The sequence below is a fragment of the Pseudoxanthomonas sp. CF125 genome, from assembly GCF_900104085.1.
In the GTDB taxonomy this organism is placed as follows: Bacteria; Pseudomonadota; Gammaproteobacteria; order Xanthomonadales; family Xanthomonadaceae; genus Pseudoxanthomonas_A.
This window is the reverse complement of record NZ_FNLD01000001.1, coordinates 166,377-224,047: the sequence shown is the minus strand read 5'-3', so window position 1 is coordinate 224,047 and position 57,671 is coordinate 166,377. Positions and strand designations below refer to the sequence as shown.

Here is a 57,671-nt window from a genome sequence, read left to right as displayed (position 1 = left end):
TCGCGACCACTGTCGGCCAATCTCACCACGATCGGAACTTGACGCTCGCTAAGATTGAGCTTCGACAATGCTTGGCTGTAATCGCCAGAGGTAGCGACGCGAAGGGTTTCGGCAATGGCGGCGGAGGTTACGCCCAGATCCGCAGCACGTGCGAAATCTGGGCGGATGACCAACTCCGGCCGCACCAGGCTTGCCGAGGAAGTAACCGCGCCAATGCCTGGAATCGTCCTGAGCTCTTGCTCAACCAACGCTGCTTGTTGAGCAAGAAGCTCACCGTCTTCTGACGATAAAGCAAGCGAATAGCCCTCGCCCACCCCCCCCATGCCAACGCTCACGCGCGCCCCGGGCACGACAGACAAGGCATTGCGGAGCTGGCCCTCAAGGCCTTGGCGATCCAGCCCTCCACGTTCACTTCGAGGCGCGAGGTTCATCGTCAGCACGGCAGTCCCAACGCCTCCGCTCGATCCTGCGGACTCTTCGTCATCTTCAGGTCCTGATGCTCTTGAGCTCCCACCAATGGCGGTGTAAACCGATACCACGTGCGGGTTCTTCGCTACAACAACGCGCGCAATTTCGGCCAGAGCGCGTGTTTGGGCGATGGTGCTGCCTGGTGGCAGCGACAACGTCGCCTGCGTCTGATCGCCGTCGTCAGCAGGTATGAACTCTTCTGGCAGCGTCGAGGCAAGGGCAACGCCGCCCAAGATCAGGACGATAGCGGCCGCTACCGTCGCACGGCGGTGATTTAAACACCACCGCACAGTACGGATGTAGGTTTCGACCCACCGCGGCGGCCGGGGCGTCTTTTCAGGTGCCTTCAACATGTAGGCGGCCATCGTAGGGGTGAGCATTCGCGCGACCACCAAAGAGAAGAACACCGCAACGGCTGCAGTCCAGCCAAATTGAACAAAGTATTTCCCTACAATCCCACCCATTAAGGAAGTTGGCAGAAACACTGCAATTAGCGTGAACGTTGTGGCAATCACCGCCAGTCCGATCTCGCTGGCAGCATCGATCGAGGCCTGCATGGGCGATTTACCCATCAGTAAGTGCCGTTCTATATTCTCAATTTCCACAATCGCATCGTCCACCAGCACACCGATGACCAAAGATAAGGAAAGAAGTGAGACCGTGTTGAGCGTGAATCCCATCAAGTACATTGCGGCAAATGCAGGAATTGCCGAAAGCGGCAATGCCACCGCCGCAATAAAAGTAGCCCGCCAGTCGCGCAGGAAGAAGAACACCACAATGACAGCCAGCACTGCGCCTTCCAGCAACAGCGTCATCGAACCGTGGTAATTATCCACAATGGGATCAATCGAATTGACCGCTTCGACGAATACTATCTCCGGGTGCGCGGCTTTCAATTCTTCTACCGCCGCCTGCGCCGCTTCGGCCACTTCGATCTCGCCTGCCCCTTTGGCCCGTATAACTTCGAAACCCACCGCCGGCTTGCCGTTGAACAGCGCCATCGATCTAGGCTCTGCGATGGTGTCCGACACCGTGGCTACCTGATCCAATCGTATCCGGCGCCCATCGCCCAACGATATGTCCAGGCCCGCGATTTCTTGCGCTGTAGCGAGCGTGGCGATCGTACGCACCGACTTCTCGCCTCCACCGGCTTCTACCCGACCGCCTGAAGCCTCTTGCTGCAGCTCGGCGAGCTGGCGGGAGATATCTGCTGCGCTCGCATTCAAAGCAAGCAGTTGGTCTGGTTCCAAGGAGACGCGCACTTCCCGATCAACGCCGCCCACGCGCGACACCGCGCCGACCCCTGCTATAGCCAGCAGACGCTTACGCACTTCATTGTCAATAAACCAAGACAGTGCTTCGGCATCCAGACGCGTGGAAGTGAGTGTGTAAGTCATAACAGGCGAGCCAGCCAGCGTGCTTCTGCTGATCACCGGGTCTCGGAGATCGGCAGGCAACTCGGACCGGGTGCCCGCTACCGCGTCTCGCACATCGTCCATCGCCTCTTGCACTGGCTTATCAAGCAGGAACTCGGCCGTGATCGTCGCCGTCCCGTCCGTCAGGGTGCTACTGATGTGTCGGATTTCGGGAATATTGGCCACGGCATCTTCGATCTTGCGTGCCACATCGCTCTCTAGCTGAGGCGGCGAGGCCCCGGGCAACTCAGCCGTAACGGTGATGATTGGAAAATCGATGTCCGGAAAGTTCTGCACCTTCATCGCCAAGAAGCCGCCAATCCCTGCTACGGTCAACAGGATGAAAAGCAGGGTGACTGCGACTGGGTTATGGATTGACCAGGTGGATACGTTGAGGTTCATGGCGTGCCCGCCGTCTGCGTCAAAGCCTGGGCGGGGGCTCGCACTACCTTGACCGTATCCCCTTCGCTGAGGAAGCTCAGCCCTGAGGCGACGATGGGCTCGGAAGTTGTTAGTCCATCGGTGATTTCCACTTGATCACCTACGCGCCTGCCGACCAAGACCTTGGTCATTAGGATTTTGGACGCCGGATCCAGGCGCATGACAAAGCTAAACCCATCGCGTAGCAGCACCGCTTGCTGCGGCACCGTCAATGCCTGCCCTTGTCCCACCTCAATAAAGCCTCTAGCGAATGCGCCAGCACGGACCGGACTATTTGCTGGCAAATCCACATAGACCAACCCGTTGTGAGTCTGGGTGTCTATGGAAGGCGCCACCATTCTTAGGCGACCTTGGATAGGTGTTTGGCCATGAACACTGATCTGCGCAAGTTGCCCTGGCGCAAGCAAGGTCATGTCCGCCATCGCCACGGTGCCTCGCCATTCCAGGCGGCCATCCTGAATCAGGCGAAATAGCTCCTGCCCGCCGGGCATTACGGCGCCCACGGTGGCGGTGCGCGCGGTGATGATCCCATCACTCGGCGCCAGCACGCGGGTCTGTGCAAGCCGAAGGCGATTCCGCTGTTTGACCGCTTTGGCCGCCTCCAGCCTGGCCAAGGCCGTCCGAGCCGCCACCACATACTGGTTAACCTGCTGGGCGGACATGGCGCCAGAGGCGTCCAGGCCCTTAGCCCGCTCAGCATTGGCTTGGGCCTCGGCGAGTTGCGCCTCGGCCTGCGCTACAGCAGCCTGCGCCTCGGCTAGCTCGGCCGCGACCATTTCCGGCTTGAAAACAGCCAATACTTGCCCGCGGCGAACCCGGTCGCCCACATTGACCTTAACCTCAATAAGCTGCAAACCCTCTGCTTCGGTGCCGACGCTCGCCTCTTGCCAAGGGGCGATGTGGCCGCTTACCGCAATTCGTTGAGGCAGTACAGAGAGTTGCGCTCGCGTCATGGCCACGGTCAGCACGGGCGTTGCGGCTACCGTTTTGGGGGCGACGTCGCTGCTGAGCGAGAAATACAGCGCTGTCAGTATTCCAACAACGATGATCGCCGCCCCAGTTAGCGCGGTCTTGCTTTTCTTTCTATCCACTAAGAGTCCTTATCAAGGGCATCACGCACGACTTGTGACCGTGGCGAATCCGGGTCTTCGCCGATGATTGGCCTTGAATGTCGTGGAAATGTCGCGCCGCTGTGATCAGCGGGACCCGGACTGGAACAACCGGAATGCGGGGTGTTTTGCTAAACGCGTGCGCAACAAGAGCAGCCCAGGCCGTCTGCACCGGGCGCATCTCTATAACGATCCGATAACCAAGAGCCGACTTAACTACGACATCGAGCCCCTAGCTTGCTCGGCACGCCTCAATCGTGTCGAACCATGCTGCGCTCATCCGCCACTCGCATAACAGCCCCGCACGGTCCCTCGGTCTTTGGCGCTGCACGCAGAGCCGAGCCCAGGCCGGCCACCTCTCTTTCTCATGCGGTGCGATCGTCCTATCTCGCCGTACTGACCTTCAAACGACCAGTGGTGAGTAGCGAGCTCATGATACTCATGAGCAGCATCGCTTTCTCTGTTCTCTTCAACAAATCATTCTGGTCAAGCGCTGTGCCAAGCCCTTGGGTGCAATGGAAGCTCTCACTCTCGCTCTTTTTGATCCTCACGGCGCTGCACTGCCTTCTTCTTGGGATCATCGTGAATCGTTGGATCGTAAAACCAGTGTTGACCGTTTTGCTGATCGCCACCGCACTGGCTGCTCATTTCATGAGCGCCTATGGCATCTACCTAGACGCAGACATGCTGCGCAATGTGCTGAATACCGATACCAAAGAATCGGAGGAGCTTATGACGATAAGCCTGCTCGTTCCCGTCGCACTGGCGTTATTTCCAGTAGCGCTGCTTTGGTGGACGCAGATCAAGAGGAGAAGTATCGCCCGAGCGAGCTTGGTTCGCTTAGCCTTTCTGGCAACGTCTGTGCTCGTAATACTAGTTGGTGTATCCCTCTCCTCACGCGATGTAAGCTCGCTGCTGCGTAACCAGCGCGAGATCCGCTACCTCGTTACGCCGGCGAACTACCTCGTTGCTTTGTCAAAGGTGTTACTGGCTGCACCACCCGGCAAGAAAGCATCGCCCCTACCTATTGGAGAGGATGCAGTGCAAAAGCCGTCGTCTGCCGCCAGGAAGCCGCGGCTGGTAGTGTTGGTGGTGGGTGAGACGGTTCGCGCGAAAAACTGGGAGCTCAACGGCTACGCAAGGCAGACGACACCCAGGCTATCTACGATCCCTGGTTTAGTTAATTTTAGCAACTCTGTCGCCTGTGGAAGCAGTACCGAAGTTTCACTCCCTTGCATGTTTTCTCCATACGGACGATCGAACTACGATCAAAAAAGGATTCGCAGTCACCAATCATTGCTTCATGTGCTCAATCGCGGTGGAGTTCAAACCCTATGGATCGACAATCAATCGGGGTGCAAGGGAGTATGTGCCGGTCTCCCATACCTGCACGTCGGCGATGATCAAGATACCGTGCTTTGCAATGGCACTCGCTGCCACGACGAAATTCTTGTCAAGGCCCTGGCATCGCACATCATTCCGGCCAGGGGAGATCGACTGGTCGTATTGCATCAACTAGGGAATCACGGACCCAACTACTTCGAAAGGTATCCCGATCGCTTCAAGCGATTCATGCCTCCATGCGAAAGTCCTGATCTAGGTAAGTGCACCGTTGGCAGTATCGTCAACGCTTACGACAATGCAGCTCTCTACACGGACCATATTCTGGCTGAAACAATCTCTCTGCTTGAGGGGCAGTCCCACTACGACGCGGCGATGATCTATGTTTCCGACCACGGCGAATCTCTAGGTGAGAACGGATTGTTCCTGCACGGAATTCCCTATGCCATAGCTCCTGACGAGCAACTTGAAGTGCCAATGGTGATTTGGCTATCGGCTGCGTTTTCAATAACCGCAGACATTGATATGGATTGCCTTAAAAGTGTTGCCAACAAACCCGTAAGCCATGACAACCTGTTCTCGTCCATCCTAGGTCTGCTCGACGTAGAGACTACGCTTTATATCCCCAACCTGGACGTATTCTACTCCTGCCGAACTCGTCGGGATTAGTCCTCACCGGCAATAGGTAGAAGAGGTCAAATCGTTCAAACGATATGCTCTCAGAGCCTCCCAGACAATCTGCGCGATCAGGCACACATTCCTCCGTCGTACGATTCTGAGACGAGGACTCCGGCCAAGTCCTGAAGCATTGCCTCGAGTGCTGCGCCGGTTCTGTCTGTGCCGATCAGGTTCCTTTGATTGCCCACCACCGCACATTCGCCTCCTGATCCGCATCTTCGAACTCAACCGCCTGCGCAAGTAAAGGCGCATGATCGGCCTTGCCGCGCGCTGTTCCATGCCGAACCGCGGCTTCGGGTCTTATTCGATGATCGGCCTTGGATGTCGTGGAAATGTCGCGTCTTGCCGGGCCCGGCTCGCCCTCAAGCGTGTAGTGGCTGAACCGATCCTCAGAAGTTCGTGCTTTAGCGCCGACCAGGCCACCCCCGGTAACTGGCGTAGTAAAACTACGGCGGACTTAGAAATGGGCATGAGGTCAAAGGTATTTACGTGGCTTGAGGGCTATTGAGAGCCCCGGGAAGGACTGGCGCAGCCCCACCCGACACGGATAGACTATGCAGGTACCTGGGGCGGTAGCTCAGCTGGGAGAGCGCCACGTTCGCATCGTGGAGGTCAGGGGTTCGATCCCCCTCCGCTCCACCAGGACAACAAAAAAGGGCTGCGGTTTTCCGCAGCCCTTTTTCTTTTGCAGTCGGTTCGCGATCAGAACTTGTAGGTCAGGCCCAGCAGGAAGCTCCGGCCCCATTCGACGTATTCCAGGGGACGGTCTTTGCTGCCGGCGTAAGTCCGGTAGGCCTCGTTGGTCAGGTTGCTGGCCTGCAGCAGCAGGGACAACCCGCTGAAGGCGCTTTCGTCGCTGAAGGTGTAGCTGACCTGCGCATCGGTGATGTTTTCACCAACGACATAGCGCAAGGTGCGGTTGCCGTTGAAGTTGCCGATCTCGCCGATGAAGTCCGAACGACGGCGCTGGTTGACGCGCGCTTCGAACCCGTTCTTCTCGAAGTACACGGTCAGATTGTAGATGCGCTTGGACAGGCCCGGCAGGTCGATGTCGCCGCTGCCCACGCTGGAGGCGCTTTCCGGGTCGCGGATCTTGATGTTGCTGTCGTTGAAGGTGGCGCTGGCGACCACACCGAAACCGCTCAAGGTCTCGCTGAACATATCGAACGGCAAGGAACCGGTGAGTTCCAGACCCTGCAGCGTGCCGCCTTCGCCATTTACCGGTCTGGAGTAGCTGCCGATCGGATTGACGCCTACGCCCGGGAAGTTCGGATGCTGAGGGATGTCGGATGTGTACTGGGACAAATCGTAGAACGGATCGGTTTGGGTGTAGATGTACGACTGCAGATCCTTGTAGAAGTAGGCAGCCGCGACATAAGCCCTGGTGCCGAAGTACTTCTCGTAGGAAATATCGAATGCGTAGGCACGCCACGGATCGAGCATGGGGTTGCCGCCGCTGGCGAAGCTGTCGCGCAAGTTGGTGCCAGTGTCCGGGTTCGGGCCATCCGAAGCGGTCACTTCGAGCGAGGCACGCAACTGATCCACGCGCGGACGCGCCACCTGCTTGGCAAGGGCTACGCGCAAGGTCTGATCGTTGGCGAAACCGAAAACCAGGTTCATGCTCGGCAGCACGTCGGTAATGGTCTTGCCCTGATGGATGGGCTGCGGATCGCTGCCGCCGGAGAGCCGAATTGCATCCGAGGATTGATCGACTCGCTGGACTTGCACGCCGGCATTACCGCGCACACTGACGTCGCCCCACTCGGTGTCGATATTGCCCCGTATATAGGCGGTGGTGGTTTTCTCGTTCACGTCCCAGGCCTTGGCGACCAGATAGGGGAACGCCGTGGCGCTGGGTTCAAAGGTCATGTAGCGAGCAACCGCGCCTGGAACGCTCCAGGCCGGGATATAGCCAATGCCGGCGAAGCCGAGGTCGACCGGATCATATTGCAAGTCCGACTCGATGGCCGTTATACCCTGGGCGCCAAGGTTGATGTTGCCCTCGGGCTGGCGCTTGTTCTTCTCGCGCTCGGCGTAATTCAAGCCGAAATCGATGTCCGAAAAGAACTTGGTCCAGGCCGGTGCCGGCAGCGAAACAGCCAGCTTGGCGGTTTTCAGTTCATCGACCACCTTCGGCACCTTGCCGTAACCCGAACCATAGATCGTGCCGGTCAGGAACAGCGAATCCGGATTCGAGTAGTCGCGGCCCGGATTGATCTGCGAGAAACCATTGTTCCTGATCTGCAATTGCAACGTGTCCAGTTGCGGCGCCGGCAGCATCTGGGTGTTGTTCTCCAGGTTGAGTTCGTCGCGCTTGGCGCGCGACCAGCCGATGTCGGCGACGATACGCGCCTGACCGACGGTGAAGTCGTTGTTCCAGCCGAAAGCGTTGATCTCGTCTTCGCGACGGTTGTACATGCCGCGCACCAGCGGGTACACGTTGCCCATCGTACCGCCGGTAAAAGTGTTGTTGCCGTTGATGGCCGGATTGGTGACGTTCAACCGACCGAAGCCGCCGTTGTAGTCGCCGATATGCACTTCGAACTGGTTGGCGGTATCCACCTGCTCGGCCGAGGAATGGAACATGTCCAGCGTGCTGGTCCAGGCATTGGAGGGACGGTACTGCAGCGTGGCCATCAGGCCGGTGCGGGTCTGGTTGCCGGTGCGGCGCAGCGCCTTGATGCCGTCGGAATAGAAGGTTCCTGCGGGCACGCCTGGACGCCAGTTGTCGCCGATGGCCTGCCAAGGTTCGTACAGACCGACCTGGTTTTCCTGGATAGGCGTGTCGGAATAGGAGAAACCCAGCGCAATGCCGAAGGTGTTGTCGGCGAACTGGTCGATGTAGCTGAGGTTGTAGCGGGAGCCGGTGGCATCCTGGTTCGCCGCCGAACCCAGCGAGTTGCGTTGGCCGCGAATGCCGACGATGGCCGCCGAGCCGTCGTAGCTCAGAGGACGCACCGTTTGCATGTCGATGGTGCCCGACAGACCCTGGCCGATCAGGCCGGCGTCAGGAGTCTTGTACACGGTCACGCCGCTGACCAGTTCCGATGGGTACTGGTCGAATTCCACGCTGCGGTTGTCGCCGGTGCTGACCATCTCGCGACCGTTGAGCGTGGTGGTGGAGAAGTCTGGCGACAAGCCGCGCACGCTGATCACCTGCGCGCGGCCGGCGACGCGTTGCGCGGCCAGGCCAGGCAGGCGACCGATCGATTCGGCGATGCTGACATCCGGCAGCTTGCCGATGTCTTCGGCCGTGATCGCCTCGACGATGGAAGTGGAGTCGCGCTTGACCGAGATAGCGCCCTCGATGCCGGCGCGGATGCCCGTCACCGTGACCCGGTCCAGCTCCGTCGCTTCGGTGCTGGCCGGTTGCGGAGTTTGTTCCGCGGTCTCTTCAGTCGATTGTGCATAAGCACTCGTGGCGCTCAGTGTCATCGCGGACACCAAGGACACGCTCAGCAGATTGCGCTTGAGCTTCACCATCTCCCCTCCACTCCCATGGTTGGTTTTCTAGTTTTGAAAGGCCGGCGACCCGCCATTTCGGCGCTCGCTGAAACCAGTCCGTCCGGATACGCAGACCGCCTCCGATACGTGCGGCAATGGTAGTCGTGGCGCTCCCCGCACAACTTATGTTGCATACGTATTCATGGCATCCGGCGATGTTCCGCCGCTACTTCCGTCATCGAAGCGTTGCTTCAGGAAACCGGTTTCAATGGGTTCTGACGCAACCATTGGTGGATTGCGCTGCAATGCAACATCGCTGCTGCCACCAATATTTCGATAAGCGGAACAGGATCAGCAAGTCAGCGCGTATCGACAGGGTCGACGTCGTATGTCTGATGTCCAAGATCGGAAACAGCGGCAAGATGCGCGCCAGGACGACTGGTTGTACGGCCGCTTCATGGCCGCTCGAGGATCAACCAACTTCGGCGTAGAACAAGCCGCGCGCGGGCAAGTGGACATGTCCCGCCTCAACACCGCCCTGCAACAATCCGTGACCATCGAGGGCCCGCAACTGCAAGCCGGGGGGAACCGGCCATTGCACCGGTACGGCGGAAAGATTGAAGACCGCCAGCACACGCTGGTCCTCGAAACGGCGGACGAATGCCAGCACAGGCTCGGAGGTATCGAAGAAATCCACGTCGCCCCACTGCAACGCCGGCACAGTCTTGCGCCAGCGCAGGAACGCACGCGTGGCATTGAGCGTGGATTCCGGGTCGCGTTCCTGCACCTCCACGGCCAAGGCGCGATGCGTGTCGGCGACCGGCAGCCACGGTTGCCCGGAGGTGAAACCGGCATGCGTGCCGCCAGTCCACGGCATCGGCGTGCGGCATCCGTCGCGGCCCTTGAAGTTCGGCCAGAACGTCTTGCCGTACGGGTCCTGCAACGCTTCGTAGGGCACATCCGCCTCGCCCAGGCCCAACTCTTCGCCCTGGTACAGGCATACCGATCCGCGCAGCGAGCACACCAGCGCCACCAGTTGCTTGGCCAACGCATCGGTCGCGCCGGCACCGCCCCAACGGGTGAGCGCACGCTGCACGTCATGGTTGGAAATGGCCCAGCACGGCCAGCCGTCGGCCATCTTCGCTTCCAGGTCCTCGGCGGTGGCGCGTATGTGGGCGGCGGTGAAATCGTCGGTCAGCAGTTCGAAGCTGTAGCCCATGTGCAGGCGCTTTTCGTTGACGTATTCGCCCATGGTGGCCAGCGAGTCCTCGGACGATATTTCGCCCAGGCTGGTCGCTTGCGGGTAACGGTCCAGCAAAGCGCGCAGCTTCTCCAGGAACACCAGGTTCTCGGGCTGCGTATTGTTGTAGTAGTGGTATTGGAAGGCGTACGGATTGTCGGGGCTGAAACCGCGGCCTACGCGCTTCTCCACCGGTTTGGGCGGGTTGTCGCGCAATTGCCGGTCGTGGAAACAGAAGTTGATCGCATCCAGCCGCAGGCCGTCCACGCCCTTCTTCAACCAGAACTCCACGTTGTCCAGCGTGGCCTGTTGCACCGCCGGGTTGTGGAAATTGAGATCGGGCTGCGAGGAGAGGAAGTTGTGCAGGTAATACTGACCGCGCCGCGGCTCCCAGCGCCAGGCCACGCCGCCGAACAGCGACATCCAGTTGTTGGGAGGACTGCCGTCGGGCTTGGCGTCGGCCCACACGTACCAGTCGGCCTTGGGGTTGTCGCGGCTCTCGCGGCTTTCCTTGAACCACTCGTGTTCGACCGAACAGTGGCTCAGCACCTGGTCGATCATCACTTTGATGCCCAGCCCGTGCGCCTTGGCCAGCAGACGGTCGAAATCGCCCAGGTTTCCGAACAGCGGATCCACATCGCGGTAGTCGGCGATGTCGTAGCCGAAGTCGGCCATCGGCGACTTGAAGAACGGCGAGATCCAGATGGCATCCACGCCCAGACTGGCGATGTAGTCCAGCTTGTCCACGATGCCCGGCAGGTCGCCCACGCCATTGCCGTCGCTATCCATGAAGCTGCGCGGGTAGATCTGGTAGATCACCGCACCGCGCCACCAACAATCGTTCGCCATCCTTATCCCCAACATTGGAATTGCGATCCTGCCTTGTCCGCACAACGGACGCCACTATTCCATGCCGCGCACCCGCAGGCATTGGCCTTATCGGCATGCCCGCCATGAATACGTATGCAGACAAGCGCGCCCACAAGAGGCGATGGCTCGCGGCTCTACAGCGGAAAATCGCACTGAAATCCAACGGCGCAGGGAAAATACAGAGCTTTTCATTCGATGGCGCAGGATCAGTGGCGTTGCGCAGGCCACAGTGCTAAAGCCTTCGAATGTTTGCAGTGCAGCATGGTTTCCGGCCGCGTTGCCTGCAACATGTCCAAGGTCGAGGCGCGATGCCATGGGGAAACCGCAGCATGAATAGATCGGGCACGAACAGCAAACCGCAGCTTTCGTTCTGGCAGATATGGAACATGTGCTTCGGTTTCTTCGGCATCCAGTTCGCCTTCGCGTTGCAGAACGGCAGCATGAGCCGCATCTTCCAGACCTTGGGCGCGAAGATGGACGACCTGGCCATCCTGTGGATCGCCGCGCCCATGACCGGCCTGCTGGTGCAGCCGATCATCGGCTACTACTCCGACCGCACCTGGACCCGGCTGGGCCGCCGCCGCCCGTACTTCCTGGTCGGCGCCATCCTCGCCACGCTTGCCTTGTTCGTGATGCCGAACTCGTCGGTGCTGTGGTTCGCCGCGATCATGCTGTGGCTGCTGGATGCATCGATCAATATCTCGATGGAACCCTTCCGCGCCTTCGTCGGCGACCAGCTGCCGCCCGAGCAACGCACCCGCGGTTACGCGATGCAGAGCTTCTTCATCGGTGCCGGCGCGGTCGTGGCCTACCTGCTGCCGGAGACACTCGCCCAACTGGGCGTCGCCAACACCGCGGCGGCGGGCGAGATCCCGCCCAGCGTGCGCCTGTCGTTCTACATCGGCGGCGCCGTGCTGATCTGCGCCATGGGCTGGACCATCTTCCGCACCCGCGAATACCCGCCCGAGCAGCTGCAAAGCTTCGACGACGCAGAACCCGAGGCCATCGACGCTCCCGCACCGGTGTCCAACACACGATTGGCGGCGGAAGTGGCGTTGTTCACCGTTCCTGCAGCGATCCTGGCCTTCTGCATCCGCCACTACGCATTGGACAAGTCGCTCTATCTGCTGGCGGCCGGACTGGTGGTTTACGCGCTGTTGCTGCTGGTCACTGCCGGTGGAAAGCGCGGAGGCGGCCTGGGCGAAATCATCCACGATGTGCGCAACATGCCGACCACCATGCAGAGACTGGCGGTAGTGCAATTCTTCTCGTGGTTCGCCTTGTTCGCGATGTGGATATACACCACTCCCGCGGTGACTTCCCTGCACTTCCACAGTTCGGACACCACCTCCGCCGCCTACAACGACGGTGCGGACTGGGTGGGCGTGCTATTCGCCGCCTATAGCGGATTCTCGGCGATAGCGGCCTTCGGCCTGGCGCCCCTGTCGCGCCGCATAGGTTTGCGCGCCACCCATCTGGTCTGCCTGATGATCGGAGGCCTGTCGTTCATCGCTTTCAACTTCATCCGCAATCCGGATTGGCTGTTGCTTCCCATGGCCGGCATCGGCATCGCCTGGGCCGCGATCCTGGCGATCCCCTATTCGCTGCTCAGCGGCGCGGTGCCGGCGAAGAAGATGGGCGTGTACATGGGCATCTTCAACTTCTTCATCGTCATACCCCAACTGGTCGCCGCCAGCCTGCTGGGTTTCCTGCTGAAGACCTTCTTCGATAACCAGGCGATCAATGCGCTGATGATTGGCGGCATCAGCCTGATCGTGGCAGGACTATGCGTGCTGATGGTGCGCAAGGAGACCGTCGCATGAACTCCCCTCGCATGAGCCGGCCCCGCATGAAGACGCTCGTCCTTGCGGTCCTGTGCGCAGGATCGACGGTCGCAACCTGCGCGCTGGCTGCCGACGCCGAAGAGTTCTACGGCACCACCGAACCCTTCGCCAGCGAATCCATCTACTTCGTCCTGACCGACCGCTTCGTCAACGGCGACCCATCGAACGATCACCGCGACCAGGGCGGCAAGCACCGCACCTTCGACGTGCCCACCCCTGGCGCGCCGCCGGGCGAAACCGACAACATCGGCTACCTGGGCGGCGACTTCAAAGGCATCGTGGACAACGCGGGGTACATCCGCGACATGGGCTTCACCTCGGTATGGGTGACGCCCATCGTCGACAACCCCGACGAAGCCTTCACCGGCGGCGACGCGGCCAAGTGGGGCGGCATGTTCACCGACCGCGGCAAGACCGGTTTCCACGGCTATTGGGGAATCAATTTCTACAAACTCGACGAGCATCTGCCCAGCGAAGGCCTGGATTTCGCCGGCTTCACCAAGGCGATGAAGCAACAGAAGCTGGACGTGGTACTGGACATCGTCGGCAACCACGGTTCGCCTGCCTACAGCATGCCGAAGATGCAGCCGCAGTACGGCAAGGTCTACGACCGCGACGGCAAACTGGTCGCCGATCACCAGAACCTGGCTCCGGACAAGCTGGACCGGGCGCACAAGCCTATGCATGCCTTCTACAACACCAGCGGCGGCCTGGCCCAATTGTCCGATTTCAATCAGGACAATCCGGCCGTACTGGAATACCTGGTGGGCGCCTACGAGCAGTGGATCGACCAGGGCGCGGCGGCGTTCCGGGTGGACACCATCGCCTGGATGCCGCACTCGTTCTGGAAGAAATTCGCCGACCGCATCCGCGCCAAGCGGCCGGGCTTTTTCATGTTCGGCGAAGCCTTCAACTACGACGCCGCGACCATCGCCGGACACACGCTGGACCGCAACGGGCACTACAGCGTGCTGGATTTCCCGATGCGCGGAAAGATGGCGGCGACCTTCGAGAAGAAGGGCACGGACTTCGCCGAGCTGGCCACCGCGCTCTATCTGGAAGACGGCCCTTACGCCAACCCCTACGACCTGGTGACCTTCTACGACAACCACGACATGGCGCGCATGAACGCCAGCGACGAAGGCTTCATCGACGCCAACAACTGGCTGTTCACCGCACGTGGCATCCCGGCGGTCTACTACGGTTCGGAAATCGGCTTCATGCGCGGCCGCGCCGAGCACATGGGCAACCGCAACTACTACGGGCAGGAGCGTGTGGATGCGGCGGGCAAGAGCCCTATCCATCCCGCACTCAAGCGCATCGCCAATCTGCGCCGTGAGTCGCCTGCGCTGCAGCGGGGGTTGCAATTCAACCTGCGCATGAAAGGCGACGAAGCCGTTTTCTACCGCGTATACCAGCATGAAGGCATGGCCCAGACCGCGCTGGTGCTTCTGAACAAGGGCGATGCGGCCAGCACGCTTGCGGTAAGCGACTACCTGCAATCGGGCGCATGGCGCGATGCGTTCACCGGCAAGCGGATCAACATAGGCAAGCAGCTGCGCCTTGAAGTACCGGCGCATGGCGTGCGCGTGCTGTTCTTCGACCGGCCGCTGACGCGCAAGGACTTGCGCGCGCGCCTGGCCGATTCGATGGCCCACAAAGAGCGATAGCCATGCTCTTGTAGGAGCGACGTGAGTCGCGAAGCTCGTAAACTCTCACGGCTTCGCGACTCACGTCGCTCCTACACCAGCGCCAACCTACGCCGCCGACCACACGCTGTTGGGTTCGCCCAGACGAGCGCGCTGCGAGGTGGCGCGCGCCAACGCGGCAAAGCCGAACGCCAAAGCCAGCGCCCCTGCGTCGATGGAAAACAAACCCCACTGCCCTGCCGTCGCGCTGCGCCAGAGCCACCAGCCCGTGGCCAGGCCATGGGCCATGGGCACCATCAGCGTTAGCAGAGATGCCAGCCACAACAATTCCTGTGCGCCGCGCACCGGTGGCCGCAACGCCGCCCACAGCGCGCACAGCCCCCAGCCGACGAAGCACACCCAGCCTATACCGGCAGCGACGTCCAAGCTGCGCCGTTGCGCCAGCCATTCCAGCCCTTGCGCGGCGACGAAGGCCGCCGAGACCGCCACGCACAAGCCGATGCAGACACCGATCGTGGCCCGGGCCATATTGACCTGTGCGCGGCCTTGTTGCGCCTGCCGACGCTTGCGCCGCGATTCCACCCAAAGCAGGTTGCCGGAATAGAACAGGAAAGCGCCACCGAGACCCATCAGGAAGTACAACGCCTTCACCCACCCATTGCCGTACTCGCCGAAATGCAGCGCGTAGGCCGAGGCCAGGGTGGCATGGTTGGCGTCGCGTGTGCCGGGCAGCTGCGTGGCCAGCAGAGCTCCGGTATTGGCGTCCAGCGCCACTGCACCCAGCGGACCGAGCGCCCCCGGCGATTCGCCGGTCACTTCCACTACCGCATTGCGGTCGCCCGCATTGGTCAGCTTCAAATACGCCGGTTCGAATGCGCGCTGTCCTTGCGCCAATGCGATCTCCACCGAACGCGCATGCCACATGGTCAACTTGCCGGTCGGCTCGGGCGCATTGGCGGCGGACAGAACCGGCGCGGTATCCATGGCTGCGGGCACGGCGGCGGTCAAACCGCCGCGATAGATCAGCGGGTCAAGCGCGATCATGGCGACGAAGGCTAGGCACAGCAGCGCGCCGGTGACTGCGAACATCAAATGCATGGGCAGGCTGAGCACGCCGATCACGTTATGCGCGTCCTGCCAGAACCGCTTAAGGTTGCGGCCTGGCCGCAGCGCGAACAGATCCTGGACCAGCCTGGGCAGATGGATCACCAGTCCGGAAAGCAGAGCGACCCCGTAGAGCAGGCTGACGATGCCCATCAGATAGGTGCCGGCAACCGGAATGCCCAGCGAGTAATGCAGCGCGTTGACCAGCTCGGACAACGCGGCTTGCGGTGGTTTTTCCGAACCCTGCAGGTCGTCCAGGGTGGCGAATAGCCAGATGCCCTTCGCGTCCTGCCAGTAGATCACCGAATGCGGCGACTCTTTGCCCGGAAACAGCATACCCACATGCTTGCGCGCTTCCGGATGCCGCTGCAGGGTTGCATCCAGCAGGCGTTGCGCATCGTCCAGCGTCTGTTGCGGACGGTCGGCCGCGTGCGGCGATTGCCAGACTTGCAGCTCATGGTGGAACACGGTGATGGCGCCGGCATAGAACGCCACGAACAGCGCGAAGCCCGCCACCAGCCCCACCCAGGTGTGCAACGTGGTGAAAGTACGCAGCGTGGCCGACTTGATCTTCATGCGCGCCTGCTCAGCCGATCCATTGCAAGGACTGCATCGACCATAGCGCGCCGGTCGCCACCACCGCCAAAGCGCTGAGCCAGATCCACGCGCGGACTCCGGTGGAAAAGAACAAGCTCGCGCCCATCACGATCATCCAGATAGGAAAGAACGCGATCATTCCGGGCACCAGCGTCGCCTGCCAGGGGCCTGGCAACGACCAGCTCACCAGCCCGAGCAGCGCTGCGGACAGGAAAAATCCGGGGACCACGCCGGCCAACGCGCGGGACCACATCATTCCTCGCCCCTCGACGACGATGCGCCGGCACTGGTCAACGCCGCAAGGTACGGCAGCGCCATCATCGCCAGCATCCAGGTTCCCAGCATCGCGCACAGCCCGGCGCCTCCGCCCAGCGTCAGCACCCATAGCCACAGGGAAAGGCCGGCAAGCGCCAGCCCCACCCAGCCACCGGTGCCGCGCCAGCCTTGCAGTGCCGGCCAGCGGCAGTGCGGCGATCCCGCATACAGCGCCAACGCCGAAGCCAGCGAGGCGGCGAACGCGGCAACGGCGAACATGGTCTCCATCGGCCCTGCCGCTTAGCCGCCGCTTACCACTGGTAGCGCGCGGTCGCGGTTACGTTGCGTGCGTAACCGTAGTAGCACCAGTAGATGGCGTTGCATGCGCTGATGTATTCCTTGTCGGTCACGTTCTGCGCGTTCAACTGCAGGCGCCAGTTGCCGAAGTCGTAATGCACCGCTACGTCGAACACGGTGTAGGAAGGAGTCTTCCAAAGATTCGGCGCATCGCCGTAATGATCACCGGTGTAGCGCACACCCGCGCCGAAGCCCAGGCCGGCCAGCGCGCCTTCGGTAATGGTGTAGTCGCCGCCCGCCGAAGCCGCATGCTTGGGCTGCAGCGCGATTTCCTTGCCGAGGGTTTCGGCAACCGTGGTCTTGGTCACTTCCGAGTCGATGTAGGCATAGGCCCCATACAGGCTCAGACCGCGGCCGACATTCCAGCGCGCTTCGAGTTCGGCGCCACGCACCCTGGTTTCGCCTTGCTGGATCTGGAACAGAGTGTGGTCGGGGTCGACCGTCAGCGTGTTTTCCTGCGTGATCTCGTACAAGGCCAGCGTCGCCAGCAGATTGCTGCCGCTTGGCTGGTACTTCAGGCCCACTTCGACCTGCTCGCCCGAAGTGGGCACGAAGGCGCTGCCCCCGCGATCCTCATGCTCCCTGCCGATGGTGGCCTGGAACGACTGCGACCAGCCCACGTACGGCGCCAGTCCGTTGTCGAATACGTAATTCACGCCCACGCGGGCGGAGAACTTGTCGTCGCTCTGGTGCGATCCGTTGGTATCGGTACCCACCCAATCCTGACGGCCGCCCAGGGTGAACACCCAACGATCGACCTTGATCTGATCCTGCACGTACAGTCCCAGCTGCGACTGCGTCTGCCGCGTGCTTGCCGTGGTCGCCGGATCGAAATCGGGCGCCAGATCCGGCATCGAGCCGTACACGGGGTTGAATACGTCCAGCGAAGTAGCGTTGAACACGAAATTGGAATCGTAGCTGTAGCGCGAACGGCGGTAATCCAGCCCGGCCAATAAGGTGTGCTGGACGCGGTCGCCGAAATGCCACTGGAGGTTGTTGTCCACGCCCAGGGTCTTCTCGTCTTCGCGGGTCGACCACAGATAGCGGAACAGGTTGCGCTGGTCGGCAAGCAAACCGAACGCACCCACCGCCACGCTGGGGTCCACTTCAGCGGTGCCGTAGCGCAGGCTCTGCTGGAACACGGTGCCGCCACCGAAATCGTGTTCGAATTCATAACCCAGAGACTTCATGGTCTTCACGTAGTCGTTGGCGTTGGGTTCGCCGGTGAAGCGGTGGGTGGGGATCTTGCCGTTCGGGTTCGGCAACAAGGTGCCCTCGGCCGGCAGGAAACCGGCGCCGGATTTGGTGTCGGCCTTCTGGTAGCGCGCAAGTACGGTGAAGGTATTGGCGTCGTCCGGCTTCCAGGTCAGCGCCGGGGCCAGGAAATAGCGGTCATCATGGATGTAATCCACCGACGTATCGCCATTGCGCGCCAAGCCGGTCAGGCGATAAAGCAAAGTCCCGCTGTCGTTCAACTTGCCGCCGAAATCGAAGGCCAATTGGCGCATATCTTCGCTGCCGACTTGCAGCTCGACTTCGCGCAGGGTGTCTTCGGTCGGGCGCTTGCTGACGTAGTTGACCAGTCCGCCCGGCGGCATCGCGCCGTAATTGACCGAAGCCGGACCCTTCAGCACTTCGACGCGCTCCATGCCATAGGGCTCGATGCGGGTGATGCCGGTGCCGGAACCTTCCGGCAATGCCAGGCCATCCAGGTAGCGAGCGGGCGTGAAGCCGCGGACCAGCAACCAGTCGCTGCGGCTGTCGGTACCGTAGCCGCCGCCCTGGGCGCCGGCGGTATACCAGACCGCTTCCTCTACGCCGTGGATACCGCGGTCGCGCATCTGCCGATCGGTGATTACCGAAATGGATTGCGGTATTTCGGTGATCGGGGTGTCGGTCTTGGTCGCCGTGCCGCTGTCCTTGGCGATGGGCGCGGTGACTTGCACGGTTTCCAGTTCGGTCGGCGCCGGCTGCGACTCTTGCGCAACCGCGATGCCCGGCAGTATCGACAACGCCAGTGCGGCGCGGATGGCCAATGAAAGGCTGCAACGGCTGGAAGCGATGGAGCTTCGCGATAGGGTTCGCGTGCCGGAGATGCGCATGGACATGGGACATCGGCCTTGTGGGAATGAGGTGAAAAGGCGCTTTTTCGCTCGGCGAAGAGCACCAATTCAAATAAGAATCATTCCCAATTGTAAACCCTATGCCGCAGTGCGGCAACGCTGCTTCAGATGGCGCCCGAAGAATGCCTCAAGGCCAAAGTCACCGGAATGGTCCGGCTTTCCGCCGGCTCGTTGTTGACCAGGGCCAGCAAGGTCTCCACCAATATCGTGCCGGCCAGCTTGGTGTCCTGCTGCACGGTGGACAGGCTGGGATTGACGAATCCGGCCATCGGAATATCGTCGAAACCCGCCACCGCCACATCCTCAGGCACGCGCATGCCACGTTCGTGGAGTGCCTTCATCGCGCCGATGGCAATCAGGTCGCTGGCGGCGAAGATCGCGTCGAAAGGCGTTCCCTTTTCGAACAATTGGCGGGCGGCCTCATAACCGGACTGCTCGGTGGTGATCGCGTCGAACTGCAAACCGGCCTGCACTTTCTGTCCGCTGGTCAGCAGCGCATGCGCGTAACCGCGGTAGCGCTCGAAGAACTCGGGGTAGTGGTTGGAAGCATGGCCCAGGAAAGCGATGTCGCGCCGGCCCTGGCGCAGCAGATGCTGGGTGATGTCGTGCCCGCCCTGGAAATTGTCGCAGCCGATCGAAATACCCGGCTGCCCCGGCAGCACCGCGCCCCAGCGGACGAAATGCGTGCCCTGCTCCACCAGGCGCTCCAGCCGCGACTGCGATTCCAGATAATCGCCGTAACCCAGCAGGATCAGGCCGTCGGCCTTGTTGCTGTCTTCGTAATCGGCCTGCCAATCGGTCGACAACTGCTGGAAGGAGATGAGCAGGTCGTAGCCACGCAGGGCGCAAGCGCGGGTGATGGAACCCAGCATGGACAGGAAGAACGGGTTGATCTGCGAATCGTCGGGAGTGGGGTCCTCGAAGAACAACAACGCAATGGTTCCCGAATGCTGGGTGCGCAGGTTGGACGCGTTCTTGTCGACCTTGTAGTTGAGCTGCTCGGCGATGGCCTGGATGCGCTTGCGCGTTTCCTCGTTGACCATGGGGCTGCCGCGCAGGGCGCGCGACACCGTTGGCTGGGAAACCCCCGCCAGGTGCGCGATATCGAGCGAAGTAGCCTTGCCTTTGATGTTCATGGCGACATGTTGGCAGAAATGCCGGACCCAGGCATGGCGCGCCGCACACCGGGCGGGAAGCCCGGGGCAAGGCTATTGTCCGAGAATCCGTGTCCGGAAAATTTCATAATCCGCTGGAATCGGGTCGGCATGGGCCGGACGCGCCAGCAAGTCCGCCAGCGCCGGCGGCACTTCAAGCGACCGGCCGATCAACGGCTCCACCACGCTTTCGAATTTGGCCGGGTGCGCGGTCGCCGCCACCATCCAATCGCCGGCCGCGCCTTGCGAGCGCATATCTTCAAGCACCTGCACGGCGGTGGCCGTATGTGGGCAGAAGACCTCCCCATGCTTCGCATAGCGGTTCTGGATGGTATTGCGGATCCGGTAGTCGTTGACGCTTTCGGCGGTGAAGTCCGCGCGCAGTGCGGCATCGTCTCCGCGGTACAGCCAGCGCAGGCGTTCGAAGTTGCTCGGCGCACCCACATCCATCGCGTTGGCCAGGGTGGCGACGCTGGCCGCAGGCGCGTATTCGGCGCCGGAGAAGAACTTGGGCAACACCTCGTTGGCGTTGGTCGCCAGCACGATGCGGCCCAACGGTACGCCCAGTTTGCGCGCGATGATCGCGGCCATGGCGTTGCCCAGGTTTCCGGTGGGAATGACCGCATTGAGCGTTTCGCCGGTAGCGCGCTTGTGGCCGAGCGCGGCATGCGCGTAGTAGCTCATTTGCGGCAGCAGCCGACCCAGGCTGATGCTGTTGGCCGAACTCATGGGCGCTTGCGCCTGCAGGTCGCCATCGTTCAATGCGCGCTTGACCAGCGCCTGGCAATCATCGAACGAACCGGCTACGCGCAATGCGGCGATGTTGTCGCCGAAGCAGCCCAGCTGGTGCGCCTGGCGCGGCGACACGCGGCCATCGGGATACAGCACGATCACGCGCAATCCGGGCTGCTTGTGGAAAGCGGCGGCGACCGCCGCACCGGTATCGCCGGACGTAGCGACCAGGATGGTGAGCGGACGGTCTTCGCGCTTGCGCAGGCGGGTCAGACAAGCGGCCAGGAAGCGTGCGCCGAAGTCCTTGAAGGCCGCGGTGGGGCCATGGAACAACTCGAGCACGTGGTCGTCGGTGGTCGCCAGCGGCAACAGGGGCGCGGGGAAGTCGAAGGCTTCGCGGCAGATCGCCGGCAGCTCGGCGGACAGCGCGTCGCCTTCGAAGAACGGTGCGATGAGCTGGGTGGCGGTATCGGCCAGGTCGGCGCCGACTTCCAGCGGGCGCATGGGCGGTAGGGTTTCCGGGACGTAGAGACCGCCGTCGGGGGCAAGGCCGGCGGCGATGGCCTGGCTGAGGCCTACTGCGGGGGAATTGCTGCGTGTGGATATGAAATTCATTGCGAACCAGGATGCGTGAATGCCGACAAGAAAGAAGTCGTCATTCCAGCGAACGCTGGAATCCATTTTGATTTTTCTGTGAGGGCCGGAAGAGCCAGATCAAAATGGATCCCAGCGTTCGCTGGGATGACCTCGGAATTTTCGTTTACTCGACTGCGTTCAACACCTTCGCCGCCGGACTGTTGATCGGAGACACCCAAGCCTGGCTGTCGAAACCGGCCGCCATGAAAGCCGTCCGGATCGCCGGTACTGCGGCCTCGGCCTGCGCACGCGTCCCAAACCAGCCAAACACGCTGGGCCCGGCGCCGGAAATGCTCGCACCCATCGCGCCCGCTTCCAGCGCGGCCCGCTTGGCCGCATCGAAACCGACGATCAACGGCGCACGCCTCGGTTCCACCAGCACGTCCTGCAGGCCGGCGCGCACCAGTCCGTCATCGCCCGCGTAACAACCCGCAAGCACCAGCGCGAGATTGGCCGACTGCGATACGAATTCGCCGAGCGCATAACCGCCTTTCAACGCCTCGCGCGCACGGCGCGTTTCCAGAATCGCGTCCGGATGCACCAGCACGCTGTGCCAGGCGCCGGGCACCGGAATCTTCACCAGCCGATCGGCGGTGGACAGCACCAGGCCGCCCAGCAGCATCGGCCCCAGGTTGTCGCCATGGCGTCCGCCGCTGGCCACCGCTTCGCCGGTCAATGCGAACGGATACAGCGCCTCCCGAGACAAAGGCGCATCCAGGAGTTCATTGGCCGCCACCAGCGCGGCCACGCAGGAAGCCGCAGAGCCTCCCATTCCCGAACCCAGCGGGATGCCCTTGTCTATCTCGATTTCGAAACCGAACGGCAACCCCAACGCCTCCCGCAATGCGATCAGCGACGCGCCGGCGGTATTGCCGGCCGCATCCAGCGGCAGATCCACCGTCGCTCCGCGGATCGCGGCGATGCGTACGTCGGGCGAGTCGATGCGACGCACCGTGACCGTGTCGCCCGGTCCTTCTATCACATGGCCAAGAATGTCGAAGCCGACTCCGACGTTGCCCACCGAGGCGGGAGAAAATGCAGTTGCCGCTTGCTTCACAGCTTGGCCCCCTGCCCCGCCGCCACGCGCAACACATCGGCGAATACGCCCGCGGCGGTGACTTCCGGCCCCGCGCCGGGTCCCTGCACGATCAATGGGTTGTCGCAATAGCGGCGTGTGGTGAACTGCACGATGTTGTCGGTCAGGCGCAGATTGGCGAAAGCATGCTCCTTCGGCAGCGCTACCAGACCCACCGTGGCCTTGCCTTCCGCATCCAGCTTGGCGACGTAACGCAGCACCTGGCCCGCCGCCTTGGCGGTTGCCAGCTTGTCGGCGAACAGCGCATCCACTTCGCCCAGGCGCGACATGAAGTCCTCGACGCTGGCTTCACGCAACGCTGCCGGCACCAGGCTTTCGACAACGACATCGTCCAGAGTCATGGAACGTCCCGCCTCGCGCGCCAGGATCACCAGCTTGCGGGCGACGTCGGTGCCGGAAAGATCGTCGCGGGGATCCGGCTCGGTGTAACCCAGGCCGCGCGCTTCGCTCACCAGCTGCGAGAACGGCACGCTGCCGTCGAACTTGTTGAACAGCCAGGCCAGCGTGCCGGAGAAGATGCCTTCCACCGACAGCACCGCATCGCCGGTATCGATCAGATCGCGCAAGGTGGAAATCACCGGCAAACCCGCGCCCACCGTCGCTTCGTAGCGGAAACGCGCGCCGCTGGCCGCCGCTGCTTCGCGGATCGCGTCGTAGCGCAGGCTCGGGCCCGCACCGGCCTGTTTGTTGGGGGTGACCACATGGATGCCCGCCGCAAGCCAGTCGGCGTAACGGTCGGCCACCAGCGGGCTGGCGCTGCAATCGACGATCACCAGATGCGGCAAGTGCGAACCGACCAGGTGCGCGGTGAAGCGATCAAGATCCAGCGCTTCACTGTCAGCGCCGAAACTCGTGCGCCAGTCGCCGCCGATGCCGCGCCCGTCCAGCAGCATCTTGGTGCTGGAGGCGATCGCCCGCAGCCGCAGATCCAGGTTGGCCTTGCCCAGCAGTTGCGGCTGCGCGGCGCGCAGTTGATCCAGCAGCGCGGCACCGACCTTGCCCGGCCCGATCACGCCGACCGCGAATGTCTGCGGCGACAGCCAGAAGCCGGCATGCGCCGCGCGCAAGGCCTTGGTGGCGTCGGCGCTGTCGATGGCGACCGAGATGTTGCGTTCCGAAGAGCCCTGCGCGATGGCCAGGATGTTGACCCGCGCCCGGCCCAGCGACTCGAACAGGCGCGCCGCCACGCCCGGCTGCCCGGCCATGCCGTCGCCGACCGCCGCCAGCACGCTGACGCCTTCGGTCAGCTGCACGCGCTGGATCTGGCCGATGTTGAGTTCATGGGCGAACGCATTGAGCAACGCGGCCTGCGCCCGCAGCGACTCGGCGCTGCGCACCACGCAGCAGATGGAGTGTTCGGAAGAACCTTGCGAGATCATCACCACCGACACACGCGCATCGCGCAGCGCCGCGAACACGCGCTCGGCCGTGCCGGGCACACCGATCAGGCCGGTGCCTTCCAGATTCAGTACCGCCAGGTCCGGGCTGAGGGTCAGGCCTTTCACCGGACCGGTGACATCGCGCTCGGCGGTGATGCGGGTGCCGGGATGCTCGGGATGGAAGGTGTTGCGGATGATGATGGGCAGGCCGCGCTCTATGGCCGGCGACATGGTCTGCGGGTGCACGACCTTGGCGCCGAAATAAGCCAGTTCGCAGGCCTCGTCGTAGCTCAGCGCGCTCAACTGCACCGCTTCGGGCACCACCCGCGGATCGGCGGACAGCACGCCGTCCACATCGGTCCAGATGTGCAGTTCGGCGGCGTTGAACAGCGCTGCGAAGATGGCGCCGCTGTAGTCGCTGCCGTTGCGGCCCAGAGTGGTGACGCGGTTGTCGCGGTCGCGCGCGATGAAGCCGGTGACCACCACGCGGCGCTGCGGGTTCTTCGCGCGCCAGTCGGCCAAACGCTGCCCGCTGGTGTCCCAGTCCACTTCCACGCCCAGGTCGCTGCGGTCCACCACCAGTACTTCGCGCGCATCCAGCACGGCGCAGTCCTCGCCCTTGGATTTCAGGTAGTCGCCGAGCAGGCGGGCCGAACAGATTTCGCCCAGCCCCTGCACGCGGTCCAGCACTTCGCGCGGCAATTCGCCGATGACCGACAGTGCGGCCAGGATTTCGGCCAGCTTGTCGAAGCGTTCGTCCAACCACTCCAGGGTCGGGCCGGAATCTTCGCCCAGCAGCGCCACTACTGCTCCGCGATGGCGGGCGCGCAATTCGTGCCAGGGGTCGCGCCAGTCGCTGCGGCTGCGCGCGGCCAGTTCGCACAACTCGATCAGCGCGTCGGTCACGCCTTTCATCGCCGACACCACGGTGATCTGCTCGCGCTCTTCGCGCGCCAGCAGCAGGACAGCGACATGGCGGAAGCGCTCGGCGTCGGCGACCGATGTGCCGCCGAATTTGTGCACGATGGTGCGGTTGGAAGAACTCTCTGGCTGTGGCTGTGCTGCGGACGACATAAAGCGACGAACCTCTGGGTGAGGTCCCCGCGCGGCTCAGGTTCCGGGTTCCCCCGCATCCTGATCCGGGTGCGGGGACGTGGTTTGCGAGACTACGCGAACACGATCCACCGCACCCCGCTAATCGCGGTAGTGGCGGTAGTAATAATGCTGCGACCAAAGCCAGCCACGCCCTGTCCGTGCAGCAGCGCGGAGGCCGGCATCGGGTGGGCGTTTGCGTGGGTGGCGACGGGAAGCATGGCCCTAGGGGACAGGATGACCCGGGGGGCTGTCAAGTGTTGCAGTGCGACAAGCTGCATTTGCAGCCGAAAGTTGCACTTGCAACCGAAAAGTATGGTGACCCCGGCGCGATTCGAACGCACGACCTGTCCCTTAGGAGGGGACCGCTCTATCCAGCTGAGCTACGGGGCCTTGGGCGAAATTGTAACGGCTGCCGATGCGCCGTTGGCGAGCCGCCTCACATTAGCCGGCTTCGGCGTCTCAGCATGGGCTGTTGCTGCGCTGCCGTGCTAACTTCCCTTGGCCGGTCAGCTGCTTCAGCGCGCCGGCATCGGGGGCGGCTTCATCGGGGGAAATCGGGAAAACCAAGCGGCGCGAGGCGCTGCCGGCTCCCGTCGCGGCGGCGTTGCGCGGAACCCTTCAGCTTCAGGAGTCGTGTTGCATGTGTCCCAGTAAGGTCGCCGATGGTGGCGAAAGAGGTTGGATCGTTCCCATCGGCGGCGCCGAGAACAAGGAAGACAACCCCCGTATCCTCAAACGATTCCTCGATCTCTGCGGCGGTCGCGATGCCGAGATAGTGGTGATTCCCACCGCCAGCCAGCTGGCCGACACCGGCACCCGTTACGAAGGCATTTTCGGCGACCTGGGCGCCAGCCGGGTCGACGTGCTGGATTTCGACACCCGCCGCGATTGCCATGAACAAAATCGGCTGGACCGCATCGAAGGCGCCAGCGGCATCTTCTTCACCGGTGGCAACCAGTTGCGCCTGTCCACCATTCTGGGCGGCACCCCGGCGGCCAAACTGATCCGCGAACGCAACGCCGCCGGCATCACCGTCGGCGGTACCAGCGCCGGCGCCAGCATCCTCAGCGAGCACATGATCGGCTTCGGCAAGGAGGGCGCTTCGCCCCAGGCCGACAGCGTGCGCCTTGCGCCAGGATTGGGCCTGACCAACCGTTTCATCATCGACCAGCATTTCCGCCAGCGCGACCGCCTGGGCCGCCTGGTCGCGGCGCTGGCCTACAACCCGTTCGCCATCGGCATCGGCCTGGACGAGGACACCGCCGCCTTCATCGGCCCGGACAACACCCTGGAAGTCGAAGGCAGCGGCGCGGTCACCGTGGTCGACGCCGACGGGCTCACCTTCTCTTCGATGGCCCAGGTCAGCGAGAACAAACCGGTGTGCCTGCTCGGACTGACCGTGCATATCCTGGTCGCAGGCGCTACCTTCAACCTGCACACCCGCAAAGCTTCGGCCGGTTCGCTGGCCCAGCCGAAATCCTGATGTTCCGAACTCCGTGATTCAAAACCCGGCGATGATTTAAAACTCCGCGATACAAAACCCTACGATCCAGAGGTAAGGCATGCGCATCCTCGAACGCTCCGTCTACGTCGGTCCCTCGCAATACGCCCATTTCCCGGTCATCCGCCTGGAGCTGGACCTGCAGGCGCTGGAGGCTTGGCCCACCGGCAAACTCGGTGCCGCGTTCGTTGACGGGCTGATCGCCGCGCTGCCCGGTTTGGCCGAACACGGCTGTTCCTACCGCGAACCCGGCGGCTTCATCCGCCGCATGCGCGAAGGCGAAGGCACCTGGCTGGGCCACGTGCTGGAGCACGTGGCGATCGAACTGCAGAACGTGGCCGGCGAAAACGTCACCTTCGGCAAGACCCGCAGCGTCGGCGACGACCGTCCCGGTGTTTACACCGTGATCTACGAATACGCGCAGAAAGAGGAAGGCATCGCCGCCGGCGAACTGGCGCTGAAGCTGCTGTCCTCGCTGCTGCCCGCCGAGTTGAGGCCCAAGGACAGCGTGCCCGGGGATTGGGACTGGGATACCGCCCGCGACGATTTCATCCGCTACGCGCAACGCCGTGCGCTGGGCCCTTCCACCGCTTCGCTGGTGCGCGCGGCCGAAGAGCGCGGCATCCCCTGGTTGCGCCTGAACCAGCAATCGCTGATCCAGTTCGGCCACGGCAAATACCAGCAGCGCATCCAGGCCACCGTCACCGGCAAGACCCCGCACATCTCGGTGGAACTGGCCAGCGACAAGGAGGAAACCAACAAGATCCTCGGCTCGCTGGGCCTGCCGGTGCCGCGCCAGGAACTGGTCAACGACGCCAGCGGCGCGCTGCGCGCGGCACGCAAGTTGGGCGGGACCGTGGTCACCAAGCCCTACAACGGCAACCACGGCCGCGGCATCACCATCAATATTTCCGGCGAGGACGAAATCCGCGAAGGCTTCGCCGCCGCGCGCGAGCACTCGCGTTCGGTCATCGTGGAAACCTACATCGGCGGCGACGACCACCGCCTGCTGGTGGTCAACGGGGAACTGATCGCCGCGACCAAGCGCACCCCAGGCCATGTGATCGGCGACGGCAAGAGCGACATCGCCGAGCTGGTAGACCAAGTGAATTCCGATCCGCGCCGCGGCGTCGGCCATGAAAAAGTACTGACCCGCCTGGAACTGGACGCGCAAGCCGACCTGATGCTGGAACGCGTGGGCTACAACCACTTCTCCGTACCCAAGGAAGGAGAAGTCGTTTACCTGCGTTCCACTGCCAACCTCTCTACCGGCGGCACCGCCACCGACGTCACCGACATCATCCACCCCGACAACCGCGACATGGCGGTGCGCGCGGTGCGCGCCATCGGCTTGGACGTGGGCGGCGTGGATTTCATTTCCCCCAACATCGCCGAGAGCTACAAATCCATCGGCGGCGGCATTTGCGAAATCAACGCCGCGCCCGGTTTCCGCATGCACGTGGCGCCCAGCGAAGGCACTCCGCGCGATGCGGCCGGCCCGGTGATCGACATGCTGTTTCCACCCGGTACGCCGACCCGCGTGCCGATCGCCGCCATCACCGGCACCAACGGCAAGACCACCACTGCGCGCATGCTGGCCCACATCACCAAGATGGCCGGCTATACGCCGGGCCTGACTACCACCGACGGCGTCTATATCGACGGCCAGCGCACGGTGGAAGGCGACATGACCGGGCCGGTATCGGCGCGCATGGTGCTGTCGGACCCGCAGATCGACATGGCGATACTGGAAACCGCGCGCGGCGGGCTGCTGCGCAGCGGCATGGGCGTGCCGGAGGTGGACGTGGGCGCGGTGTTGAACGTGGCTTCCGATCATCTGGGATTGAAGGGCATCGACACGCTGGAGCAGCTGGCCGAGATCAAGCGCATCGTGGTCGAAGTGGCCAGGGATTGCGCAGTACTCAACGCCGACGATCCCAACGTGTTGAAGATGTCGGCCTACACCGACGCCAAGGTGATCTGCTACGTCACCCTGAACCCTTCGCACACGCTGGTGCGCGAACACATCCGTGCCGGTGGCCGCGCCTGCGCGCTGGAGGCCGGCGTCAACGGCCACATGATCACGCTGTACGACAAGGGCAGCCACATTCCTCTGATGTGGACGCATCTGATTCCCGCTACGCTGGAAGGCCGCGCCCTGCACAACGTGCAGAACGCGATGGTGGCCGCAGCGATGGCGTTCTCGCTGGGCATCAAGCTCGATGCGATCCGCCAGGGTCTGCGTACCTTCGACACCACGTTCTTCCAGGCTCCGGGCCGCATGAACGTCTACAGCGAGCATCCGTTCAAGGTGCTGATGGATTACGGCCACAACGCGCATGCGGTGGGCATGATGGCCGACCTGGCCCAGCGCCTGGACGTGACCGGACGCCGCATCGTGGTGCTGACCGGGCCGGGCGATCGCCGCGATGAGGATCTGCGTGCGATTGCGGAGGTGGTGGCCGGCAAGTTCGACCATTACGTGGTGCGCCGCGACGACGCGCTGCGCGGTCGCGACGGCGACGAAGTGCCGCGCATCATCGCCAAGGCCTTGCTATCGGCGGGCATCGCGGAAAACGCGATGTCGATCATCCCCGACGAGCAGGAAGCCATCGACGCCGCTTTGCGCATGGGCCAGCCGGGCGACCTGATTCTGATCTTCGCCGATGCGTTGACGCGTTCGTGGAAGCAGATCATCAAGTTCCAGCCGCAGGGCGAAGTAGCCAAGGCCTCGCCGCGTGTGGAACTGCCTTCGCTGGAGACCTCGCCGGAAGAGGCGCCCTTCGCCAGCATGGAAGGCGTGATCCGCGAGGAACGCGGACTGGTGTTCGAGCGCGAAGACAGCGACTGAGATCTCCGTGCTTCCCGAACCGTTCGAGGACTCGCGCCGGCTCACCGGCAATAACTTGTATTTCCCCGGCACCGGCGCGGCGCTGGAGACGTTGCGTGGGCTGTTGTTCGACGATTCTGTACTGGAGGCGTGGAAGCGTAATGTGCGGGTTGCGCGCGAAGCGTTGGGCTGGTCAGAGGACACGCTAGTCCTGCGTCGCCACCGCAGCGGCGTTTCCCTCGCTTTCACTGCACCAGCCGACCAGCTCTACACCGCCACCGAGGTCAACGAGTGGGCCTGGTGGGCCGCCCTTGCCTTTCCCTTCTCCCACCGGGAGAAGGTGGCCGAAGGCCGGATGAGGGAGGGAGTTCCGGACACCAGCGCCACTTCCCGAAAGAAGCTGCCTTTCGACGCGGGAACCCGGGATTTCATCCGCGAACTCAGAAAGAACTCGACAGAACCCGAACATTTGATCTGGTCCTTTCTGCGCGACCGTCGCCTACATGGCCAGAAATTCAGACGACAGAAGGCAATGGGTCCATACGTGCTCGACTTCTATTGTCACGAGTTGAAACTGGTTATCGAACTGGATGGCAGCCAGCACAATGAGCCGGAAAACTTGGTACGCGACGCCAAACGCGATGCGTATGTCGCGGGCCAGGGAGTCACGACTCTGCGCTATTGGAACCACGATGTGCTTGATCGGACCGAATGGGTTCTGGAAAGCATTTGGGATCAAGTTCATGCCCGTGTAGCTGGCGACACTGACGACGGAGAGTCCATTCCCTCATCCGCCCTTCGGGCACCTTCTCCCAGTGGGAGAAGGGAAGCACCAGAGCCACCTCATTCCCCTGGGCACGCTGCAATCTGGGACGAAGAATCCGCATTGCATACCTTGCGCGCGGCCGCAAAAGCCGAGTCGCGCCCTGCCCTGATCGCACTGATGCACGCAGCCGACGCGCATAGCCTGCCCTTCCTCGCCGACGACGACGAAGCCACCATCGGCGAAGGCGAAGGCAGCCACACCTGGTTCATCGACGAACTGCCGGATCCCGATGCTGTTCCCTGGTCCGAGCTGCACGCCATTCCCACCGCTCTGGTCACCGGCTCCAACGGCAAGACCACCACCGTGCGGCTGCTGGCCGCGATGGCGCGCGCGCACGGCTGGCGCACCGCGCACAGTTGCACCGATGGCGTCTACTTCGAAGGCATGCCGCTGGAAGCCGGCGATTTCTCCGGCCCCACCGGCGCGCGCACCGCCTTGCGCCAAAGTGGCGCGCAGGCCGCGATCCTGGAAACCGCACGCGGCGGCATGCTGCGGCGGGGACTGGCGATAGCCCATGCCAACGCCGCCATCGTCACCAACATCGCCGCCGATCATTTCGGCGAGTACGGCATCCACGACCTAGACGATCTGGCCCTGGTCAAACTGGTCGTAGCCCGTGCGGTCGATGAGCAAGGGCTGCTGACGCTCAATGCCGACGATCCCGTGCTGCGGCGTCAATCCGCAACTCTGGACTGTCCGCTGGGCTGGTTCGCAATGGATTTCGACCTGCCCTGGCTAGTGACGCACCGCGAAGGCGGCGGCAGCACCAGCGGCGTACGGCAGGGCCGGCTGCTGCTGCATTTCGACGGCATCACCCACGATCTGGGCGATGTGGCTTCGATGCCGCTGACCCTGGGCGGACGCGCCGGCTACAACATCGCCAATCTTGCCGGTGCGGTGCTGACGGGTGCGGCCCTCGGCATCGGTGCCGCTACGCTGGCCGAAGTGGCTGGCCGCTTTGGGCGAGCCCGCGGCGACAACCCGGGCCGCTTGCAGCATTGGCGTTTGGGAAAGCTGGACGTATTCGTCGACTACGCGCACAACCCCGACGGCCTGCAGGGCCTGCTCGACGCAGTGGATGCGCAGGGGCGTACGGGGCGACTGGCCCTGATCCTGGGGCACGCCGGCAATCGCGAGGACGCCGATCTGCGTGCCGTGGCCGCCACCGCAGCGCGCGCACGGCCGGAACTGGTGGTGCTGAAGGACATCGCCGGCTACGAACGCGGCCGCGCTTCCGGCGAGATCGCGGACATCATGCGCGCGCAACTGCTGCAGGATGGCGTGCCGCCGAGCGCTCTCACCACCTGTCTGGACGAAGTGGAAGCAGCGCGTATCCCGCTGGCCTGGGCCCGCGAAGGCGACCTGCTGGTGCTGCCTATCCACGAAATGGAAGCACGCGAGCAGGTCACCGCCCTGCTCGACCACCTGGCCGCCAGCGGCTGGCAAGCAGGCCAAGCGCTGCCCCAACTGCCCGCATAAGAGCGTTGTGGGAACGGTGTAGGAGCGACGTAAGTCGCGAAGCTCTGGACCTGGACGCGATACGGGCTTCGCGACTCACGTCGCTCCTACACGCTTCTGCGGCTGCCCCGCCGCTGCATCGAAGCACCCGGACGGCAGCGCCCGTCTGCTAAAATTCCGGACTCTCGGCCGCGCTCCCCCGCCTGCGGCCAAACCCGAACCCAGGAGCAACACATGTCCGCTGACCTGCTCAAGGCGCTTGGCCTTGGCCCGACCAATTCCGGCACCTATCTCGGCCGCGACGAGTGGTCCACCGCCACCGGCGCCGGGGTGCTGCAATCGATCAATCCGACTACGGGCGAAGTGATCGCGGAAGTGGAAGCCACCGGCGATGCGGACTACGAGCGGATCGTGGCGCGCGCCCAGGCCGCCTTCAAGGTGTGGCGCACCACTCCGGCCCCGCGCCGCGGCGAAGCGGTGCGCCTGTGCGGCGACGCGCTGCGCAAGCACAAGGACGCACTGGGTTCGCTGGTCGCGCTGGAGATGGGCAAGAGCAAGCCCGAAGGCGACGGCGAAGTGCAGGAAATGATCGACATCGCCGATTTCGCAGTCGGCCAGTCGCGCATGCTGTACGGCTACACCATGCATTCGGAACGCCCTGGCCACCGCATGTACGAGCAGTACCAGCCGCTGGGCCTGGTCGGCATCATCAGCGCATTCAATTTCCCGGTCGCTGTCTGGGCTTGGAATTCCTTCCTGGCCGCGATCTGCGGCGACGTCTGCATCTGGAAGCCGTCCAACAAGACCCCGCTCACCGCCATCGCCAGCATGAAGATCTGCAACGAGGCGCTTAAGGCCGGCGGCTTCCCGGACATCTTCTTCCTGATCAACGACGCCGGCATCGAGCTGGCCGAGAAGTTCGTCGATGACAAGCGCATCCCGCTGATCAGCTTCACCGGTTCCACCGCCGTCGGCCGCCGCGTCGGCGAACGCGTCGCCCATCGCATGGGCCGCAGCCTGCTGGAACTGGGCGGCAACAACGCCATCATCCTGGACGAAACCGCCGAACTGAAGCTGGCCATCCCCGGCATCGTGTTCGGCGCGGTCGGCACCGCCGGCCAGCGCTGCACCACTACCCGTCGGCTGATCGTGCATTCATCGATCTACGACAACGTGCTGGCCACGCTGATCAAGGCCTACAAGCAGGTGGAAAGCAAGATCGGCGATCCGCTGGACCCGGCCAACCTGATGGGCCCGCTCAACAGCCCGCATGCCGTGCAGCAGTTCCTGGCTTCGATCGAGAAGGCCAAGGCCAGCGGCGGCACCGTCGAAACCGGCGGCACCGCCATCGACCGCCCGGGCAACTTCGTGTTGCCGGCGATCGTCACCGGCCTGAAGAACACCGATGAAGTGGTGCAGCACGAGACCTTCGCGCCGATCCTGTACGTGATGAAGTACGAAACCCTGGACGAAGCCATCGACATGCAGAACGCCGTGCCGCAGGGCCTGTCGTCTTCGATCTTCACCCAGAACCTGAAGGCGGCCGAGCAGTTCCTGTCGGCGGCCGGTTCGGACTGCGGCATCGCCAACGTAAACATCGGCACCAGCGGCGCCGAGATCGGCGGCGCGTTCGGCGGCGAAAAGGAAACCGGCGGTGGCCGCGAATCGGGCTCCGATGCGTGGAAGGTGTATATGCGCCGCCAGACCAACACCATCAACTACTCCGACTCGCTGCCGCTGGCGCAGGGCATCAAGTTCGACCTCTGATCACCACAGGAGCCGACCGATGAACGTTCCCGTTCGACAGACCAGCACGCTGGCCGTCGTCAGCCTGGTATCCGGCATTCTGGGCTGGACCCTGCTGCCGTTTCTCGGAAGCCTGGTCGCCATCGTCACTGGGCATATGGCGCGCAAGGAAATCCGCCAGGACCCGGCGCTGGACGGCGATTCCATGGCCATCATCGGACTGGTGCTGGGCTGGGTGGTCGTGATCGGCACGGTCCTGGCCATTTTCGCCTTCGTGCTGTTTTTCGGCGGCCTGGCCTGGCTGAGCACGCGCTGACGAATGTACAACTTCGCCCGTCCCTTCCTATTCGGTCTTGATGCCGAGCACGCCCATGGGTTGGGACTCAAGGCCATGGAACTGGCCTACCGCACGGGCACCAGTCCGTTGCTGGCCAGAAAGATCGAACCATTGCCCACCAAGGCCTTCGGTCTGACCTTCCCCAACCCGGTCGGGCTGGCGGCGGGACTGGACAAGAACGGTGCGCACATCGACGCGCTGCTGGCGCTGGGTTTCGGTTTCATCGAGATCGGCACGATCACTCCGCGCGCGCAACCGGGCAATCCCAAGCCGCGCATGTTCCGCCTGCCGCAGCACAAGGCGGTGATCAACCGCCTGGGCTTCAACAACGAGGGCGTGGACGCGCTGGTGGCCAATGTGGAGCGCGCGCGCCGCAAGACCGGACTGCTGGGCATCAACATCGGCCGCAACAAGGACACTTCCAACGACCGCGCCGCTTCCGATTATCTGTATTGCCTGGAACGCGTGTATCCGCTCGCCGACTACATCACCGTCAACATCTCCTCGCCCAACACCGCCGGCCTGCGCGAACTGCAGGAAGAACAGGCCCTGCGCCAGCTGATCGGCGCCCTGCGCGAATCGCAGGAGGAACTGGGGGCGCAGCACGGCAAGCGCGTGCCGATGCTGGTGAAGATCGCGCCCGACCTGTCGGATGAAGACATCGACGCGGTGGCGCGCGTGCTGCGCGATCTTTCCGTCGATGGCGTCATCGCCACCAACACCACCGTCTCGCGCATCAGCGTGCAGGACCATCCACTGGCCCACGAAACCGGCGGCCTTTCCGGCGCACCGCTGATGAACCAGTCCACCATGGTGCTGCGCAAACTGCGCACCCGCCTGCCCGACAGCATTCCGGTGATCGGCGTGGGTGGCATTCTGTCCGGCGCCGATGCGGTGGCCAAGATGTCGGCCGGCGCGACCCTGGTCCAGTGCTACACCGGCCTGGTCTACCGCGGGCCTGAGCTGGTGCACGAATGCGTGGAAGCCATCCGCCGCCGCCGCGAACACCGCAGCGGCGGTCCGGTCGCTCCGGCATGAATCCACGGTGGCGATTGACCGCCGATGCGGACCTGCGCTCGCGCAATACCTTCGGTGTCGCGGCCCGCGCGCCCTGGCTGGTGGAAGTAAGCGACAGCAGCGCGCTGGGCGAAGTGCTGGCGCTGCCCGAGTTTCGGGGAACCGCACCGCTGGTGCTGGGTGGCGGCAGCAATCTGCTGTTCGCCGGCGATCCGGAAGTCACAGTGCTCGCGCTGGACACCCACCGCATCGACATACTCCAAGACGATGGCTCGATGGCCATCGTCCGCGTCGACGCCGGCGTGCAGTGGCATGCGCTGGTGCTGTGGACGCTGCAGCAGGGCTTGATGGGCCTGGAGAACCTGGCCCTGATCCCAGGTACGACAGGCGCTGCGCCCATCCAGAACATCGGCGCCTACGGCACGGAAGTCGGCGAGTTCGTGCATGCCGTGGAAACCTGGGACCGCAGCGCGGGCGCAGTGACGCGCCTGGACCGCGCCAGCTGCGCGTTCGCCTATCGCGACAGCCTGTTCAAGCGCGTGCCCGATCGCTATATCGTCACCGCCGTGGAGTTCGCATTGCCGCGCCAGCGCGCATTGAAACTGGACTACGCCGGCATTCCGGAGGAATTGCAGGCGATGGAAGTGGACTCGCCCACTTTCCGCGACGTGGCCGAGGCGGTGATCCGCATCCGCAGCCGCAAGCTGCCCGACCCGGCCGTCATCGGCAACGCCGGCAGCTTCTTCAAGAATCCCATCGTTCCGGTCGCGTTGGCCGAAGAGCTGCAACGGCAACACGCCGGGCTACCCGTATTCCGTGGCGATGCGGCCGACAACCGCAAGATTTCCGCCGCATGGATGATCGAAAATTGCGGTTGGAAGGGGTACCGCGACGGCGATGCCGGCGTGGCCGCTTCGCATGCGCTGGTGCTGGTGAATCATGGTTCGGCAACCGGGCGGCAGCTGCTTTCGCTGGCGCGACGCATCGCCGAATCGGTGCATGCGCGCTTCGGCGTCGCTATCGAACCGGAGCCCAAGATCATCGGAGCTATCTGGTAGCACCGCTTCTCCTCCCCCTTTGAAAAAGGGGGACCGAGGGGGATTTGCTCTTGGCGCAGTCCAGGATCAAGATCAAGAGCAAATCCCCCGTAGCCCCCTTTTCCAAAGGGGCAAAGCTAAAGCCACCTTGCATCATTGATGTGGGCCGGAATCGGCAATCGCATACCAGCAGCCGCAGCTCCAGCTGCAAACTAGCGTCACGAGGTGCTGGTGAATCATGGTTCGGCGACTGGGCAGCAGCTGCTTTCGCAGGCGCGGCGTCGCATCGCCAAATCCGTGCATGCGCGTCTCGGTGTCGCTATCGAACCGGAACCCAAGATCGTCGGAACTGTCTGGTAGCACCGCTTCTCCCTCCCCCTTTGAAAAAGGGGGATCGAGGGGGATTTGCTCTTGCTTTAGAAGCAAGATCAAGAGCAAATCCCCCGTAGCCCCCTTTTCAAAAAGGGGGCGAAGCGACGCGATCTCGCATCAGTGATGCAGGCCGCAATTGCATACCAGCACCCGCAGCCGCAAACTAGCGTCACGAACCGCGAACCGCTCTTCACTATGCCCCTCCCCATTCCCGTCCGCGCCGCCCTGCTCATGCTGGGCAGCACGCTGTTCTTCGGGTTGATGGTGGTGGCGATACGGCTGGCCTCGGCCAGCCTGCATACCTTCGAGATCGCGTTTTTCCGCAACTTCTTCGGCCTGATCGTCGCCCTGCCTCTGCTGCTCAGGCATGGACCCGGCTTTCTGCGCACCACCCAGTTCCCGAAGTACCTGTTCCGCTGCCTGATCGGCATCTGTTCGATGCTGGCGGGGTTCTGGGCCATCGGGCACCTGCCGCTGGCGCAGGCGGTGTCGCTGTCCTATTCCACGCCATTGTTCGTGACCATCGCCGCCGCCGCGATGCTGGGCGAACAGGTGCGTGCGCGGCGCTGGACCGCGGTGATCCTGGGCTTCATCGGCGTGCTGATCATCGTGCGCCCGGGCATGACCGGGTTCAGCAGCAACTCGATCATCGCGGTGCTGGCGGCCGTGCTCAGCAGCATCGTGGCGATCCAGATCAAGCAACTGTCGGCAACCGAGCCGGCCGACCGCATCGTCATCTACACCACGCTGCTGTGGGTGCCGATGTCGCTGCTGCCGGCGCTGGGCGTGTGGCAGTGGCCGCAGGGCATCGTCTGGCTATGGGTGATAGCGGCAGGCGTGATGGGCACCGGCGGGCACATGCTGTGGACGCGGGCGCTGAAGCTGGGCGAAGTCTCGGCGCTGACCCCGATCACCTTCATGCAGCTGCCGTTGGTGGTGCTGTTCGGCTGGTGGCTGTTCGATGAGCCGCTGGATCACTGGACCCTGTTGGGCGCCGCCATCATCTTCGGCGCCAATGCCTACATCGCGCACCGCGAAGCGGTGCTGGCCCGGCGCGCCGAATCGGAAGCGCCGACCTCGGCGGCCAAACCGGGCGAGTAAGCTTTACTTTCCCGCAGATGATTGGCCGCTGTCGCGGCCTCGATCAAACAACTTTAATCAACGAGATCAATCCCATGGCGATGTCCGAATCCGATATCCAGAAAGGCTGGATCTACCGCACCAGCCACAACCAGGAACGCCTGGTACTGGGCTGGGACCGCGATGGGCGCGTGGTGTACTGCTCGAAGGGCAAGGACAAGGAGCGGCCTTTCCTGAATTGCCATGTCCGCATCACCGGCCAGAAATTCGCGCAGCGCGCGATCGGCAAGGTCAGCCAGATCGAAGATCTGAAACCCTACCTGATCGCCAACAAGGCGACCACGGTGGTGGTGCGCTGACGCGGGGTTTTCAGGAAGCTTCTTCTTTCCCGGCTTTGCGTATGCCATCCGCCAACTTTGCCAGGTCGGGTGCAAGCGTCTTGGCATCGGCGGCGAGCAGCGGCGCGACGTATTCGGAATGCAGGCTCGCGGCCTCTTCGCGTTTCCCCGCGGCGTCCAGGGCCTGGCTCAGCCGCCATGCCGCGTCGATGGTCTTGGCGTCTTCCTCCCCCAGCTGCGCGCGCCTGATCCCGAGCAACTCGCGATAGGCGCCGATCTCGCCCGAAGTGTCGCCCAAGCCCTCCGATGCCTGGGCAAGCACCATCAACGCCATCTGCAATTGCGGGTGACCTTTCTCCAGCACTTCGCGCGCCAGCGGCAGTACGCGCTGGAGTTCCTTCAGCGAAGCGGCGTACTGCCCGGTTTGCTCCAGCGTGCCCGCATGGTTGACCATGATGGAGACGGTATCCGGATGCCGGGGGCCCAGCACGCGGACGCGTGCATCGATGACCTTCTGCTGCAACTCGAGCGCGGCTTTGAAGTCGTGCAGACGCGCGTACAGCGACGACAGATTGAGCATGGAGCGCAGAGTCAGCGGATTGTCGGCGCCCAGCAGCCGCTTGCGCGCTTCCACTACCGCAAGCCCTTCCGGCAACGCTTCTTCGGCATGTCCGGAATCCATCAGCATATTGACCAGGTTGCCGCGCGCGCTGAGCGTGGCGGGATGCTCGTTGCCCAGCCGGCGGATCTGCTCCCTCACCAGGGAGCGCTGCAAGGCGACCGCGCCTTCCATGTCGCCGGTCATGGCGCGCATGCTGGCCAGGCTGCCGATGTAGAACAAGGTGTCCTTGTTGTCTGCGCCCAGAACCGAAGTGCTCAGCGGCACCAGTTTTTCCATCAGTTCGCGCCCGCCCTTCATCTCGCCCGAGCGCGCCAGCGTGATCGCCAGGCTCGCCGTCGCCTTCATGCTGAACTCGTCGCGCTCGCTGAGTGCCGATAAGGCCCGCGCCCGGATGTCCTGTTGCATTTTCAGCGCCGCCGGGCGATCTCCCAGCGCGGCGATGGCCTCGCTCCGCACCAATTCGGTGGCCAGGCGCAGGCGGTAGTTGGGCGGAAGCGTGGACATGTCGGCCATCGCTTTGTCGGCCACGGCGACGGCATCCTTGGGCTTGCCCGCATTGAGCAAAGCATTGGCCTGTTCGCGCCTGGCCTCCAACGCGGGCGCGGCAGTGGGGCCGGAGGCGCGTGCGTGGTAATCGGCAACCTGGGCGAAGCCTTGAGCGGCCTGCGGGTAGAGGCCCAATGCACTGCGTACCCTGGCGACCGATTCGCGCAGATCGGCCGCCAGCGCGGGCTGGCCGGCAAAATCGCGGGCGATGGCCTGCTCTGCGCCGACCAGGATGTTGTTTTCGATCAGGCCGCGCGCGACATCGGCGGTACTGGCATGGCCAAGCGCCTGTTCCAGGGCGGCGGTGTCGGCCGGATCGGCTTGCGCGACCTGCTCGCGCAAGCCCGCGGCCATGCCCAGGCCCATGGCCTCGATATCCACGCCTTCCAGCATCGACTGCTGGAAGGCGGCGACCTTGCCCAGTTCGATACTGCGCTGCTCGGCCACCGCGCGCTGCTCGCGCGCCTGCATCAATCCGTACAGCGACAAGCCCAAACCACCCAGCAGCGCGCACGCCACCAGACCGGCCGCCACCAACGCGCCGCGGTGGCGGCGCGCGAACTTGCCCCACACGTAACGTCGGCTCGGGGGCACCGCTTGCACGGGGCGGCCGTCGAGGAAGCGCTGCAGGTCTTCGCCCAGCTCCGCGGCCGATGCGTAGCGCTCGCTGCGGTCGTGGCGCATGGCCTTCAGCACGATCCAGTCCAGCTCGCCGCGCAGCGCACGGCGCATGCCGGGCAGGCTCAGCCCCTGGGCCCGTGCCACCTGCTCGGCCTGTCCCTGCGGCAGCGTCATCAACTGTTCCGAGGGACGGCGCAAAGTGGTGGCGGTCGCGGCCAGGGTTTCATGCCTGGCAAAAGGACGCACGCCGGCCAGCAGCTCGTACAGCACCACACCCAGCGAATACACATCGCTGCGCGTATCGACGGACGCAGGATCGGGGCCGGCCTGTTCCGGGCTCATGTAGTCGGGCGTGCCCGCGCGCTCGATGTCGCCGCCAAGCGCGCGCGATGCGGCAGTGGCGATGCCGAAATCGATGATTTTCGGCACCGGCTTTCCGTCGACTTCATCCACCAGCAGATTGCCGGGCTTCAAGTCGCGATGGATGACGCCCTTCTGGTGCGCGTGCTGCACGCCCTGGCAGATGCGTACGAACAGTTCGATGCGCTGGCGCAGCGGCAGAGAGTGTTCTTCGGCGTAGCGCGTGACCGGCGTACCGTCGATGAACTCCATGGCGAAGTACGGAAACCCTTCCGCCGTGGCGCCCGCATCGTAGACCTGGGCGATGCCGGGATGGCGCATCTGCGCCAGCATCTGCCGCTCCACTTCGAAGTAGGCCAGATTGCGCGCATCCAGGCGCTGCCGGCGCAGGAGTTTCAATGCCACGGTGCGGCGTACCGGCTGCAGCTGCTCGGCGCGGTAGACCTCGCCCATGCCGCCGCGGCCCAGCAGCGCGTCTATGCGGTAATGGCCCACCAGGACGCCGGGCGCGAGCGTTCCCTCCTCCCCAGCGAGCCCCATGGGCGAACGTGCGGGCAGGATTTCGGTCGGATCCGGATCTTCGGGCTTGTCTTCAGGCTTGTCTTCAGGCGTGTCGCGCGGATGCAATGCCATCTCCCCAAATCGATAGCGGCTCCATGGTAGCGGATAGCTCGCGCCACCAGCAGACAGAGGGCCGACGGCGGGCATCGGCTACACTCCGCCTGCCCATCCCATCGACCGGCGCATGGCTTCCAAAGACGACAATCCCGCCACCACCCAGCGCACCCTCCTCAGCGCCGGCCCGCACAGCGCCTCGCCGCGCTCAGCCTGCGTGGTGGTGATCCATGGCGAAGGCCTGGGCAGGCGCGCGGATGTGGACGAACGGGCGGTGGTGGTCGGGCGCTCCCAGGAAGCGGACCTGCACATCCCGCACAAGAGCGTATCGCGCCAGCATTGCCATATCTGGCGCGACGGCGACGAGTACCGCATCCGCGACCTGCAGGCCACCAACCCCACCCGCGTCAACGACAAGGTCGTCGACGAGGCCGTACTGAACGACGGCGACCACATCACCCTGGGCGAAAGCATCCTCAAGTTCATCAGCCACTCCAGCGTGGAGGCGCGCTACCACGAGGAGATCTACCAGCTCGCCACCCAGGACGCGCTGACCGATCTGCACAACCGGCGCCATTTCATCGACATGGTGGACAAGGAAATCGCCCGCGCCATGCGCCACCACCGCGAACTGGCGATGTGCATCATCGACGTTGATCTGTTCAAGCCGGTCAACGACCGCTATGGGCACATCTCCGGCGACAACGTGCTGCGCCAGATCGCCGGCATCCTGCGCCGGCACGTGCGCAGCGACGATTTCGCCGCGCGCATCGGCGGCGAGGAATTCGCGGTGCTGTTGCCCGAATGCGGCATGGAGGCGGCCTACGGTTTCGCCGAACGCCTGCGCGAAGCGATTGCTGCAGTGGAATTCCGCCCGGGCAACGAGCCGCAGAGCATCACCGTAAGCATCGGCATCGCCGCCATGACCCCCGAACGCGATACCTGCAGCCGCATGATGGCGGCGGCCGATACGGCGCTGTACCGCGCCAAGAGCCAGGGACGCAACCAGGTGTGCATCCAGCAGTAATCGCGGCGCCCGTCGACAACCCGAACCGTGGCAGGCAAAAAAAGGCCCGGCAATGCCGGGCCAGTGGGATCGGGCGAACGCGGATTTCGTGCGCTCGAAAACCCTAGAGATCGAGTCCGAAGCCGATACCCGCCGACTTCTCGCCGCTGCTGAAGGCGCCGCCGAGGGAAAACGAACCGCGGTTGCCGATGCGCTTGCCGTAGCCGACCGACAGCGCCTGCTCGCCGCCCTGGAAACCCGCGCCGACCGAAATGCGTCCGCGGGGAGTCTGCGCTCCGGCCGCATTGATGGCCATGTTCATCATCGCTGAACTCATTGCGCCTTGACGGTCGATGCGCCGATCCTGATGTTGGAACCGGCGATCGACTTCGCTGCGGAAGCCGCCGATATCGAACTCGAACGCGGCAATCGCGGCGTCGGTGTAGGCATTGGCCGACTCCAGCGTCGCTGTGGCCTGTACGTCCGTATATTCGTTCGCGGAGTCCAGGGTCGCCGCATCGCCCGCATCGGCATGGGCATTGGCCGAACCCAGGGTGGCTGCCGACTGCGCATCCGTATAGCTGTTGGCGGAGGTCAGCGTCGCCGCATCGCCCGCATCGGCATGGGCATTGGCCTGGGTCAAGGTGACGGTGCTGGCATTGGCGATCTGGCCATCGGTATAACCGTTGGCGCTGTTCAGCGTATCGGCCGCCACCGTGTCGGTATAAGCGTTCGCGCTGCTCAACGTGTTCGCGGCCACCGTGTCGGTGTATGTGTTTGCACTGCTCAGTGTAGCTGCGTCACCGGCCTGCATCTGTTCGAGGTTCACCGCATCCGTCGCCTGTGTTCCCGCCGCGACGTTGGTGATCTGGCGCTCCGTGCCTGCGCTGCCCACCGACACCGAATCGACGCGATCGGCGATCGAGCCAGCCCCCAAGGCAACGCTGTTGTCGGCGCTGGCGTCGGCGAGCGCGCCCGTGGCGGTGCTACTGGCACCCGTGGCGGTGCTGCCCGCGCCGACTGCGGTGCTGAATTCGCCACCGGCGGTACTGCTTGAGCCGATGGCGCTGCTGAAATCGCTGCTCGCCGTGCTGCCGTCGCCGATAGCGCTGCTGTTGGCCCCGAGCGCGGTGCTGCCTGTGCCGATAGCCGTGCTTTGCTCACCCGAGGCCGTGCTGTTGGCGCCGAAAGCGGAACTGCCCGTGCCTGCGGCGATGCTGCCGACACCGAACGCCGCGGCGAAATCACCGGACGCCGAAGCGTTCTGGCCGCAGGCAATGGCCAGTGCGCCTATCGCGACCGCGCCGCCGGTCGTCGTCCCGCCAACGCCGTCGTCGAGTACACAGGTTTCACCTGCCCATGCCGATACCGTAGCCAGCGCCAACGCGGTGGCGAGAATGCTTTTATGCAGAATCTTCAAAGTAACCCCCTAGTTCGGAACATGCTGTTCGTGATGGAAATACACAAGTCGATCGGTACCGTCCGGATCCGCTCGGGATCCGGACCGGAAGCGCGCTACGGCGTAACCGTCAGCACCACGCGCGCTGCCACCTTCGGTTTGGCCGGATCGTTGCTGGCTACGCAGAGGTAGCCCACCCGCTGCCCGGCAGGCAGGCCAGCCGCATTGATCTGGACCTGCATGGCGCGACTGGCGCCGGCGGCGACCTGTCCGGTCGGCGCGGTCGACGTACCGATCCAGGTTGCACCGCAGGCGAACGCGGCTTGAGTGTTGAACGACAGGCCTGCGAAACCCGAAGCCGCGGTCCACGTACCGGTACCTGCGGTACCGGGCGTGATGGTGCGGAAGACGTTGTTGCCCGTGTTGCTGGCGAACCACACCCAACGGTTGGCGAACGAACTGCGTGCGTTGACCACCAACCAGTACCTGCCGGGATTCAGACTCACCGTCTGCGCGGCGGCGGCAAGGTTGAGCGTGATGTTGGCTCCTTGAACGGTCACGCCAGGCGAGGTGGGCAACGCGGTGTAGCTCCACACCGCCACGCCCGGCAAGGTCTGCGGGTTACCTTCGGGATTACCGCCGACATCCCGGTAGATCGACCAGGTCAGGTCGGTGGCGGTCGTGGCCAGCGGCTGTCCGCTGGAGACGAATCCTTCGGTGAACAGACGGCTGATACTGGCCGGCTCGGTCAAGGTGAAGTCATCGCCAGAGAACTGCGCCGGCGATCCCGCTGTGGCCGGATCGGTATAAAAGGTACTCCGGAAACCGCTCGCAACCGCACCGACAGGCGCATCGATCACCGTCCGCAAACCCGCACCCGTATTGTCGACCTGGTAATCCAGACGCGATCCACCGCTATTGCCCACACTCAGGTTGACCATGCCACTGGAACCGGAGGGCAGGCTGATGGCGATGTCGTCGGGATTGAGCACGATGACCGGCGGCGGTACCGACACCGCGATCGGCAAGCGCAATATCGGTTGCGTGGTGTTGCCGCCCTGCGGGGTGATGGCCAGAGTGCCGAAGTTCCAAGAGCCGTTCTTGGGCAGCGAGCCGCTGCTGATCGTCACCTTTACGATCTTGCTCTCGCCCGGGTTGAGCGTGAACAAAGACGGCGAAACCAGCGCGGTCAGACCCTGCACTTTCGCCGTCCACGACTGCCGCGTGGTCAACACATTGCGGAAGACGCGGGTGAAGGTGCAGCTGTCCGGACATTTCGCCTTGCCCATGCTCGGCAGATTGAGTGCGGATACATCGCCGGCAGTCGCGGGATTGGCGGCCAGGAAATTGGCGCGGGTTTCGTTCATCACCAAGCCCGCACGCAGGGCCTGATCGACCTGGATGCGTCCGGCGCCCATCGCGAACGCGTCCGCAGGCGTGACCGAGTCCTCTTTGAAGACTTCCTGCTTGGCGGTCATCATCAGAGCCGACTTGATCTCCGGCACCGTCCAGGTCGGCTTGGCCTGGCGCAGCAAACCGGCCGCGCCGGCGTGGTGCGGCGATGCCATCGAAGTGCCGTTGAGGAGATCCAACGCGTTCTCGGAGCCGCTGATCGTAGTGCCGGAAACCACAGCCAGTACCCGCACACCAGGCGCGGTGATGTCCGGCTTGACCAGATCCAGAGCGCCCGCAGGACCGCGCGAGCTGAAATCGCCCAGCACATCGGCGGTGTTGGGAAGGGCAGCCGGCGGATAACCGATGCCGCCCGTGGCGGCATTGCCGTTGGCCAGCGCGAAATCGCGTACGGCATTGGCATCGGTCTGGGCCATCGCGAAGCCGGGAATGGTCACCCCAGGCATCGAAGGCGTCAGCGCGCCGGCCGTGTTGTTGGCGATGACGACCGCGATCGCGCCGGCCGCCGCCGCATTATTGCCCTTGATTGCGAACGAACAGGTACCGCGGCGGATCACCGCGATCGCGCCCGCGAACGTGCCAGCGGCGTACGCGGCGCAGCCATCATCGACGCCGTTGATGCCTGCACTGATGCGAACGGGCGTGGCGAAAGGCAAGGAAGCACCGAACGCCGTGCCGCCGCTGCCTTCGCTCAGCACGACCGTACGCAGCGGAGTCGGTACCGCACCTGGGCCGGTGATCTGCAGGAGGAAGGCGAAATCGCCACGGCCATGCTGCGCGGCAGCGGTGGAGCCGGTCCACGGCTCAAGATGGCCAATGGTGTTGGCGGCCGGGCCAGAATTTCCCGCAGAGGTGGCGACGTAGATGCCGGCGTCGGTAGCGTTCAAAAACGCCTGCGAAACCGCTTCGCTCCAGGGCGAGGTGCCGCCGCCAATGGAGAAGTTGATGACATCCACCACGCCGTCGGCGATGGCCTGATTGACGGCGGCCGCGGACGAGGTATTGGGGCAGAGGCCCTGGTTGGTGGTCGTATTGGTATAGCAGATGTCGTAGGCGATGATGTTGGCGCGCGGCGCGACACCGGAGATGCGCACGCTGTTGCCTTTGAACAGGGCCGTGCGCGCATTGCCCGCGGCGGTGGAAGCCGTATGGCTGCCGTGGCCGTTGGTGTCCCCGAAGCCCGGCTCCTCGCGGATGCCGGCCACGCCGCAGGCATTGCCCGGCGCGGCGCAGACGAAATCATAACCGCCGATGAGCTTGTCGTTGCAGCGGCCGGCATCGACGCCTCCGCCTGCGCAGGTACCCAGATACACGCCTGCGCCGAGCGGATTGACATGGTTGTACCCGCTTTCGTCCTGCGCCGAGAACGACGGGCTGCCGAAGTTGATGCCGGAATCGAGGATGCCGACGACTACGCCCTCTCCACGGAACGGGCTGGGTGCGGCGTTCCACAGCGCCGGTGCGCCGATCAATGCGGGCCCGGTATCGGTGTCCTGGTGGTATTCGCGGTACTCCTCCACGAACGCGACTTCGGGCAGCTTGCGCACGCGTTGCGCCTCGCTTTCGCTCATTTCCGTTATGGCGGCATTGAGCGCGTGCTGCATGCGGCGTTCGACTCTCAGCGGTCGGCCGATGATCGTGCGGATCTTCGTTTCGTGCGACACCTGCGCGCCCTCCAGATAACGCACGTAGTCGCGCGCACGCGCGCCGCGCACGGCCAAGCGGCCGGCACCCGACTTCAGACGTTCCGGCGCGGGAAAACCTTTCAGGTTCCCCTTGTAGCTCGCGAGAGGTTCTTCCCGATAAACGATGATGTACTTGTTGGCACGTTGCTCAAGACCGGCATTTCCGGCCTTTGCGGCTGTAACGCCCGAACTGGCGGTATTCGCCGCCCCCGTGCTTGCGGCCATCCCAGAACTCATGATGCTGCGCACACCAACGACCCCTACGGCAGCCGCGGCGATTGCCGCCGTCCCCGCCAGCGCCAGTGCGGCCCACTTCTTCCTGATCAACCACGACTTCGACATTGCAGCCCCCTCCTAGGATTTCGATCGGATGCGTTACGCATCGACCCATCGGCCGACGCATGCCTGCGCTGGTGCTTGACTACACGTTAAGTAAGAGCTTGATTCCCGGCAGCACTCCCCAGCGCTTGTCAACAACAATACCTCATCTTTTGACGTCCAGCACAGATTTGCTGTGGATAGGGACGGAATTCGTGGCATCTTTCTTCGGCGGCCAACGGGACGGCGCCCTTCGTGCGCCAAGCCTTTCAATCCGCTTACTGGCTGGCGGACCAGTTGCTTGGCTGATGGGAAACGTATCGCCGGAGAGCACCTGATGCTCCTGCGATACATCCGGCCGATGGAATCCGACCGACGAAAACCGTCCCCGCCTTCATCGCCGCCGCGGTCATCGTGTTTGCCAATGCAGGCTGGGTGATCGGCGTTTCATCGTCGACGGCGTCCGCGAGCAGCCGGGAGGTGATGGGCGATCCGTCGCCCGCCTGCGATCCGCGCATCGCTGCGCTCGAGCAGTCGTCGCAAGCGTGAGCCTGGCGACAAAGTCAGAAATTCGAAACCCGTGCGCGAGGTTCCCGCAGAATGCGTCCCGATTGGGCGGTGGAGCGCTCCGAGCAGATCGCGATCTGATGGATCGCTATCGCAGCCACCCGGACCAACGCATCAACGCCTACGCAACGCAGTGCGCGCAGGATCCGAAATTCAGTGATTACAAGGCGCGGGAGCGGTCATCGTGGAAGCAGTCATGGCGCTCCGGGGAATCCTGAATGGTCTGAACCGCAATGAATATCTACGCCCTGCGCTTGCAGCAGGCGCGAGGGGTCGCTTACCGTTGCGCCACCAGCCCATCTGCGCGCCACGGGTGCAGAACCCTGTGGAACAATGCGAGGTAGGTACCCACTACCCATACCGTAGCGGCCATCCATCCGCCCAGAATGTCGGACGGATAATGCACGCCCAGATACACCCGCGAAAATCCGACCAGCAGCACGAACGCCGCCATCGGCACCAGTACCGGCCAGCGCCATCGCGTGTGCCAGGCCAGCAGGATCGCGGTCATGGCCAAGGTCATCGAGCCCATCGCATGCCCGCTGGGGAAACTGAAAGTGTCTTCGGGCAGGATGGATTCCCACAAGGTCGGCCGGTCGCGCTGGAAGAACTGCTTGCTGCCCAGGTTGAGCAGCGCCGAACCCACGAACGCGACGGCGGCGAAGGTCGCTTCTCGCCAGCGTTTGATCAGCACGATGGCCAGCACCACGGCCACATCGACCGCGACTACGCCTTCGTAGCCCGCCGTGGAGACCGCAGCGAAGAATCGGTCCATGCGCGGACCCGCCCAGGCATGCGCGCCCAGCAGCAACGGATCGTCGAACACGAACCGTTCAAGCTCGTGCACCTCGTCGGCCAGCTCGGCGAAGATCCACAGCGGCAACAGCACGCCCAGGAACAACAGCACGATGCGCCTTCCGTTGCGCTGCAATAGTCCCGCGATGGCCCGCGCGCCGCGCGCGGCTGCCCTACGCAACGTTTCGTGCATATCGCTTTTCGACGTAGCCGTCGATGAGGGCGACGAATTCCTGGGCGATGTTCTCGCCACGCAGCGTCACCGCCTTCTCGCCGTCGATGAATACCGGCGCGGTGGGCGCCTCGCCCGTGCCCGGCAACGAGATGCCGATATTGGCGTGGCGCGATTCGCCCGGGCCGTTGACCACGCAGCCCATCACCGCCAGGGTCATGTTCTCGGCGCCCGGGTGGCTGACTTTCCACTCCGGCATCTTCGCGCGCACATGGTTCTGCACCACGCCCGCCAGTTCCTGGAAGAATTCCGATGTCGTGCGTCCGCAGCCCGGGCACGCGGTGACCATGGGCGTGAACGCACGCAGCCCGGTGGTCTGCAGCAGTTCCTGCGCCACGATGACTTCCTGGGTGCGCGACTGGCCTGGTTCGGGCGTCAGCGAAATGCGGATGGTGTCGCCGATGCCTTCCTGCAACAGCACCGCCAGCGCCGCCGCCGAGGCGACGATGCCTTTGCTGCCTATGCCGGCCTCGGTGAGGCCAAGATGCAGGGCGAAATCCGAACGCTGGGCCAGATCGCGGTACACCGCGATGAGTTCCTGCACGCCGCTGACCTTGCAGCTCAGCACGATGCGTTCGCGCGGCAGGCCGATCTCGACCGCGCGTTCGGCCGAATCCAGCGCCGAGCGGATCAACGCCTCGCGCAGCACTAGGCTGGCTTCCCAGGGTTCGGCGCGCTGGGCGTTCTGATCCATCAGCTGCGCGGCCAGCGCCTGGTCCAGCGAACCCCAGTTCACGCCGATGCGCACCGGTTTGTCGTACTTCAGCGCGAACTCGATCAACTGGGCGAACTGGGTGTCCTTCTTGCGGCCGAAGCCGACATTGCCCGGGTTGATGCGGTATTTGCCCAGCGCCTCGGCGCAGGCCGGCTCATTGGTCAGCAGGGTATGGCCGTTGTAATGGAAGTCGCCGATCACCGGCACTTCGATGCCCATCATCCGCAGCTTTTCGACGATGTGCGGCACGGCCGCGGCGGATTCGGGATTGTTGACCGTGACCCGCACCATTTCCGAACCGGCGCGCCACAGTTCGGCCACCTGTTTGACCGTGGAAGCGATGTCGGCGGTGTCGGTATTGGTCATGGACTGCACCACCACCGGGTGGCCGCCGCCCAAGGTGACCGCGCCCACCTTGACGGTGCGGTTGATCCGGCGCGGCGCGGCGCCAGCGGCGATGGGGCCGGCTTCTGCAGGCGATGGGCAGGGGGACGACAGATCGTTCATGTCGGCTATTTTAGACGCTTCCGGGGCCGCTTCATCCCGTCAAGCCTTTCCGCCAGCGAAACAGCTGGGTTAGGGTAACGGGATGATCCAGGACCCCGCCCGCGACATTCTCACCCCCAGCCAGCTCAACACGCTGGCGCGCGACCTGCTGGAAAGCGCCTTTCCGCTGGTGTGGGTGGAGGCAGAGCTGGGCAATGTCACCCGGCCGGCCTCCGGACATCTCTATTTCACTCTCAAGGACGCGCGTGCGCAGGTGAAGTGCGCGATGTTCAAGCCCAAGAGCCAGTGGCTGAAGTTCGTGCCGCGCGAGGGCCTGCGCGTGCTGGGGCGCGGACGCCTAACCCTGTACGAGGCGCGCGGCGACTACCAGCTGGTCATGGATCACCTGGAGGAAGCCGGCGAAGGCGCATTGCGCCGCGCCTTCGATGAACTGAAAGCGAAACTGGCCGCCGAAGGCCTCTTCGACGAAGAACGCAAACGTCCCCTGCCCGCCCACGTGCGCCGCCTGGCCGTCATCACATCGCCCAGCGGCGCAGCGGTGCGCGATGTGCTGAGCGTGCTTGGACGGCGCTTTCCCTTGCTGGAAGTCGATGTGCTGCCCGTGCAGGTGCAAGGCGAAACGGCAGCGGCGCAGATCACCGCGATGCTCAAGCGCGCGGCCGCCTCCGGGCGCTACGACGTGATCCTGCTGACCCGCGGCGGCGGTTCGCTGGAAGACCTGTGGGCGTTCAACGACGAACAGTTGGCGCGCGCCATCGCTGCTTCGCCTGTGCCGGTGGTATCGGCAGTCGGACATGAAACGGACTTCAGCCTCTCCGATTTCGCGGCCGATTTGCGCGCGCCCACCCCGTCGGTCGCCGCCGAACTGCTGGTTCCCAACCGCATCGATCTGTCCACCCGTCTGCAGGGATTGCAACGCCGCATGTCCGCATTGCAGCTGCAGTCGCTGCGGCAGTCGATGCAGCGCGCCGATCGCGCCATGTTGCGGCTGCAAGCGACGCGGCCGCAGGCGCGGTTGCAGTTGCTGCAACGGCGCCGGTTGGAAGCGCAGCGACGGTTGGAATCGGTATGGCGGGAACAATTGGAGCGCCGTCGCACCGCTTTGCGCCATGCCGCAGCGGTGCTGCGTTCCAACCAGCCGCAACGACACGTGTCGACCTTGCAGGAAAAAACCTCGTCGCTAAGCCTGCGCGCACAAGCCGCCACTGCCCGCACCTTGCAACGCAAGACGCTGGAGTTGCGGGGCTTGGCGCGCTCGCTTGAAACGGTAAGCCCGCTGGCGACCATCGCCCGTGGCTATTCGATTCTGCAGGACGATGCCGGGCGCATCGTGCGCAGCGTAGGGGACGCCGCCGCGGGAGACCGGCTCAGCGCCCGCCTGCAGGATGGCGCATTGACGGTTCGCGTCGAAGATTCCAACCAATGAAAGCGTGAAGGCCGCAGAGACGCAAGGTCTCTGCGCACAGTTCTGGAAACGTTCTCAACGAGAACGTAATTGCGCATACGCCATGGGATCGCTGTTTTCAGCGCGAATTCTCATTCTTTTCCCATAGCCAAATGCTATTTGTCATACGAGTTGTCATGGCCTGACATGCAACTGGGCGCGCAAACGTCGCGCTTCGACATCGACCGCAATCATTCAAGGGAGGAATCATGTCCATGCATCCGCACGCGCGTAGTCGCGGCTTCAAGCCGGTCCCCGCCACACCCCGCTTCACTATCCTGGCTCTGAGCTTGCTGCTTGCCCTCCCGGCCGTCGCACAGGAAACCGCCGCACCCAACCAGGATGCCGTGCAACTGGATACGGTCCAGGTTCTGGGCTCGCGCGCAAAGGGCCGCACCGCGGCCGAAACCGCGGCGCCGGTCGATGTGATCAACCGCGAGCAACTGGAGCGCACAGGCGCGCAGGAGGTCGGACAGATCCTGCAGATGCTCGAACCCAGTTTCAATTTCTCGCGCACCACCATCAGCGACGGCACCGACATCCTGCGCCCCGCCACGCTGCGCTCGCTCGGCCCCGACCAGGTGCTGGTGCTGGTCAACGGCAAGCGCCGCCACCAGCAGGCACTGGTCAACGTGCAGCAGACCATCGCCCGCGGCTCGGCGGGCACCGACATCAACGCGATTCCCGTCTCCGCCATCGAGCGTATCGAAGTGCTGCGCGACGGCGCGGCCGCGCAATACGGCTCGGATGCGATCGCCGGCGTGATCAATATCGTGCTTCGGCGCCAGACCGACGAAACCCGGGTATCGTTCGAGGCGGGCCAGACCTACGAAGGCGATGGCACCGTCCTGCATGGCGGCGTCAATACCGGCTTCAAGCTCGGCGATGAAGGCTTCCTCAATCTGACCGTCGAGTACCGCGACCGCGAAGCGACCAACCGCGCCGGCCCCGATCTGCTGCGCGTGGATCCTCCGCGCGTGACGCAGAAGATCGGCGATGCCGACGCCAAGGACGCCTACTTCTGGCTCAACGGCGGACTGCCGATCGGCGCGGGCGAACTGTATTGGTTCGGCGGCATTTCGCGGCGCGAAGGCGATTCCTCCGGGTTCTTCCGCAGCGCCGGCGACGGCCGCACCGTACCGGACCTGTATCCCAATGGCTTCCTGCCCAACATCATCACCACGGTCGAGGACGGTTCGCTTGCGGTCGGTTACCGCGCGCCGCTGGGCGATAACTGGGACTGGGATGTGTCGGTGAACCACGGCCGCAGCAAGTTCGGTTTCCACGAACGCAATTCGGTCAATGTCAGCTGGTGGTACGAACCGGCGCCTGGAGGCGGCATCTACGCGGATTCGCCGACCTCCGCCGATACCGGCACGCTGGAATTCGACCAGACCACCTTCAATCTGGATTTCCGCGGCCGGGTCGACTGGGGCATCGGCAATGAACCGTTGAGCCTGGCTACCGGCTTCGAGTATCGCCGCGACAACTACGCGATCAAGGCTGGCGATCCGGTGTCCTACACCTACGGACGCACCAACGATCCCTCCATCGCGATCCTCGACCAGAACGGCGGTTTCGCCGCACCGGGCATCCAGGGCTTCCCCGGCTTTTCGCCGAACGAAGCGGTCGATGAGGGACGCCATAACTACGCCGTGTACTTCGACGCCGAGTCGCGGTTGACCGAGCGTTTCCTGCTCGGCGCGGCGGTGCGCTTCGAGGACTATTCGGACTTCGGCAACACCACCACCGGCAAGCTGTCCGCACGCTTCGACTTCAGCGACAAGTTCGCCTTGCGCGGCACCGTCTCCACCGGTTTCCGCGCGCCCGGCGTGCAGCAGCTGTTCTACAGCCAGCGTTCGACCAACATCGACCCGGCCACCGGCAATCTGGCCGATACGTTGACCGCGCGCCAGGACAGCGATGTCACCCGCGCATTCGGTATCAACCCGTTGAAGGAAGAAGAATCGACCAGCGCCACGCTCGGCCTGGTGTTCCGCCCCAGCGAGAATTTCAGCCTGACGGTGGACGTATTCCGCATCGACATCGACGATCGCATCATTTTCTCCAGCAACATACGCCCGGAGACCCTCGGCGGCGACGGCCTGGCTTGCGACACCACCAACAGCAACTGCCCGATACGCGCCATTCTCGCGCCGTTCGACGTGGCCCAGGCGCAGTTCTTCACCAATGCCATCGACACCCGCACCACGGGTATCGATATCGTTGGCGAGTACAGCACCGAAGCGGCGGGCGGCACCTTGGACCTGACCGCGCTGCTGCACTGGAACAAGACCGAGGTCACCGACCGCCGCTCGCAATCGGCGATCCTGCCGCCGGCAATGCTGTTCGACGACAGCCAGGTGACCCTGATCGAAGAAGGCCAGCCCGGCGCGCACCATGTGCTGCAGGGCGTGTACTCGATCGGGAAGTGGGACTGGACCTTGCGGGCGAACTACTACGGCTCGGTCTCCGGCTCGGGCTTCGCGCCCAAGCAGACCTGGGACGGACAGACGCTGTTCGATGCGGCGGTGGGTATCGACATCACCGACAAGCTGCGCCTGTCGGTCGGCGCCAACAACCTGCTCGACACTTATCCGGACAAATGGAAAGTCGGCGCGGACGATCCCAACGTCAACCCGTTCCCGTCGCTCGGTTTCGTATACGGCTGGGAGACGCTGCCGTTCGGCATCAATGGCGGCTATTACTACGCCAGGCTTGATTTCAGATTCTGACGGCGCGCCGTGCTCCGGATCGATGACAAAGCAAGCGCCCGCCGCTCAACTGGCGGGCGCTTCTCTTTCCATGGCGTCGACGATTAACCCCACTGTCGGACCTGCCGCGTTGAACTCCCTGTCCACCACGGGAGATCCGCCATGCAACGCCGCCTGCCTCGCACTGCCCTGCCCCACAACGCACTGTTCTTCGCCAGTCTGATCGCCATCGCCGCCATCAGCGGCTGCAAATCCAACCCCGAGACCGCCGCCGAAGCCCCAGCCGACGCTTCCGTACTGCAAGAAGCGGCACTGGACCGCGTGGAAGTCACCGGTACCCGCATGAAACGTGCGGACCTGGAACGGCGCCAGCTTGCGGGCGCCGCCAAGGCGAGCGTCGGTTACGCGCCGCCAGCGCCGCCCGCGCCGATGATGTCCTATGCGCCGACTGGCAATGCGGCCCATGCGCTGATCGCACCGGCCTATGTCCAGGCAGAGCCCGCCAACACCGAAAAATACGCAGAACGCACCGACAACCCCGTACAGCGCACCAGCGAACAGCCTGTTTCCACTTTTTCCGTAGACGTCGACACCGGCAGCTACAGCAATGTCCGCCGGATGTTGAACCAGGGAGTGCGCCCGCCGGCCGATTCGGTGCGCGGTGAGGAATTCATCAACTACTTCAACTATCAGCATCCGGCCCCAGCCAACCGCAACGTCCCCTTCCGCGTCACCACCGAACTGGCGGCCGCGCCGTGGAACAACCAGCGCCAACTCCTGATGATCGGCATCAAAGGCTACGACGTACCCAAAGCGACGCTGCCGCCTTCCAACCTCGTGTTCCTGATCGATACTTCCGGCTCGATGGATTCGCCGGACAAATTGCCGCTGCTGAAACAGGCGTTCTCGATGCTGGTGCCGCAGCTGCGCGAACAGGATCGCGTATCCATCGTGGTCTACGCCGGTTCCGCGGGGCTGGTGTTACCGCCCACGCCTGGCGATCGGCATGACGAAATTCTGGCGGCGCTCGATCGTCTGCAGGCCGGCGGAAGCACCAACGGCGGCGACGGCATCCAGCTCGCTTACGCCATGGTCAAGCAGTCCTACCTGAAGGACGGCGTCAATCGCGTGATCCTGGCTACCGACGGCGATTTCAACGTGGGCACCGTCAGCCAGGAAGCGCTGGAGACGCTGGTAGGCGACCAGCGGAAATCCGGCATTGCGCTGACTACGCTGGGTTTCGGACAAGGCAATTACAACGACAGCATGGCCGAGCGTCTGGCCGATGTGGGCGACGGCAACCACGCCTACATCGATACGCCGCAGGAAGCGCGCAAGGTGCTGGTGGAGGAAATGCAGGCGACCCTGTTGACCATCGCCCGCGACGTGAAGATCCAGGTCGAGTTCAACCCGGCGCTGGTTTCCGAATACCGTCTGATCGGCTACGAAAACCGTCTGTTGAATCGTGAGGATTTCGCCAACGACAAGGTCGATGCCGGCGATATAGGCGCCGGTCACGAGGTCACGGCGTTGTACGAAATCACCCCGGTCGGCTCCGCAGCCGAACGTCTGCCCGCGCTGCGTTACGGCAGCGACAAGCCGGAGGCCGCCGGCAACGCGAACGAACTGGCGCACCTGCGTCTGCGCTACAAGCTGCCCACCGCCGATAGCAGCCGCCTGATCGAAACCCCGATCCTGCGTTCGTCGCTGACTACGCGGCCCAGCCAGTCGCTGCGCTTCGCCAGCGCCGTGTCGGCCTATGCCGACCTGCTGCGGGGCGGCACCCACGTAGAGAAGTGGAGTTGGAACGACGTCGCCGAAGCCGCACGCGGTGCGCAGGGCGAAGACCCCTACGGGTTGCGCAGGGAGTTCGTGGAAATGGTCGGCCAGGCGCGCCGGATCGTGTCCACCGACAGCGCTACGCCGGCTATCGCAGGCGAATGACGGGGCCAGGGCCGCACAAGGACGTGCGGCCGGGTGACCGGAGCGTGTGGCCGCGCCCGCCGATGCTGTCTCAATCCGTGCGACGCACAGATGCTTCCATACCTCCGCGTTCGACCCGACGCGATCCGAGGGATTGGTAATGCGGCTTCAAGGCGCGGTAGTGAACGAGCAGGGCGTGATTTTCTCCATCGTTGTCGTGAAGGAGTCTGCGACGCAGACCAGCGCCTCGGCAGAACGTGCGCGCGTTTCTTTCCAGCATCTTTTCCCCGGCATGCCGATCATTCTCGCTTCGCGGAGCCCGAGCGGCCGTTTCAAATATCAAGGGCGCCTGGACATCGTGAGGTTCCTGTCCAGGACCGACCCCAGCCGGATCCCGTGGAAGGAGTACACCGTTTCTTAGAGCTTGTTCGCGATCCCTTAAATGATCCGCGGAACTGAAAAATAAGCCCGTCATCCCCGCGAAGGCGGGGACCCAGCGACTTTAAGCTTTTCTATAAGCCATACGGTCTCGGCGCGAAAGACACTGGGTCCCCGCCTTCGCGGGGATGACGAATCGTTTTTTAGCGAAGGCGCAATTCGCGGGCGGCGATCAATCCCAATTCGGCTCCAGCGGCGCCGGCGGCAATCCGCCGATCTGGGCCGCGGGCCGCCCCAGCAGATAGCCCTGCCCGTAACTGCAGCCCAGATCGATCAACGCCTGGCGCTGCTCTTCGGTTTCCACGCCTTCGGCGATGGTGTCGATGTTCAGGGTGTTGGCCAGCGCAAGGATCGCGCGCACCAGGGCCAGGCTTTCCGGCCTGCCTTCGCCACCTATGCCGGCGATGAAGCTGCGGTCGATCTTCAATACCGAAATCGGGAAACGATGCAGATAGGAAAGAGCGGAGAAGCCGGTACCGAAATCGTCCAGCTGGGCCAGGATTCCGTGCTGGCGCAGCATGCGCAGGGTACGCAGGGTGCGGGGTGCGTCGTCGAGCAGCGCCACTTCGGTGATCTCTACCCGCATGCGCGCCGGGTCCGCGCCGACCGCGTAGAACATGGCCAGCAGACGGTCGGCGAAATCCGGCGAACGGAAATGCCGCGGCGACACGTTGACCGAGATGTAACCCTCGCCGCCGCGCGCCAGTTGTCCGACCACGTGCTCGTACAGCAGCCAGTCCACCTGCTCGATCAGGCCGCTGTCCTCGCCCAGACTGATGAATTCGGCCGGCAGCAATAAACCGCGACGCTCGTGCTGCCAACGCAGCAGCGCTTCATGGCCGATGATCGCGCCATCCTCAAGGCGCTTGATCGGCTGGTAGAAAGGCAGGAAATCGCGATTGTTGATGGCCCGGCGCAGATCGGCTTCCAGGTCCAGGCTTTGCATCGCCTCTTCGCGCATCGCTTCGTCGAATACCGCATAACGATCGCGGCCCTGCGCCTTGGCGCGGTACATCGCCGCATCCGCGTCGCGCAGCAGCTCTTCGCCATTGCGGTAGCGCGGGTGCCAGGCGGCGATGCCCAGGCTGGCCGAGGGAAACAGTTCGCGCCCGGCGACCCACATGGGCCGGCCCAGCACCGACAGGATGCGCTGGGACAACTCGCGCGCGCTTTCCAGACCGTCGGCGTATTCGATGAGGATGGCGAACTCGTCGCCGCCCAGGCGCGACACGACATCGTTGCCGCGCACCGTGGAAGTGATACGCCGCGACACTTCCACCAGCAATTCGTCGCCGGCGGCGTGGCCGATACTGTCGTTGACCAATTTGAAGCGGTCCAGGTCCAGGAACAGAACTGCGAATTCCTGCCCATCGCCGTGGCGGGCGCGGTTGATGGCCGCGGACAGGCGTTCCAGCAGATGCGGGCGGTTGGGCAGGCCCGTGAGTCCGTCATGGGTGGCCTGATGGGTCAGGCGCTGCTCGGCGCGCAGGCGTTCGCCCATCTGCGCCAGCAATTTGGCGTTGGCCTCGGCAAGCTCATGGGTGCGGTCGTCGACGCGCCGCTCCAGTTCGGCGTGGGCGGCGCGAAGATGCTGCTGCGCGCGCTGCTTGGCCAGACCGTTGCCTATGTTGTGGGCGACGAAAGTGAGCAGATTCTGGTCATGCGGGCTGAAGCTGACGTCAGGCGAGTAACTCTGCACCGCGATGACGCCCACCACCTCTTCGTCGCGATACAACGGCACGCCCAGCCAGCTGTAGGCATGCGGCCCATATTCGTGCACCTTGCCCTGCGCACCCAGTTCGCTCAGCTTGGCGCGGTCGGCCAGCAGCGGGCTGCGGCTGGCGATGACGTGTTCGGTCAAGCCGTTGGTCAGTCTGCGCGACAACCGCATCGGGTCGCGCTCGTCGATGGAATACGGGAAATCCAGCGTCTCGCCGTCGTCCGACAACAGGGCGATGTAGAAATTGCGCGCGTAGATCAGCTCGTCCACCACCGCATGCACGTCGGCGTAGAAACGTTCCAGATTTTCGGAGGTGATGGCCAGCTCGGCGATGCGGAACAGCGCGCGCTGCAGTTTCTCGGCGCGCTTGCGCTCCAGGATTTCCGCCTGCAGTTCGCGGTTGGCGCGTTGCAGTTCGTGGGTGCGCGCCTCGATGCGGCGCTCCAGGTCCACGTGCGCGTG

At 63.8% G+C, this 57,671-nt stretch carries 35 protein-coding genes, 2 tRNA genes and 1 pseudogene (2 of these 38 cut by a window edge); 19 read left to right on the top strand and 19 right to left on the bottom strand.

The window, feature by feature from the left end; all coding sequences use genetic code 11:
• Both BLR66_RS01065 and BLR66_RS01060 read right to left on the bottom strand, forming a co-directional pair.
• Window positions 1–2,285, bottom strand: partial view of an efflux RND transporter permease subunit gene (locus BLR66_RS01065; protein ID WP_093279787.1) — the 5' portion only. Its footprint begins 829 nt before the window's first position; the window shows 2,285 of its 3,114 coding nt (coding positions 1–2,285); it begins with the start codon at window positions 2,283–2,285; its stop codon lies off the left edge, out of view.
• Complete coding sequence (locus tag BLR66_RS01060) at window positions 2,282–3,415, bottom strand: efflux RND transporter periplasmic adaptor subunit (RefSeq protein ID WP_093279786.1); 1,134 nt, start codon at window positions 3,413–3,415, stop codon at window positions 2,282–2,284. The genes BLR66_RS01065 and BLR66_RS01060 overlap by 4 nt, the downstream gene beginning before the upstream one ends.
• A 285-nt stretch (window positions 3,416–3,700) precedes the next feature.
• Between BLR66_RS01060 and BLR66_RS01055 the strand changes: the two genes are divergently transcribed.
• Together BLR66_RS01055 and BLR66_RS01050 are read left to right on the top strand one after the other, a co-directional pair.
• Window positions 3,701–5,443, top strand: a complete 1,743-nt coding sequence (locus tag BLR66_RS01055; protein ID WP_093279785.1) for a phosphoethanolamine transferase — start codon at window positions 3,701–3,703, stop codon at window positions 5,441–5,443.
• Window positions 5,444–6,018: 575 nt separating this feature from the next.
• Window positions 6,019–6,094 (top strand) — tRNA-Ala (locus BLR66_RS01050).
• 60 nt (window positions 6,095–6,154) lie between these two features.
• Here the strand turns inward: BLR66_RS01050 and BLR66_RS01045 are convergent.
• Together BLR66_RS01045 and BLR66_RS01040 are read right to left on the bottom strand one after the other, a co-directional pair.
• Window positions 6,155–8,935 carry a TonB-dependent receptor gene (locus BLR66_RS01045; RefSeq protein WP_093279784.1) on the bottom strand — a complete coding sequence of 927 codons (2,781 nt, stop codon included), beginning with the start codon at window positions 8,933–8,935 and terminating at the stop codon, window positions 6,155–6,157.
• Window positions 8,936–9,368: 433 nt separating this feature from the next.
• Complete coding sequence (locus BLR66_RS01040) at window positions 9,369–10,985, bottom strand: alpha-glucosidase family protein (RefSeq protein ID WP_093279783.1); 1,617 nt, start codon at window positions 10,983–10,985, stop codon at window positions 9,369–9,371.
• Window positions 10,986–11,335: 350 nt separating this feature from the next.
• On the opposite strand from BLR66_RS01040, the gene BLR66_RS01035 reads away from it, so the two are divergent.
• Together BLR66_RS01035 and BLR66_RS01030 are read left to right on the top strand one after the other, a co-directional pair.
• Window positions 11,336–12,829: an MFS transporter gene (locus tag BLR66_RS01035; protein WP_093279782.1), complete on the top strand. Its 1,494-nt coding sequence runs from the start codon at window positions 11,336–11,338 to the stop codon at window positions 12,827–12,829.
• 83 nt (window positions 12,830–12,912) lie between these two features.
• Window positions 12,913–14,520, top strand: coding sequence for an alpha-amylase family glycosyl hydrolase (locus tag BLR66_RS01030; protein WP_255402364.1), 1,608 nt, complete (start codon window positions 12,913–12,915; stop codon window positions 14,518–14,520).
• Window positions 14,521–14,607: 87 nt separating this feature from the next.
• On the opposite strand, the gene BLR66_RS01025 is transcribed toward BLR66_RS01030, so the two are convergent.
• The 9 genes from BLR66_RS01025 to BLR66_RS00980 form a co-directional block, all read right to left on the bottom strand.
• Window positions 14,608–16,179, bottom strand: a complete 1,572-nt coding sequence (locus tag BLR66_RS01025; protein WP_093279780.1) for a PepSY-associated TM helix domain-containing protein — start codon at window positions 16,177–16,179, stop codon at window positions 14,608–14,610.
• A 10-nt stretch (window positions 16,180–16,189) separates the two neighbouring features.
• Window positions 16,190–16,456 (bottom strand): hypothetical protein, encoded by a 267-nt coding sequence (locus BLR66_RS01020; RefSeq protein ID WP_343123909.1) that lies wholly within the window; start codon window positions 16,454–16,456, stop codon window positions 16,190–16,192.
• Complete coding sequence (locus BLR66_RS01015; RefSeq protein WP_176943714.1) at window positions 16,453–16,734, bottom strand: hypothetical protein; 282 nt, start codon at window positions 16,732–16,734, stop codon at window positions 16,453–16,455. The genes BLR66_RS01020 and BLR66_RS01015 overlap by 4 nt, the downstream gene beginning before the upstream one ends.
• Window positions 16,735–16,766: 32 nt before the next feature.
• Window positions 16,767–18,920: a TonB-dependent siderophore receptor gene (locus tag BLR66_RS01010; protein WP_255402261.1), complete on the bottom strand. Its 2,154-nt coding sequence runs from the start codon at window positions 18,918–18,920 to the stop codon at window positions 16,767–16,769.
• Window positions 18,921–19,039: 119 nt separating this feature from the next.
• Window positions 19,040–20,071, bottom strand: a complete 1,032-nt coding sequence (locus BLR66_RS01005; RefSeq protein WP_093279777.1) for a LacI family DNA-binding transcriptional regulator — start codon at window positions 20,069–20,071, stop codon at window positions 19,040–19,042.
• A 72-nt stretch (window positions 20,072–20,143) separates the two neighbouring features.
• On the bottom strand, window positions 20,144–21,436 hold the full coding sequence (gene thrC, locus BLR66_RS01000) for a threonine synthase (protein ID WP_093284122.1): 1,293 nt from the start codon (window positions 21,434–21,436) through the stop codon (window positions 20,144–20,146).
• 145 nt (window positions 21,437–21,581) lie between these two features.
• Window positions 21,582–22,514: a homoserine kinase gene (locus tag BLR66_RS00995; RefSeq protein ID WP_093279776.1), complete on the bottom strand. Its 933-nt coding sequence runs from the start codon at window positions 22,512–22,514 to the stop codon at window positions 21,582–21,584.
• A complete protein-coding gene (thrA, locus tag BLR66_RS00990; RefSeq protein ID WP_093279775.1) occupies window positions 22,511–25,006 on the bottom strand; it encodes a bifunctional aspartate kinase/homoserine dehydrogenase I in 2,496 nt (831 codons plus the stop codon). The genes BLR66_RS00995 and thrA overlap by 4 nt, the downstream gene beginning before the upstream one ends.
• A 334-nt stretch (window positions 25,007–25,340) precedes the next feature.
• Window positions 25,341–25,417, bottom strand: a tRNA-Arg gene (locus tag BLR66_RS00980).
• A 250-nt stretch (window positions 25,418–25,667) separates the two neighbouring features.
• On the opposite strand from BLR66_RS00980, the gene BLR66_RS00975 reads away from it, so the two are divergent.
• The 10 genes and pseudogenes from BLR66_RS00975 to BLR66_RS00930 all read left to right on the top strand — a co-directional run bounded on the left by BLR66_RS00975 (window position 25,668) and on the right by BLR66_RS00930 (window position 37,590).
• Window positions 25,668–26,510: a cyanophycinase gene (locus BLR66_RS00975; RefSeq protein ID WP_093279773.1), complete on the top strand. Its 843-nt coding sequence runs from the start codon at window positions 25,668–25,670 to the stop codon at window positions 26,508–26,510.
• Window positions 26,511–26,589: 79 nt separating this feature from the next.
• Entirely contained in the window at window positions 26,590–29,379 is a 2,790-nt protein-coding gene (gene cphA, locus BLR66_RS00970) for a cyanophycin synthetase (RefSeq protein WP_093279772.1), read from the top strand.
• A 7-nt stretch (window positions 29,380–29,386) separates the two neighbouring features.
• Window positions 29,387–31,663, top strand: a complete 2,277-nt coding sequence (locus tag BLR66_RS00965; protein WP_255402260.1) for a DUF559 domain-containing protein — start codon at window positions 29,387–29,389, stop codon at window positions 31,661–31,663.
• 213 nt (window positions 31,664–31,876) lie between these two features.
• Window positions 31,877–33,409 carry an L-piperidine-6-carboxylate dehydrogenase gene (locus tag BLR66_RS00960; protein ID WP_093279771.1) on the top strand — a complete coding sequence of 511 codons (1,533 nt, stop codon included), beginning with the start codon at window positions 31,877–31,879 and terminating at the stop codon, window positions 33,407–33,409.
• Between the two features lie 19 nt (window positions 33,410–33,428).
• Complete coding sequence (locus tag BLR66_RS00955; RefSeq protein WP_093279770.1) at window positions 33,429–33,704, top strand: DUF4190 domain-containing protein; 276 nt, start codon at window positions 33,429–33,431, stop codon at window positions 33,702–33,704.
• A 3-nt stretch (window positions 33,705–33,707) separates the two neighbouring features.
• Window positions 33,708–34,763, top strand: coding sequence for a quinone-dependent dihydroorotate dehydrogenase (locus tag BLR66_RS00950; protein WP_093279769.1), 1,056 nt, complete (start codon window positions 33,708–33,710; stop codon window positions 34,761–34,763).
• The gene (gene murB, locus BLR66_RS00945) at window positions 34,760–35,800 is read left to right on the top strand and encodes a UDP-N-acetylmuramate dehydrogenase (RefSeq protein WP_093279768.1); all 1,041 of its coding nucleotides are present in this window, start codon (window positions 34,760–34,762) and stop codon (window positions 35,798–35,800) included. Before BLR66_RS00950 ends, murB begins: the two co-directional genes overlap by 4 nt.
• Window positions 35,801–36,004: 204 nt before the next feature.
• Window positions 36,005–36,139: pseudogene (locus tag BLR66_RS00940) on the top strand (UDP-N-acetylenolpyruvoylglucosamine reductase); the annotation flags it as partial.
• 207 nt (window positions 36,140–36,346) lie between these two features.
• A complete protein-coding gene (locus BLR66_RS00935) occupies window positions 36,347–37,252 on the top strand; it encodes a DMT family transporter (protein WP_093279766.1) in 906 nt (301 codons plus the stop codon).
• Between the two features lie 74 nt (window positions 37,253–37,326).
• A complete protein-coding gene (locus BLR66_RS00930) occupies window positions 37,327–37,590 on the top strand; it encodes a hypothetical protein (protein WP_093279765.1) in 264 nt (87 codons plus the stop codon).
• A gap of 10 nt (window positions 37,591–37,600) precedes the next feature.
• On the opposite strand, the gene BLR66_RS00925 is transcribed toward BLR66_RS00930, so the two are convergent.
• Window positions 37,601–40,351 carry a serine/threonine-protein kinase gene (locus BLR66_RS00925; RefSeq protein ID WP_176943713.1) on the bottom strand — a complete coding sequence of 917 codons (2,751 nt, stop codon included), beginning with the start codon at window positions 40,349–40,351 and terminating at the stop codon, window positions 37,601–37,603.
• A gap of 112 nt (window positions 40,352–40,463) precedes the next feature.
• Here BLR66_RS00925 and BLR66_RS00920 point away from each other — a divergent pair, with 112 nt between their 5' ends.
• Window positions 40,464–41,360, top strand: coding sequence for a GGDEF domain-containing protein (locus BLR66_RS00920; protein ID WP_093279763.1), 897 nt, complete (start codon window positions 40,464–40,466; stop codon window positions 41,358–41,360).
• Between the two features lie 103 nt (window positions 41,361–41,463).
• Here BLR66_RS00920 and BLR66_RS00915 read toward each other — a convergent pair whose 3' ends face one another.
• The 4 genes from BLR66_RS00915 to ispG all read right to left on the bottom strand — a co-directional run bounded on the left by BLR66_RS00915 (window position 41,464) and on the right by ispG (window position 48,970).
• Window positions 41,464–42,759, bottom strand: a complete 1,296-nt coding sequence (locus tag BLR66_RS00915) for a YadA-like family protein (RefSeq protein ID WP_255402259.1) — start codon at window positions 42,757–42,759, stop codon at window positions 41,464–41,466.
• 95 nt (window positions 42,760–42,854) lie between these two features.
• A complete protein-coding gene (locus tag BLR66_RS19475) occupies window positions 42,855–46,178 on the bottom strand; it encodes a S8 family serine peptidase (protein ID WP_093279762.1) in 3,324 nt (1,107 codons plus the stop codon).
• An 820-nt stretch (window positions 46,179–46,998) separates the two neighbouring features.
• Window positions 46,999–47,709, bottom strand: coding sequence for a phosphatase PAP2 family protein (locus tag BLR66_RS00905; RefSeq protein ID WP_093279761.1), 711 nt, complete (start codon window positions 47,707–47,709; stop codon window positions 46,999–47,001).
• A complete protein-coding gene (gene ispG, locus BLR66_RS00900) occupies window positions 47,690–48,970 on the bottom strand; it encodes a flavodoxin-dependent (E)-4-hydroxy-3-methylbut-2-enyl-diphosphate synthase (protein ID WP_093279760.1) in 1,281 nt (426 codons plus the stop codon). The genes BLR66_RS00905 and ispG overlap by 20 nt, the downstream gene beginning before the upstream one ends.
• A gap of 82 nt (window positions 48,971–49,052) precedes the next feature.
• Here ispG and xseA point away from each other — a divergent pair, with 82 nt between their 5' ends.
• From xseA to BLR66_RS00880, 4 genes are all read left to right on the top strand, one after another.
• Window positions 49,053–50,396 carry an exodeoxyribonuclease VII large subunit gene (gene xseA / locus BLR66_RS00895; RefSeq protein WP_093279759.1) on the top strand — a complete coding sequence of 448 codons (1,344 nt, stop codon included), beginning with the start codon at window positions 49,053–49,055 and terminating at the stop codon, window positions 50,394–50,396.
• A gap of 227 nt (window positions 50,397–50,623) precedes the next feature.
• A complete protein-coding gene (locus tag BLR66_RS00890) occupies window positions 50,624–53,149 on the top strand; it encodes a TonB-dependent receptor plug domain-containing protein (RefSeq protein WP_218119583.1) in 2,526 nt (841 codons plus the stop codon).
• Between the two features lie 141 nt (window positions 53,150–53,290).
• On the top strand, window positions 53,291–55,072 hold the full coding sequence (locus BLR66_RS00885; protein ID WP_093279757.1) for a vWA domain-containing protein: 1,782 nt from the start codon (window positions 53,291–53,293) through the stop codon (window positions 55,070–55,072).
• A gap of 139 nt (window positions 55,073–55,211) precedes the next feature.
• Complete coding sequence (locus BLR66_RS00880; protein ID WP_093279756.1) at window positions 55,212–55,472, top strand: hypothetical protein; 261 nt, start codon at window positions 55,212–55,214, stop codon at window positions 55,470–55,472.
• 189 nt (window positions 55,473–55,661) lie between these two features.
• On the opposite strand, the gene BLR66_RS00875 is transcribed toward BLR66_RS00880, so the two are convergent.
• Window positions 55,662–57,671: the 3' portion of a bifunctional diguanylate cyclase/phosphodiesterase gene (locus tag BLR66_RS00875; protein WP_255402258.1), read on the bottom strand. Its footprint extends 900 nt past the window's final position; only the last 2,010 of its 2,910 coding nucleotides appear in the window; its start codon lies beyond the right edge, outside the window — the gene reads right to left on this strand; the stop codon is at window positions 55,662–55,664.

Bases quoted from the DNA above. Each gene is read 5' to 3' on its own strand.
- BLR66_RS01055 (WP_093279785.1), top strand. From the start codon at position 3,701: ATGCTGCGCTCATCCGCCACTCGCATAACAGCCCCGCACGGTCCCTCG.
- BLR66_RS01045 (WP_093279784.1), bottom strand. From the start codon at position 8,935: ATGGTGAAGCTCAAGCGCAATCTGCTGAGCGTGTCCTTGGTGTCCGCG.
- BLR66_RS01040 (WP_093279783.1), bottom strand. From the start codon at position 10,985: ATGGCGAACGATTGTTGGTGGCGCGGTGCGGTGATCTACCAGATCTAC.
- BLR66_RS01035 (WP_093279782.1), top strand. From the start codon at position 11,336: ATGAATAGATCGGGCACGAACAGCAAACCGCAGCTTTCGTTCTGGCAG.
- BLR66_RS01025 (WP_093279780.1), bottom strand. From the start codon at position 16,179: ATGAAGATCAAGTCGGCCACGCTGCGTACTTTCACCACGTTGCACACC.
- BLR66_RS01020 (WP_343123909.1), bottom strand. From the start codon at position 16,456: ATGATGTGGTCCCGCGCGTTGGCCGGCGTGGTCCCCGGATTTTTCCTG.
- BLR66_RS01015 (WP_176943714.1), bottom strand. From the start codon at position 16,734: ATGTTCGCCGTTGCCGCGTTCGCCGCCTCGCTGGCTTCGGCGTTGGCG.
- BLR66_RS01010 (WP_255402261.1), bottom strand. From the start codon at position 18,920: ATGTCCATGCGCATCTCCGGCACGCGAACCCTATCGCGAAGCTCCATC.
- BLR66_RS01005 (WP_093279777.1), bottom strand. From the start codon at position 20,071: ATGAACATCAAAGGCAAGGCTACTTCGCTCGATATCGCGCACCTGGCG.
- thrC (WP_093284122.1), bottom strand. From the start codon at position 21,436: ATGAATTTCATATCCACACGCAGCAATTCCCCCGCAGTAGGCCTCAGC.
- thrA (WP_093279775.1), bottom strand. From the start codon at position 25,006: ATGTCGTCCGCAGCACAGCCACAGCCAGAGAGTTCTTCCAACCGCACC.
- BLR66_RS00975 (WP_093279773.1), top strand. From the start codon at position 25,668: ATGTGTCCCAGTAAGGTCGCCGATGGTGGCGAAAGAGGTTGGATCGTT.
- cphA (WP_093279772.1), top strand. From the start codon at position 26,590: ATGCGCATCCTCGAACGCTCCGTCTACGTCGGTCCCTCGCAATACGCC.
- BLR66_RS00960 (WP_093279771.1), top strand. From the start codon at position 31,877: ATGTCCGCTGACCTGCTCAAGGCGCTTGGCCTTGGCCCGACCAATTCC.
- BLR66_RS00955 (WP_093279770.1), top strand. From the start codon at position 33,429: ATGAACGTTCCCGTTCGACAGACCAGCACGCTGGCCGTCGTCAGCCTG.
- BLR66_RS00950 (WP_093279769.1), top strand. From the start codon at position 33,708: ATGTACAACTTCGCCCGTCCCTTCCTATTCGGTCTTGATGCCGAGCAC.
- murB (WP_093279768.1), top strand. From the start codon at position 34,760: ATGAATCCACGGTGGCGATTGACCGCCGATGCGGACCTGCGCTCGCGC.
- BLR66_RS00935 (WP_093279766.1), top strand. From the start codon at position 36,347: ATGCCCCTCCCCATTCCCGTCCGCGCCGCCCTGCTCATGCTGGGCAGC.
- BLR66_RS00930 (WP_093279765.1), top strand. From the start codon at position 37,327: ATGGCGATGTCCGAATCCGATATCCAGAAAGGCTGGATCTACCGCACC.
- BLR66_RS00925 (WP_176943713.1), bottom strand. From the start codon at position 40,351: ATGGCATTGCATCCGCGCGACACGCCTGAAGACAAGCCTGAAGACAAG.
- BLR66_RS00920 (WP_093279763.1), top strand. From the start codon at position 40,464: ATGGCTTCCAAAGACGACAATCCCGCCACCACCCAGCGCACCCTCCTC.
- BLR66_RS19475 (WP_093279762.1), bottom strand. From the start codon at position 46,178: ATGTCGAAGTCGTGGTTGATCAGGAAGAAGTGGGCCGCACTGGCGCTG.
- BLR66_RS00905 (WP_093279761.1), bottom strand. From the start codon at position 47,709: ATGCACGAAACGTTGCGTAGGGCAGCCGCGCGCGGCGCGCGGGCCATC.
- ispG (WP_093279760.1), bottom strand. From the start codon at position 48,970: ATGAACGATCTGTCGTCCCCCTGCCCATCGCCTGCAGAAGCCGGCCCC.
- xseA (WP_093279759.1), top strand. From the start codon at position 49,053: ATGATCCAGGACCCCGCCCGCGACATTCTCACCCCCAGCCAGCTCAAC.
- BLR66_RS00890 (WP_218119583.1), top strand. From the start codon at position 50,624: ATGTCCATGCATCCGCACGCGCGTAGTCGCGGCTTCAAGCCGGTCCCC.
- BLR66_RS00885 (WP_093279757.1), top strand. From the start codon at position 53,291: ATGCAACGCCGCCTGCCTCGCACTGCCCTGCCCCACAACGCACTGTTC.
- BLR66_RS00880 (WP_093279756.1), top strand. From the start codon at position 55,212: ATGCGGCTTCAAGGCGCGGTAGTGAACGAGCAGGGCGTGATTTTCTCC.